This is a genomic window from Rhizobium sp. BK650 (genome assembly GCF_014195325.1).
Lineage (GTDB): Bacteria > Pseudomonadota > Alphaproteobacteria > Rhizobiales > Rhizobiaceae > Rhizobium.
On sequence record NZ_JACIBK010000007.1, the window covers coordinates 1 to 54,114 of the forward strand.

68 protein-coding genes and 1 pseudogene (1 of these 69 only partly in view) are annotated in these 54,114 nt (G+C 58.9%); 47 read left to right on the forward strand and 22 right to left on the reverse strand.

Features of this window, described 5'->3' with window-relative positions:
• The 28 genes and pseudogenes from tuf to rplQ form a co-directional block, all read left to right on the forward strand.
• Window positions 1-177: pseudogene (gene tuf, locus FHX15_RS17480) on the forward strand (elongation factor Tu); the annotation flags it as partial.
• 303 nt (window positions 178-480) lie between these two features.
• Window positions 481-789, forward strand: coding sequence for a 30S ribosomal protein S10 (gene rpsJ, locus FHX15_RS17485; RefSeq protein WP_003547547.1), 309 nt, complete (start codon window positions 481-483; stop codon window positions 787-789).
• A gap of 33 nt (window positions 790-822) precedes the next feature.
• Window positions 823-1,464, forward strand: coding sequence for a 50S ribosomal protein L3 (rplC, locus tag FHX15_RS17490; RefSeq protein WP_132651235.1), 642 nt, complete (start codon window positions 823-825; stop codon window positions 1,462-1,464).
• A 13-nt stretch (window positions 1,465-1,477) separates the two neighbouring features.
• Complete coding sequence (gene rplD, locus FHX15_RS17495; RefSeq protein ID WP_184399297.1) at window positions 1,478-2,098, forward strand: 50S ribosomal protein L4; 621 nt, start codon at window positions 1,478-1,480, stop codon at window positions 2,096-2,098.
• Window positions 2,095-2,388, forward strand: a complete 294-nt coding sequence (locus FHX15_RS17500) for a 50S ribosomal protein L23 (RefSeq protein ID WP_007812862.1) — start codon at window positions 2,095-2,097, stop codon at window positions 2,386-2,388. The genes rplD and FHX15_RS17500 overlap by 4 nt, the downstream gene beginning before the upstream one ends.
• Window positions 2,389-2,399: 11 nt before the next feature.
• The gene (gene rplB / locus FHX15_RS17505) at window positions 2,400-3,236 is read left to right on the forward strand and encodes a 50S ribosomal protein L2 (protein ID WP_184399300.1); all 837 of its coding nucleotides are present in this window, start codon (window positions 2,400-2,402) and stop codon (window positions 3,234-3,236) included.
• Window positions 3,237-3,251: 15 nt separating this feature from the next.
• The gene (gene rpsS, locus FHX15_RS17510) at window positions 3,252-3,530 is read left to right on the forward strand and encodes a 30S ribosomal protein S19 (RefSeq protein ID WP_007531666.1); all 279 of its coding nucleotides are present in this window, start codon (window positions 3,252-3,254) and stop codon (window positions 3,528-3,530) included.
• A 2-nt stretch (window positions 3,531-3,532) separates the two neighbouring features.
• Window positions 3,533-3,922: a 50S ribosomal protein L22 gene (rplV, locus tag FHX15_RS17515; protein ID WP_112572307.1), complete on the forward strand. Its 390-nt coding sequence runs from the start codon at window positions 3,533-3,535 to the stop codon at window positions 3,920-3,922.
• Entirely contained in the window at window positions 3,922-4,656 is a 735-nt protein-coding gene (rpsC, locus tag FHX15_RS17520; protein ID WP_184399302.1) for a 30S ribosomal protein S3, read from the forward strand. Before rplV ends, rpsC begins: the two co-directional genes overlap by 1 nt.
• Before the next feature lie 38 nt (window positions 4,657-4,694).
• Window positions 4,695-5,108, forward strand: a complete 414-nt coding sequence (gene rplP, locus FHX15_RS17525) for a 50S ribosomal protein L16 (RefSeq protein WP_003573792.1) — start codon at window positions 4,695-4,697, stop codon at window positions 5,106-5,108.
• A 12-nt stretch (window positions 5,109-5,120) separates the two neighbouring features.
• Window positions 5,121-5,321 carry a 50S ribosomal protein L29 gene (gene rpmC / locus FHX15_RS17530; RefSeq protein ID WP_007531673.1) on the forward strand — a complete coding sequence of 67 codons (201 nt, stop codon included), beginning with the start codon at window positions 5,121-5,123 and terminating at the stop codon, window positions 5,319-5,321.
• Window positions 5,322-5,333: 12 nt separating this feature from the next.
• Window positions 5,334-5,573 (forward strand): 30S ribosomal protein S17, encoded by a 240-nt coding sequence (gene rpsQ / locus FHX15_RS17535; protein ID WP_184399304.1) that lies wholly within the window; start codon window positions 5,334-5,336, stop codon window positions 5,571-5,573.
• A 261-nt stretch (window positions 5,574-5,834) separates the two neighbouring features.
• On the forward strand, window positions 5,835-6,203 hold the full coding sequence (gene rplN, locus FHX15_RS17540) for a 50S ribosomal protein L14 (RefSeq protein ID WP_003573790.1): 369 nt from the start codon (window positions 5,835-5,837) through the stop codon (window positions 6,201-6,203).
• Window positions 6,204-6,215: 12 nt separating this feature from the next.
• A complete protein-coding gene (gene rplX / locus FHX15_RS17545) occupies window positions 6,216-6,524 on the forward strand; it encodes a 50S ribosomal protein L24 (protein WP_132651241.1) in 309 nt (102 codons plus the stop codon).
• Window positions 6,517-7,074 carry a 50S ribosomal protein L5 gene (gene rplE / locus FHX15_RS17550; RefSeq protein ID WP_184399307.1) on the forward strand — a complete coding sequence of 186 codons (558 nt, stop codon included), beginning with the start codon at window positions 6,517-6,519 and terminating at the stop codon, window positions 7,072-7,074. Before rplX ends, rplE begins: the two co-directional genes overlap by 8 nt.
• A gap of 32 nt (window positions 7,075-7,106) precedes the next feature.
• Complete coding sequence (gene rpsN, locus FHX15_RS17555; RefSeq protein WP_018115514.1) at window positions 7,107-7,412, forward strand: 30S ribosomal protein S14; 306 nt, start codon at window positions 7,107-7,109, stop codon at window positions 7,410-7,412.
• Window positions 7,413-7,424: 12 nt separating this feature from the next.
• Complete coding sequence (gene rpsH, locus FHX15_RS17560) at window positions 7,425-7,823, forward strand: 30S ribosomal protein S8 (protein ID WP_112572299.1); 399 nt, start codon at window positions 7,425-7,427, stop codon at window positions 7,821-7,823.
• Between the two features lie 42 nt (window positions 7,824-7,865).
• Entirely contained in the window at window positions 7,866-8,399 is a 534-nt protein-coding gene (gene rplF / locus FHX15_RS17565) for a 50S ribosomal protein L6 (RefSeq protein WP_184399309.1), read from the forward strand.
• A gap of 12 nt (window positions 8,400-8,411) precedes the next feature.
• Window positions 8,412-8,774, forward strand: a complete 363-nt coding sequence (rplR, locus tag FHX15_RS17570) for a 50S ribosomal protein L18 (RefSeq protein WP_184399311.1) — start codon at window positions 8,412-8,414, stop codon at window positions 8,772-8,774.
• Between the two features lie 132 nt (window positions 8,775-8,906).
• Window positions 8,907-9,476 carry a 30S ribosomal protein S5 gene (rpsE, locus tag FHX15_RS17575; protein WP_184399313.1) on the forward strand — a complete coding sequence of 190 codons (570 nt, stop codon included), beginning with the start codon at window positions 8,907-8,909 and terminating at the stop codon, window positions 9,474-9,476.
• A gap of 13 nt (window positions 9,477-9,489) precedes the next feature.
• Window positions 9,490-9,699: a 50S ribosomal protein L30 gene (rpmD, locus tag FHX15_RS17580; RefSeq protein WP_007812887.1), complete on the forward strand. Its 210-nt coding sequence runs from the start codon at window positions 9,490-9,492 to the stop codon at window positions 9,697-9,699.
• A 16-nt stretch (window positions 9,700-9,715) separates the two neighbouring features.
• Window positions 9,716-10,189 carry a 50S ribosomal protein L15 gene (rplO, locus tag FHX15_RS17585; protein WP_112572293.1) on the forward strand — a complete coding sequence of 158 codons (474 nt, stop codon included), beginning with the start codon at window positions 9,716-9,718 and terminating at the stop codon, window positions 10,187-10,189.
• A gap of 235 nt (window positions 10,190-10,424) precedes the next feature.
• Window positions 10,425-11,765, forward strand: a complete 1,341-nt coding sequence (secY, locus tag FHX15_RS17590; RefSeq protein ID WP_184399315.1) for a preprotein translocase subunit SecY — start codon at window positions 10,425-10,427, stop codon at window positions 11,763-11,765.
• Window positions 11,762-12,412 (forward strand): adenylate kinase, encoded by a 651-nt coding sequence (locus tag FHX15_RS17595; protein WP_184399317.1) that lies wholly within the window; start codon window positions 11,762-11,764, stop codon window positions 12,410-12,412. The genes secY and FHX15_RS17595 overlap by 4 nt, the downstream gene beginning before the upstream one ends.
• Before the next feature lie 219 nt (window positions 12,413-12,631).
• A complete protein-coding gene (rpsM, locus tag FHX15_RS17600; RefSeq protein WP_184399319.1) occupies window positions 12,632-13,000 on the forward strand; it encodes a 30S ribosomal protein S13 in 369 nt (122 codons plus the stop codon).
• 133 nt (window positions 13,001-13,133) lie between these two features.
• A complete protein-coding gene (gene rpsK / locus FHX15_RS17605; RefSeq protein ID WP_003547577.1) occupies window positions 13,134-13,523 on the forward strand; it encodes a 30S ribosomal protein S11 in 390 nt (129 codons plus the stop codon).
• Between the two features lie 97 nt (window positions 13,524-13,620).
• On the forward strand, window positions 13,621-14,631 hold the full coding sequence (locus FHX15_RS17610) for a DNA-directed RNA polymerase subunit alpha (RefSeq protein WP_018115507.1): 1,011 nt from the start codon (window positions 13,621-13,623) through the stop codon (window positions 14,629-14,631).
• A 179-nt stretch (window positions 14,632-14,810) separates the two neighbouring features.
• The gene (gene rplQ, locus FHX15_RS17615; RefSeq protein WP_112572283.1) at window positions 14,811-15,233 is read left to right on the forward strand and encodes a 50S ribosomal protein L17; all 423 of its coding nucleotides are present in this window, start codon (window positions 14,811-14,813) and stop codon (window positions 15,231-15,233) included.
• Window positions 15,234-15,326: 93 nt separating this feature from the next.
• On the opposite strand, the gene FHX15_RS17620 is transcribed toward rplQ, so the two are convergent.
• Complete coding sequence (locus tag FHX15_RS17620) at window positions 15,327-16,196, reverse strand: DUF817 domain-containing protein (RefSeq protein ID WP_184399321.1); 870 nt, start codon at window positions 16,194-16,196, stop codon at window positions 15,327-15,329.
• A 118-nt stretch (window positions 16,197-16,314) separates the two neighbouring features.
• On the opposite strand from FHX15_RS17620, the gene FHX15_RS17625 reads away from it, so the two are divergent.
• On the forward strand, window positions 16,315-16,716 hold the full coding sequence (locus FHX15_RS17625; RefSeq protein WP_184399910.1) for a DUF2809 domain-containing protein: 402 nt from the start codon (window positions 16,315-16,317) through the stop codon (window positions 16,714-16,716).
• Between the two features lie 23 nt (window positions 16,717-16,739).
• Here the strand turns inward: FHX15_RS17625 and msrQ are convergent, their stop codons facing one another.
• Both msrQ and msrP read right to left on the reverse strand, forming a co-directional pair.
• Complete coding sequence (gene msrQ, locus FHX15_RS17630; protein ID WP_184399323.1) at window positions 16,740-17,399, reverse strand: protein-methionine-sulfoxide reductase heme-binding subunit MsrQ; 660 nt, start codon at window positions 17,397-17,399, stop codon at window positions 16,740-16,742.
• On the reverse strand, window positions 17,399-18,346 hold the full coding sequence (gene msrP / locus FHX15_RS17635) for a protein-methionine-sulfoxide reductase catalytic subunit MsrP (protein WP_184399326.1): 948 nt from the start codon (window positions 18,344-18,346) through the stop codon (window positions 17,399-17,401). The genes msrQ and msrP overlap by 1 nt, the downstream gene beginning before the upstream one ends.
• 321 nt (window positions 18,347-18,667) lie before the next feature.
• On the opposite strand from msrP, the gene ilvD reads away from it, so the two are divergent.
• Window positions 18,668-20,506 (forward strand): dihydroxy-acid dehydratase, encoded by a 1,839-nt coding sequence (gene ilvD, locus FHX15_RS17640; RefSeq protein ID WP_184399328.1) that lies wholly within the window; start codon window positions 18,668-18,670, stop codon window positions 20,504-20,506.
• Window positions 20,507-20,566: 60 nt separating this feature from the next.
• Here ilvD and FHX15_RS17645 read toward each other — a convergent pair whose 3' ends face one another.
• Complete coding sequence (locus FHX15_RS17645) at window positions 20,567-20,971, reverse strand: GFA family protein (protein WP_184399331.1); 405 nt, start codon at window positions 20,969-20,971, stop codon at window positions 20,567-20,569.
• Between the two features lie 75 nt (window positions 20,972-21,046).
• On the opposite strand from FHX15_RS17645, the gene FHX15_RS17650 reads away from it, so the two are divergent.
• On the forward strand, window positions 21,047-21,499 hold the full coding sequence (locus tag FHX15_RS17650) for a MarR family winged helix-turn-helix transcriptional regulator (RefSeq protein WP_184399333.1): 453 nt from the start codon (window positions 21,047-21,049) through the stop codon (window positions 21,497-21,499).
• 12 nt (window positions 21,500-21,511) lie between these two features.
• Here the strand turns inward: FHX15_RS17650 and FHX15_RS17655 are convergent, their stop codons facing one another.
• Entirely contained in the window at window positions 21,512-21,826 is a 315-nt protein-coding gene (locus FHX15_RS17655) for a lysozyme inhibitor LprI family protein (RefSeq protein ID WP_246778993.1), read from the reverse strand.
• 309 nt (window positions 21,827-22,135) lie between these two features.
• On the opposite strand from FHX15_RS17655, the gene FHX15_RS17660 reads away from it, so the two are divergent.
• Window positions 22,136-23,536 carry a DegQ family serine endoprotease gene (locus tag FHX15_RS17660; protein ID WP_184399339.1) on the forward strand — a complete coding sequence of 467 codons (1,401 nt, stop codon included), beginning with the start codon at window positions 22,136-22,138 and terminating at the stop codon, window positions 23,534-23,536.
• On the forward strand, window positions 23,533-24,849 hold the full coding sequence (locus tag FHX15_RS17665) for a replication-associated recombination protein A (RefSeq protein WP_184399341.1): 1,317 nt from the start codon (window positions 23,533-23,535) through the stop codon (window positions 24,847-24,849). The genes FHX15_RS17660 and FHX15_RS17665 overlap by 4 nt, the downstream gene beginning before the upstream one ends.
• A gap of 12 nt (window positions 24,850-24,861) precedes the next feature.
• Here FHX15_RS17665 and FHX15_RS17670 read toward each other — a convergent pair whose 3' ends face one another.
• The 6 genes from FHX15_RS17670 to FHX15_RS17695 all read right to left on the reverse strand — a co-directional run bounded on the left by FHX15_RS17670 (window position 24,862) and on the right by FHX15_RS17695 (window position 29,060).
• Window positions 24,862-25,164, reverse strand: a complete 303-nt coding sequence (locus FHX15_RS17670) for a DUF1883 domain-containing protein (RefSeq protein ID WP_184399343.1) — start codon at window positions 25,162-25,164, stop codon at window positions 24,862-24,864.
• A 124-nt stretch (window positions 25,165-25,288) separates the two neighbouring features.
• The gene (locus tag FHX15_RS17675; protein WP_184399346.1) at window positions 25,289-25,543 is read right to left on the reverse strand and encodes a hypothetical protein; all 255 of its coding nucleotides are present in this window, start codon (window positions 25,541-25,543) and stop codon (window positions 25,289-25,291) included.
• A gap of 330 nt (window positions 25,544-25,873) precedes the next feature.
• On the reverse strand, window positions 25,874-26,794 hold the full coding sequence (gene dapA, locus FHX15_RS17680) for a 4-hydroxy-tetrahydrodipicolinate synthase (protein ID WP_184399348.1): 921 nt from the start codon (window positions 26,792-26,794) through the stop codon (window positions 25,874-25,876).
• A gap of 8 nt (window positions 26,795-26,802) precedes the next feature.
• Window positions 26,803-26,961 carry a hypothetical protein gene (locus FHX15_RS17685; RefSeq protein ID WP_184399932.1) on the reverse strand — a complete coding sequence of 53 codons (159 nt, stop codon included), beginning with the start codon at window positions 26,959-26,961 and terminating at the stop codon, window positions 26,803-26,805.
• A 104-nt stretch (window positions 26,962-27,065) separates the two neighbouring features.
• Window positions 27,066-28,070 (reverse strand): ketopantoate reductase family protein, encoded by a 1,005-nt coding sequence (locus FHX15_RS17690; RefSeq protein WP_184399350.1) that lies wholly within the window; start codon window positions 28,068-28,070, stop codon window positions 27,066-27,068.
• Window positions 28,071-28,220: 150 nt separating this feature from the next.
• Window positions 28,221-29,060: an SDR family NAD(P)-dependent oxidoreductase gene (locus FHX15_RS17695; protein ID WP_184399352.1), complete on the reverse strand. Its 840-nt coding sequence runs from the start codon at window positions 29,058-29,060 to the stop codon at window positions 28,221-28,223.
• A 122-nt stretch (window positions 29,061-29,182) separates the two neighbouring features.
• Between FHX15_RS17695 and FHX15_RS17700 the strand changes: the two genes are divergently transcribed.
• Window positions 29,183-30,070 carry a LysR family transcriptional regulator gene (locus tag FHX15_RS17700; protein WP_184399354.1) on the forward strand — a complete coding sequence of 296 codons (888 nt, stop codon included), beginning with the start codon at window positions 29,183-29,185 and terminating at the stop codon, window positions 30,068-30,070.
• Between the two features lie 4 nt (window positions 30,071-30,074).
• On the opposite strand, the gene FHX15_RS17705 is transcribed toward FHX15_RS17700, so the two are convergent.
• Window positions 30,075-30,497, reverse strand: coding sequence for a lipocalin-like domain-containing protein (locus FHX15_RS17705; protein WP_184399357.1), 423 nt, complete (start codon window positions 30,495-30,497; stop codon window positions 30,075-30,077).
• 311 nt (window positions 30,498-30,808) lie between these two features.
• Between FHX15_RS17705 and FHX15_RS17710 the strand changes: the two genes are divergently transcribed.
• Window positions 30,809-31,738: an alpha/beta hydrolase gene (locus FHX15_RS17710; protein WP_246778994.1), complete on the forward strand. Its 930-nt coding sequence runs from the start codon at window positions 30,809-30,811 to the stop codon at window positions 31,736-31,738.
• Between the two features lie 17 nt (window positions 31,739-31,755).
• On the opposite strand, the gene FHX15_RS17715 is transcribed toward FHX15_RS17710, so the two are convergent.
• Window positions 31,756-32,358 (reverse strand): carboxymuconolactone decarboxylase family protein, encoded by a 603-nt coding sequence (locus FHX15_RS17715; protein WP_184399361.1) that lies wholly within the window; start codon window positions 32,356-32,358, stop codon window positions 31,756-31,758.
• A gap of 51 nt (window positions 32,359-32,409) precedes the next feature.
• A complete protein-coding gene (locus tag FHX15_RS17720) occupies window positions 32,410-32,607 on the reverse strand; it encodes a hypothetical protein (RefSeq protein WP_184399364.1) in 198 nt (65 codons plus the stop codon).
• 223 nt (window positions 32,608-32,830) lie between these two features.
• Between FHX15_RS17720 and FHX15_RS17725 the strand changes: the two genes are divergently transcribed.
• From FHX15_RS17725 to FHX15_RS17750, 7 genes are all read left to right on the forward strand, one after another.
• A complete protein-coding gene (locus FHX15_RS17725; protein ID WP_184399366.1) occupies window positions 32,831-33,319 on the forward strand; it encodes a GAF domain-containing protein in 489 nt (162 codons plus the stop codon).
• Window positions 33,320-33,550: 231 nt separating this feature from the next.
• Window positions 33,551-33,739 carry a hypothetical protein gene (locus tag FHX15_RS31020; protein ID WP_246778985.1) on the forward strand — a complete coding sequence of 63 codons (189 nt, stop codon included), beginning with the start codon at window positions 33,551-33,553 and terminating at the stop codon, window positions 33,737-33,739.
• Between the two features lie 282 nt (window positions 33,740-34,021).
• Window positions 34,022-35,011 carry a potassium channel beta subunit family protein gene (locus FHX15_RS17730; protein ID WP_184399912.1) on the forward strand — a complete coding sequence of 330 codons (990 nt, stop codon included), beginning with the start codon at window positions 34,022-34,024 and terminating at the stop codon, window positions 35,009-35,011.
• A gap of 248 nt (window positions 35,012-35,259) precedes the next feature.
• A complete protein-coding gene (locus FHX15_RS17735) occupies window positions 35,260-35,985 on the forward strand; it encodes a DUF2270 domain-containing protein (protein WP_184399368.1) in 726 nt (241 codons plus the stop codon).
• Between the two features lie 574 nt (window positions 35,986-36,559).
• On the forward strand, window positions 36,560-37,672 hold the full coding sequence (locus FHX15_RS17740; protein ID WP_210290760.1) for an ABC-three component system protein: 1,113 nt from the start codon (window positions 36,560-36,562) through the stop codon (window positions 37,670-37,672).
• A gap of 37 nt (window positions 37,673-37,709) precedes the next feature.
• Window positions 37,710-38,189: an ABC-three component system middle component 2 gene (locus tag FHX15_RS17745; protein WP_312861848.1), complete on the forward strand. Its 480-nt coding sequence runs from the start codon at window positions 37,710-37,712 to the stop codon at window positions 38,187-38,189.
• 474 nt (window positions 38,190-38,663) lie between these two features.
• On the forward strand, window positions 38,664-40,127 hold the full coding sequence (locus tag FHX15_RS17750) for a hypothetical protein (protein ID WP_184399371.1): 1,464 nt from the start codon (window positions 38,664-38,666) through the stop codon (window positions 40,125-40,127).
• Between the two features lie 79 nt (window positions 40,128-40,206).
• Here the strand turns inward: FHX15_RS17750 and FHX15_RS17755 are convergent, their stop codons facing one another.
• Window positions 40,207-40,854 (reverse strand): TetR/AcrR family transcriptional regulator, encoded by a 648-nt coding sequence (locus FHX15_RS17755; protein ID WP_184399372.1) that lies wholly within the window; start codon window positions 40,852-40,854, stop codon window positions 40,207-40,209.
• 200 nt (window positions 40,855-41,054) lie between these two features.
• On the opposite strand from FHX15_RS17755, the gene FHX15_RS17760 reads away from it, so the two are divergent.
• The 4 genes from FHX15_RS17760 (at window position 41,055) to FHX15_RS17775 (ending at window position 44,288) form a co-directional block, all read left to right on the forward strand.
• Window positions 41,055-41,948: an NAD(P)/FAD-dependent oxidoreductase gene (locus FHX15_RS17760; RefSeq protein ID WP_184399373.1), complete on the forward strand. Its 894-nt coding sequence runs from the start codon at window positions 41,055-41,057 to the stop codon at window positions 41,946-41,948.
• A 55-nt stretch (window positions 41,949-42,003) separates the two neighbouring features.
• Window positions 42,004-42,384, forward strand: coding sequence for an antibiotic biosynthesis monooxygenase family protein (locus FHX15_RS17765; protein ID WP_184399374.1), 381 nt, complete (start codon window positions 42,004-42,006; stop codon window positions 42,382-42,384).
• A gap of 216 nt (window positions 42,385-42,600) precedes the next feature.
• Window positions 42,601-43,401 (forward strand): SDR family NAD(P)-dependent oxidoreductase, encoded by an 801-nt coding sequence (locus tag FHX15_RS17770; RefSeq protein ID WP_184399375.1) that lies wholly within the window; start codon window positions 42,601-42,603, stop codon window positions 43,399-43,401.
• A gap of 26 nt (window positions 43,402-43,427) precedes the next feature.
• Window positions 43,428-44,288, forward strand: coding sequence for a class I SAM-dependent methyltransferase (locus FHX15_RS17775; RefSeq protein ID WP_184399376.1), 861 nt, complete (start codon window positions 43,428-43,430; stop codon window positions 44,286-44,288).
• A 31-nt stretch (window positions 44,289-44,319) separates the two neighbouring features.
• Here FHX15_RS17775 and FHX15_RS17780 read toward each other — a convergent pair whose 3' ends face one another.
• From FHX15_RS17780 to FHX15_RS17810, 7 genes are all read right to left on the reverse strand, one after another.
• Entirely contained in the window at window positions 44,320-46,143 is a 1,824-nt protein-coding gene (locus tag FHX15_RS17780; protein ID WP_184399378.1) for a TniQ family protein, read from the reverse strand.
• The gene (locus FHX15_RS17785) at window positions 46,140-47,186 is read right to left on the reverse strand and encodes an ATP-binding protein (protein ID WP_184399380.1); all 1,047 of its coding nucleotides are present in this window, start codon (window positions 47,184-47,186) and stop codon (window positions 46,140-46,142) included. Before FHX15_RS17785 ends, FHX15_RS17780 begins: the two co-directional genes overlap by 4 nt.
• A complete protein-coding gene (locus FHX15_RS17790; RefSeq protein WP_312861850.1) occupies window positions 47,183-49,414 on the reverse strand; it encodes a transposase in 2,232 nt (743 codons plus the stop codon). The genes FHX15_RS17785 and FHX15_RS17790 overlap by 4 nt, the downstream gene beginning before the upstream one ends.
• A gap of 21 nt (window positions 49,415-49,435) precedes the next feature.
• Window positions 49,436-50,026 (reverse strand): hypothetical protein, encoded by a 591-nt coding sequence (locus tag FHX15_RS17795; protein WP_312861851.1) that lies wholly within the window; start codon window positions 50,024-50,026, stop codon window positions 49,436-49,438.
• A 340-nt stretch (window positions 50,027-50,366) separates the two neighbouring features.
• Window positions 50,367-50,735 (reverse strand): hypothetical protein, encoded by a 369-nt coding sequence (locus FHX15_RS17800; RefSeq protein WP_184399384.1) that lies wholly within the window; start codon window positions 50,733-50,735, stop codon window positions 50,367-50,369.
• A gap of 793 nt (window positions 50,736-51,528) precedes the next feature.
• Window positions 51,529-52,338 (reverse strand): hypothetical protein, encoded by an 810-nt coding sequence (locus FHX15_RS17805; RefSeq protein ID WP_246778986.1) that lies wholly within the window; start codon window positions 52,336-52,338, stop codon window positions 51,529-51,531.
• Window positions 52,339-52,399: 61 nt separating this feature from the next.
• On the reverse strand, window positions 52,400-53,269 hold the full coding sequence (locus tag FHX15_RS17810) for a type II toxin-antitoxin system VapC family toxin (RefSeq protein ID WP_246778987.1): 870 nt from the start codon (window positions 53,267-53,269) through the stop codon (window positions 52,400-52,402).
• 389 nt (window positions 53,270-53,658) lie between these two features.
• Between FHX15_RS17810 and FHX15_RS17815 the strand changes: the two genes are divergently transcribed.
• A protein-coding gene (locus FHX15_RS17815; protein WP_184399386.1) for a hypothetical protein crosses the window boundary here: on the forward strand, window positions 53,659-54,114 show its 5' portion. It continues 165 nt past the right edge of the window; 456 of the gene's 621 nt are visible here — the first part of the coding sequence; the start codon lies at window positions 53,659-53,661; the stop codon falls past the right edge of the window.

Consider the following 54,114-nt stretch of genomic DNA (forward strand, 5'->3'; position numbering starts at 1 on the left):
GACGTGACCGGCATCGTGACGCTTCCGGAAGGCACGGAAATGGTCATGCCTGGCGACAACGTCACGGTTGACGTCGAGCTGATCGTTCCGATCGCGATGGAAGAAAAGCTTCGCTTCGCTATCCGCGAAGGCGGCCGCACCGTCGGTGCTGGCATCGTTGCCGCTATCGTCGAGTAATTCCTTCGGCGGCTCCGCCGGAGCGGCCGATTCGATGACATTATTATGATGCAAGCGGCGCAAGCCGCTTGCTTATTACACAGAAATGTTGCAAATGGCGCGCGAGCGCGATTTGCGTACCGCTTTGGATGACGAAGCGGCGACTACAACAAACAATAAGGTGGGCTAATAGGCCCTGAAGACTGGATAGGGATGCCGAAGGCGCCCTCTCGATCTTTGAAACCGGTGGTCCGCCTTAGGAAGAAAGAACAACCCGTGTCTTTTTCGAAGATACGTGGAAAACAAACACAAGGATAACGTCGAATGAACGGCCAAAATATCCGCATTCGCCTGAAGGCGTTCGATCACCGGATTCTCGATGCTTCCACGCGCGAGATCGTGTCGACGGCGAAGCGCACCGGTGCAAGCGTCCGGGGCCCCGTTCCGCTTCCGACCCGCATCGAGAAGTTTACGGTCAACCGGTCCCCGCACATCGACAAGAAGAGCCGCGAACAGTTCGAGATGCGCACGCATAAGCGCCTGCTCGACATCGTAGACCCGACCCCGCAGACGGTAGACGCGCTGATGAAGCTCGATCTCGCCGCCGGTGTCGATGTTGAGATCAAGCTCTGAGCTTGCTCGAGCTGAGTTGGAAGGATTGAACCGATGCGTTCAGGTGTGATTGCACAGAAGGTGGGAATGACCCGCGTCTACAACGACGCCGGCGAGCATGTCCCGGTAACGGTACTGCGTTTGGATGGCTGCCAGGTCGTGGCCCAGCGCACCGTAGAAAAGAACGGCTATACCGCGCTTCAGCTCGGTGCTGGCCAGGCCAAGGTGAAGAACACCTCCAAGGCCATGCGCGGCAACTTCGCCGTCGCAAACGTTGAGCCGAAGGCCAAGCTGCAGGAATTCCGTGTTTCGGAAGACAACCTGCTCGATATTGGCACCGAGCTCAAGGCTGGTCACTTTGCTGCTGGGCAGCTCGTCGATGTCACCGGCACGACGATCGGTAAGGGCTTTGCCGGCGCCATGAAGCGCCACGGCTTCGGCGGTCTGCGCGCTACGCACGGTGTGTCCGTTTCGCACCGCTCGCATGGCTCGACGGGTTCGCGCCAGGATCCGGGCAAGGTTTTCAAGAACAAAAAGATGGCTGGTCACATGGGCCAGACGCGCGTGACGACGCAGAACCTTGAAGTGGTTTCGACCGACGAAGATCGCGGTCTGATCCTCATCAAGGGCGCAGTACCCGGTTCCAAGGGTGCCTGGATCATCGTGCGCGACGCCGTCAAGTCGGCAGCGAAGTAAGGGAGCCAGACCAATGGAATTGAACGTCAAGACCCTCGAGGGCAAAGACGCTGGGAAGGTTTCCCTTTCTGACGCTATTTTCGGCCTTGAGCCCCGCGAAGACATTCTCGCCCGCGTCATCCGCTGGCAGCTTGCCAAGAAGCAGCAGGGCACCCATCAGGCAAAGGGCCGCGCCGATGTCGCGCGCACCGGCGCCAAGATGTACAAGCAGAAGGGTACGGGCCGCGCTCGCCACCATTCGGCTCGTGCTCCGCAGTTCCGCGGCGGTGGTAAGGCTCATGGCCCGGTTGCTCGCAGCCACGAACACGACCTTCCGAAGAAGGTTCGCGCTCTCGGCCTGCGTCACGCGCTCTCTGCCAAGATCAAGGCTGACGACGTCATCGTCATCGACGACCTCGTCGCCAAGGAAGCAAAGACCAAGGCTCTTGCCGGTGTATTCGCATCGCTTGGCCTGACCAACGCCCTCTTCATTGGCGGCGCTGAGCTCGACGGCAACTTCAAGCTCGCTGCCCAGAACATCCCGAACATCGATGTTCTGCCGATCCAGGGCATCAATGTTTACGACATCGTCCGCCGCGGCAAGCTCGTGCTTTCCAAGGCTGCCGTTGAAGCGCTAGAGGAGCGATTCAAGTGACCGATCTTCGCCACTACGATGTGATCGTTTCTCCGGCGATCACCGAAAAGTCCACGCTGGTATCGGAAAACAACCAGGTTGTTTTCAATGTCGCCAAGAAGGCGACGAAGCCGGAAATCAAGGCTGCAGTCGAGGCGCTCTTCGGCGTCAAGGTTACGGCCGTCAACACCCTGCTGCGCAAGGGCAAGACCCGTCGTTTTCGCGGTTTTGTCGGCAAGCAGCAGGACGTGAAGAAGGCTGTCGTGACGCTGGCTGAAGGCCAGACGATCGACGTCTCCACCGGTCTCTGAGGTATAAAAAGATGGCATTGAAAACTTTCAATCCGACGACCCCGAGCCAGCGTCAGCTGGTCATCGTTGATCGCTCCTCGCTCTATAAGGGCAAGCCGGTTAAGGCGCTGACCGAAGGTCTGAACAAGAGCGGCGGCCGTAACAACCTTGGCCGCATCACTGCCCGCTTCATCGGCGGCGGTCACAAGCGCAGCTACCGTCTGGTAGACTTCAAGCGTCGCAAGTTCGACGTTGAAGGCACTGTCGAGCGTATCGAATACGACCCGAACCGTACGGCTTTCATCGCGCTCATCAGCTATGCCGATGGCGAACAGGCCTATATCATCGCTCCGCAGCGTCTTGCTGCCGGCGACAAGGTCATCGCTTCCGACAAGGCTGTCGACGTCAAGCCCGGCAACACGATGCCGCTGCAGTACATTCCGGTCGGCTCCATCATCCACAATGTGGAAATGAAGCCGGGCAAGGGCGGCCAGATCGCTCGCTCCGCCGGTTCCTACGCACAGCTCGTCGGCCGCGACCAGGGCATGGCGATCCTTCGCCTGAACTCTGGCGAACAGCGCCTCGTAAACGGCATCTGCCTTGCCTCGATCGGTGCCGTTTCCAACCCCGATCACGCCAACATCAACGACGGCAAGGCCGGTCGTACCGTTTGGCGCGGCAAGCGTCCACATAACCGCGGTGTTGTCATGAACCCTGTCGACCACCCGCACGGCGGTGGTGAAGGCCGTACCTCTGGTGGTCGCCATCCGGTGACCCCGTGGGGCAAGCCGACCAAGGGCAAGCGCACCCGGTCGAACAAGTCGACCGACAAGTTCATTATGCGTTCGCGTCATCAGCGCAAGAAGTAAGAGAGGAAGTCCTCAATGGCTCGTTCAGTATGGAAAGGTCCGTTTGTTGACGGCTATCTTCTCAAGAAGGCTGAGAAGGTTCGTGAAGGCGGACGTGCAGAAGTAATCAAGATCTGGAGCCGTCGCTCCACGATCCTGCCGCAGTTCGTCGGTCTCACCTTCGGCGTCTATAACGGCAGCAAGCATGTTCCGGTCAGCGTCAACGAAGACATGGTCGGCCACAAATTCGGTGAATTCTCTCCGACCCGTACCTATTACGGTCACGGCGCGGACAAGAAGGCAAAGAGGAAGTAACAATGGGCAAGGCAAAAGCCGAACGCCGGCTGAAGGACAATGAGGCGCAAGCAGTCGCCCGTACGCTCCGCGTCAGCCCACAGAAGCTCAACCTGGTTGCCGCGGCTATCCGCGGCAAGAAGGTCGATCGTGCACTCGCTGAGCTGGAGTTCTCCCGCAAGCGCATCGCAGGCGCCGTCAAGAAGACGCTCGAATCTGCGATCGCCAACGCCGAGAACAACCATGACCTCGACGTCGACGCTCTCGTCGTCGCTGAGGCCTATGTCGGCAAGTCGATCGTCATGAAGCGCTTCCACGCTCGTGGCCGCGGCCGCGCATCGCGTATCGAACGTCCGTTCGCTCACCTGACGATCGTCGTTCGTGAAGTGCAGGCACAAGAGGAGGCCGCATAATGGGTCAGAAAATCAATCCGATTGGTTTCCGTCTTGGCATCAACCGTACCTGGGATAGCCGCTGGTTTGCGGACAATGCCGAATACGGACAGCTCCTGCACGAAGACCTGAAGATGCGGAAGTTCGTCATGAGCGAGCTGAAGCAGGCTGGTATCGCAAAGGTGGTCATCGAGCGTCCGCACAAGAAGTGCCGCGTCACGATCCACTCGGCCCGTCCGGGCCTGATCATCGGCCGCAAGGGCGCCGACATCGACAAGCTCCGCAAGAAGCTGTCGGATATGACGAACTCCGAAACGCACCTCAACATCGTTGAAGTGCGCAAGCCGGAAATCGACGCAACGCTCGTTGCTCAGTCGATCGCCCAGCAGCTCGAGCGCCGCGTGGCTTTCCGCCGCGCCATGAAGCGCGCCGTTCAGTCTGCGATGCGTCTTGGCGCCGAAGGCATCAAGATCACCTGCGCCGGCCGTCTCGGCGGCGCTGAAATCGCTCGTACGGAATGGTATCGCGAAGGCCGCGTTCCGCTGCACACCCTGCGCGCTGACATCGACTACGGTACGGCTGAAGCCGAAACTGCATTCGGTATTTGCGGCATCAAGGTCTGGATCTTCAAGGGCGAAATCCTTGAGCACGATCCGATGGCTTCCGAACGCCGCGCGCTGGAAGGCGACGCACAGGGCCCGGCAAGCCGCGAACGCGACCGTGGCGATCGTCGCCGCGAACGCGACAACGCGTAATTAGCGCTGGCGAAAGATAAGCTCGGAGAAGTTAGAAAATGTTGCAGCCAAAGCGTACTAAGTATCGCAAGCAGTTCAAGGGCCGCATCAAGGGCGTAGCCAAAGGCGGTTCTGACCTGGCCTTCGGTGAATTCGGCCTGAAGGCTCAGGAGCCGAACCGCGTTAACGCACGTGAGATCGAAGCGGCTCGCCGCGCGATCACGCGTTACATGAAGCGCGCCGGCCGTGTTTGGATCCGCGTGTTCCCGGATGTTCCGGTAACCGCAAAGCCTACCGAAGTCCGTATGGGTAAGGGTAAGGGCTCCGTGGAATACTGGGCATGCAAGGTCAAGCCCGGTCGTATGATGTTCGAGATCGACGGTGTTTCCGAGGAAATCGCGCGTGAAGCGCTTCGCCTCGGCTCGGCCAAGCTCTCGGTCAAGACGCGCTTCGTTCAGCGCATCGCAGAGTAAGGAGAAGGCACGATGAAAGCCGAAGAAGTACGCGGCCTCACGGCCGACCAGCTCAAGGACAAGCTTGCCGACCTGAAGAAGGAGCAGTTCAACCTGCGCTTCCAGAAGGCAACCGGCCAGCTCGAGAAGTCCTCGCGCATCAACGAAGTCCGCAAGGACATCGCACGCGTCAAAACCATTGCCCGCCAGAAGGCGGCAGAAGCAAAGGCTTAAAGGAAGAAAAATATGCCGAAGCGCATTCTGCAGGGCGTCGTGGTTGGTGACAAGAACGAGAAGACTGTCGTAGTTCGCGTTGAGCGTCGTTTCGCTCATCCGCTGCTGCAGAAAACCGTTCGTCGCTCCAAGAAGTACAAGGCCCACGACGAAAACAACCAGTACAAGATCGGCGATGTCGTCTCCATCGAGGAGTGCGCACCGATCTCCAAGGACAAGCGCTGGACGGTCGTTTCCGCCCAGGTGAAGTAAGAATTTTGCGCGAGGCCTTGCGTCTCGCGGAAATTTCTGTATGAAGCAGCGTCGGAACGCTCGAATGCCGGGCGTTCTTTTGCTTTGAGCGCACGGAAGGTCCCGTTTGGGAAACCACCCTGGCAACGATCTACCCCGCGCTATTCAAGCTATTGCCGTGTTTTCGCTGTCCTTGTGACGAGCGGCCGGCAGACAATTTTCATAAGCCGGAAGAGGGGGCTTTGCCCAACCATTCCGGTAAGAACAAGAAGGCGACCTGATATGATTCAGATGCAAACAAACCTCGACGTGGCGGATAATTCCGGCGCACGTCGTGTCATGTGCATCAAGGTGCTGGGCGGCTCGAAGCGCAAGTATGCCTCGATCGGCGACGTCATCGTCGTTTCGATCAAGGAAGCTATTCCGCGCGGCCGTGTGAAGAAGGGTGACGTGATGAAGGCGGTTGTCGTTCGCACCGCCAAGGACATCCGTCGTCCGGATGGCTCCGTCATCCGCTTCGACACCAACGCAGCAGTCCTCATCGACAACAAGAAAGAGCCGATCGGCACCCGTATCTTCGGACCGGTTCCGCGCGAACTTCGCGCAAAGAACCACATGAAGATCATCTCGCTGGCTCCCGAAGTACTGTAAGGAGCGAGAACGATGCAGAAGATTCGTAAGGGCGACAAGGTCGTCATGCTCGCAGGCAAGGACAAGGGCCGCACTGGCGAAGTGCTCCAGGTTCTGCCGAAGGAAGATCGCGCCGTCGTTCGCGGCGTCAACGTCGTAAAGCGCCACCAGCGCCAGACGCAGACTCAGGAAGCCGGTATCATTTCCAAGGAAGCTCCGGTTCACCTGTCCAACGTCGCAATCGTCGACAAGGACGGCAAGCCGACCCGCGTCGGTTTCAAGGTTGTTGACGGCAAGAAGGTCCGCGTGGCCAAGCGTTCGGGAGATGTGATCGATGGCTGAGGCAAAGTACGAGCCGCGGCTCAAGAAGGAATATGTTGAGCGGATCCGTAAAGCGCTGCAGGAGAAGTACTCCTACGCCAACGAGATGATGATCCCGAAGCTCGACAAGATCGTTATCAACATGGGTGTGGGCGAAGCCACGGCTGACTCGAAGAAGCCGACCGTCGCTGCTGCCGATCTGGCTGCCATCGCTGGTCAGAAGCCGGTAATCACCCGTGCGCGCAACTCCATCGCAGGCTTCAAAGTCCGCGAAAACATGCCGATCGGCGCGAAGGTCACCCTGCGCGGCGCCCGCATGTATGAGTTCCTGGATCGCCTGGTCAACATCGCGCTCCCGCGCGTTCGCGACTTCCGCGGCCTGAACCCGAAGAGCTTTGACGGCCGTGGCAATTTCGCCATGGGCATCAAGGAGCACATTGTGTTCCCTGAGATCAACTACGACAAGGTTGATCAGATGTGGGGCATGGACATCATCGTTTGCACGACGGCCAAGACCGACGACGAAGCTCGCACGCTCCTCACGGAGTTCAGCTTCCCGTTCCGTCAGTAACCGTAACGACGAGCGTAGAAAAGGAACCTGACATGGCGAAGACAAGCGCAGTTGAAAAGAACAAGCGCCGCCGTAATACGGTCGCAAACCAGGCCGCCAAGCGCGCTGCCCTGAAGGCGATCATCATGAACCAGGCTCTTCCGATCGAAGAGCGGTTCAAGGCCTCGATCAAGCTGGCATCCCTGCCGCGCGACGGATCGAAGACCCGCATTCGCAACCGTTGCGAAGTGTCCGGTCGTCCGCGCGCTTACTACCGCAAACTGCGCATGTCGCGTATCGCGCTGCGCGAACTGGGCAATCTCGGCAAGGTGCCGGGCATCGTCAAGTCGAGCTGGTAAGGAGCAGGTTAGATGACAATGACTGATCCGTTGGGCGATATGCTCACCCGCATCCGCAATGGTGCTTCGCGTCGCAAGTCGTCGGTTTCGACGCCTGCCTCCAAGCTCCGTGCGCGTGTTCTCGATGTGCTCCAGGCCGAAGGCTACATCCGCGGCTACTCCGTCGTCGATTTCGGCAACGGCAAGTCCGAGCTCAACATCGAACTCAAGTACTATGAAGGCGCATCGGTGATCCGCGAGATCGGCCGTGTGTCCAAGCCGGGCCGCCGGGTTTATGTCTCGGTCAAGTCCATTCCGCAGGTCGCGAACGGCCTCGGCATCACCATCCTTTCGACTCCGAAGGGCGTGATGGCCGATCACCAAGCTCGCGAACAGAACGTTGGTGGCGAGGTTCTCTGCTCGGTCTTCTAAGACAGGGCAGGGGTCTCCATAGCGAACAGACAGGATAGAAACATGTCTCGTATCGGTAAGAAGCCCGTTCAGGTGCCTGCTGGGATCACGGCTACGGTCGATGGCCAGAAGGTTTCCGCTAAGGGCCCGAAGGGCGAGCTGTTTTTCGTCGCGAATGATGAAATCAGCGTCAAGCTCGAAAACAACGCGGTCGTCGTAACGCCGCTCTCCCAGACGAAGGAAGCTCGGTCGAAGTGGGGCATGTCCCGCACGATGATCGAAAACATCTTCAAGGGCGTCAAGGACGGCTACGAGCGCAAGCTCGAAATCAACGGCGTTGGTTACCGTGCCGCCATGCAGGGCAAGAACCTGCAGCTGGCTCTCGGTTTCAGCCACGACGTGGTTTATGAGCCGCCGCAGGGCATTACGATCGCTGTGCCGAAGCCGACGGAAATCGTCGTTACCGGTATCAACAAGCAGCAGGTCGGCCAGGTCGCCGCCGAGATTCGCGAATACCGCGGTCCGGAGCCCTATAAGGGCAAGGGCGTCAAGTATGCCGAAGAGCGGATTGTCCGCAAAGAAGGCAAGAAGAAGTAAGGATCACGCGAAATGGCTAGCAGGAAAGAAGCACTTGCACGTCGTGCCAACCGCGTGCGCCGTCATCTCAAGTCGGTGGCCAATGGTCGTCCGCGCCTGTCGGTTCATCGCTCGTCGAAGAACATCTACGCACAGATCATCGACGATGTTGCCGGCAAGACGCTTGCCGCTGCATCGACCCTCGACAAGGATCTGCGCGGTTCTCTGAAGACCGGTGCCGATACCGCTGCAGCTGCCCTCGTCGGCAAGCTGGTTGCAGAGCGCGCCTCGAAGGCTGGCGTCAAGGAGGTCGTTTTCGACCGTGGCGCCTTCATCTACCACGGCCGCATCAAGGCCTTGGCAGAAGCAGCCCGCGAAGGCGGTCTGACCTTCTAATCAGTTTCCGGCCGAAGCTTTCGGAAAGCCTCGGCCGGATTTCACCGGACCGCAGATCGTTCCCTTTGGGAAGCCGATGCGGTCCTCGTTTTGTTTGCCGATTGCACCCGGAAAAGAAAAAGGAAGAGGACAATGGCACAGGAAAGAAGGCCGCAGCGGGAAGACCGCCAGAGCCGTGAAGAGCGCGATAGCGAATTCGTCGACAAGCTGGTCGCGATCAACCGCGTCGCAAAGGTCGTCAAGGGCGGCCGTCGCTTCGGTTTCGCCGCTCTCGTCGTCGTTGGCGACCAGAAGGGCCGTGTAGGCTTCGGCCATGGCAAGGCACGCGAAGTGCCGGAAGCCATCCGCAAGGCGACCGAAAGCGCAAAGCGCGACATGATCTTCGTACCGCTGCGTGACGGTCGTACGCTGCATCACGACGTTCATGGCCGCCATGGCGCCGGGAAGGTTCTGCTGCGCTCGGCCAAGGTTGGTACCGGTATCATTGCCGGCGGTCCGATGCGTGCCGTTTTCGAAACGCTCGGCATGCACGACGTCGTCGCCAAGTCGACCGGTTCGTCGAACCCCTACAACATGGTTCGCGCGACCTTCGACGCTCTGAAGCACCAGGTTCACCCGAAGGACATCGCAGCACAGCGCGGCATCAAGTATGCTACGCTCCAGGCTCGCCGTGCCGCTTCTGGCAACGCCTCTGAAGAATAAGAGGAGCTGACCAATGGCCAAGGCTACCAAGAAGGCTGAAGCGAAAACTGTAACGATCGAACAGATCGGCAGCCCGATTCGCCGTCCGGACGTCCAGCAGCGCACGCTGATCGGTCTCGGACTGAACAAGATGCACCGTCGCCGCACGCTGGAAGATACTCCGGCCGTTCGTGGCATGATCCGTGCAGTCCAGCATCTCGTTCGCGTTGTCGACGAGAAGTGAGACCGGAGTAACGATCATGAAACTCAATGAAATCAAGGATAACGAAGGCTCTACCCACAGCCGCAAGCGCCTCGGCCGCGGTATCGGCTCGGGCTCCGGCAAGACCGGCGGTCGCGGTGTAAAGGGTCAGAAGTCCCGTTCGGGCGTTGCCATCAACGGCTTCGAAGGCGGTCAGATGCCTATCTACCGTCGCCTGCCAAAGCGCGGCTTCAACAATATCTTCGCAGCCGACTACGTCGTCGTATCGCTGGCACGCATCCAGGCTGCCGTCGATGCCGGCAAGCTCGACGCGAAGGCGACCGTTGACGCAGCTGCTCTCAAGGCTGCCGGCGTCATTCGTCGCGCCAAGGACGGCGTTCGCGTCCTCGCCGATGGCGAGCTCAAGGCCAAGATCACGCTCGAAGTTGCAGGCGCTTCCAAGTCTGCCGTCGAGAAGATCGAAAAGGCTGGCGGCAAGGTAACGCTTCTTTCTGCCGCAGCGGCAGAATAATAAACTGATGATATATCGCCCGGGGTGCTTCACACCGGGCGATTTTGCTCCCATATGTGAGCCTCACGAAAACCTGCTTGAACGCATCCGCGTCGGGACGGTAAGACTGAAAACGAGGGTGAGGCATCGGGTTGCGCCAGCGATCCACCCGAAGCCCGGTTTTTAAAAGAAATTCATACTGATTCCGGTGCCGGCCGACCTGAGAGCGCCCGGAATTGGTAGCGCGGAGAAACGCATGGCTTCTGCAGCGGAACAACTGGCTTCAAACCTTAATTTTTCGACCTTCGCCAAAGCCGAGGATCTTAAGAAGCGCCTGTGGTTCACACTGGCAGCTCTCCTCGTCTACCGGCTGGGCACTCATATCCCGCTCCCAGGTCTCAATCCGCAGGCCTATGCTCACGCATTCCAGGGCCAGGCCGGCGGCATTCTCGGCCTCTTCAACATGTTCTCGGGCGGCGCCGTCCAGCGCATGGCGATCTTTGCGCTCGGTATCATGCCCTACATCTCCGCCTCGATTATCGTGCAGCTTATGACCTCGGTCGTGCCGGCGCTCGAAAACCTGAAGAAAGAAGGCGAGCAAGGCCGCAAGATCATCAACCAGTACACCCGCTACGGCACGGTTATACTTGGCGCCCTGCAGGCCTACGGCATTGCCGTCGGTCTCGAGAGCGGCAACGGCCTTGTTGTCGATCCGGGCTTGTTCTTCCGTATTTCAACGGTTCTGACGCTGCTCGGCGGCACCATGTTCCTGATGTGGCTTGGAGAGCAGATCACCTCGCGCGGCATCGGTAACGGTATCTCGCTCATCATCTTCGCCGGCATTGCTGCGGGTCTTCCGAGTGCTCTTGCCGGGACACTGGAACTCGGCCGCACCGGCGCGCTGTCGACGACCCTCATCCTGGCCGTCATCGTCGTTGCGATCGGCGTCATCGGCGTCATCGTCTTCGTCGAGCGTGCGCAGCGCCGTCTGCTGATCCAGTATCCGAAGCGCCAGGTTGGCAACCGTATGTTCCAGGGCGACACCTCGCACCTGCCGCTGAAGTTGAACACCTCTGGCGTCATCCCGGCAATCTTTGCATCCTCGCTGCTGCTTCTGCCGGCGACGATCGCAGGCTTTGCCAACACGACTGCGATGCCCGCCTGGGCGACCTCCATCGTTGCCGCCCTTGGCCACGGCCGACCGCTCTATATGGTGCTCTATGCGGCGCTGATTGCCTTCTTTGCCTTCTTCTACACTGCCATCGTCTTCAATCCGAAGGACACGGCGGATAACCTGAAGAAGCATGGCGGCTTCATCCCCGGCATTCGCCCGGGGGAGCGCACCGCCGAATATATCGACTACGTGCTGACCCGTATCACGGTGCTCGGCGCTATCTATCTCGTCTTCGTCTGCATCCTTCCTGAGATTCTGGTGTCGCAAACCGGCATTCCATTATCCCTTGGTGGGACTTCGCTTTTGATCGTGGTTAGCGTAACTCTTGATACGGTGGCACAGATCCAGGGCCATCTGATCGCACAGCAGTACGAAGGCCTGATCAAGAAATCGAAGTTGCGTGGAGGAAAGAGGGGGCGATGAGACTTATACTTTTGGGGCCGCCGGGCGCGGGTAAGGGAACCCAGGCTCAGCGGATCGTGGAAAAGCATGGCATTCCCCAGCTTTCCACGGGTGACATGCTGCGCGCCGCCGTTCAGGCCGGTACTGAAGTCGGTAAGCGCGCAAAGGCTGTCATGGACGCCGGAAATCTGGTCTCGGACGAGATTGTCAATGCCATCGTCTCCGAACGAATCGATCAGCCTGACTGTGCCAATGGTTTCATCCTCGACGGCTTCCCGCGCACGCTGGTGCAGGCGGACGCCACCGAGGCGATGCTGAAGGCCAAAGGTCTCGATCTTTCGGTCGTCATCGAATTCCGTGTGGACGACAAGGAACTGGTCCGCCGCGTGGCTGGCCGTTACTCTTGCGCTGAGTGCGGTACCGTCTATCACGATACGGACAAGGTCCCGGCCAAGGAAGGCGTCTGCGACAAGTGCGGTTCCACCCACTTCAAGCGTCGTCCTGACGACAATGCCGAGACCATGACCAAGCGTCTTGAGGTCTACTATAAGGAAACCTCACCGCTGATCGGCTACTACTATGCCAAGGGCAAGCTCAAGTCCGTGGATGGCATGGCCGATATCGATCAGGTTACAACCGAGATCGAACGCATTCTTTCTAAGCTTTAAAGCTTTGAAAATAAACTTGGCGGGAGCGGTTGCTTTTTTGCACTGATTCCGCTAAACCGCGCCAACTCGCGACATTCCCTGCGATCGGCGCGGATTTCCCGAAGGAAATCCGGGTTCGATCGTTTTGCGATGTTACGAACCCGAATTTGAACGAGCGGCCTTTGGCTGCATAACGAAGCCCTATTGCCGGATGGCAACTGGAATGCAAGGAGAATAGGCGTGGCACGTATCGCTGGCGTCAACATCCCGACTGCAAAGCGCGTCGTCATCGCGCTGACCTACATTCACGGGATCGGATCGAAATTCGCGCAGGAGATCATCGAAAAGGTCGGTATTCCGGCTGATCGCCGCGTTCATCAGCTCACGGATGCTGAAATCCTTCAGATCCGCGAAACCATCGACCGCGACTATCAGGTCGAGGGTGATCTTCGCCGCGAAACCGCGATGAACATCAAGCGTCTGATGGATCTCGGCTGCTACCGCGGCCTGCGTCATCGTCGCGGCCTTCCAGTCCGCGGTCAGCGCACGCACACCAATGCCCGCACCCGCAAGGGTCCGGCAAAGGCTATCGCTGGCAAGAAGAAGTAATTTCCGGGCAACCGGGATGGGGAGGCTGGCGGTCTGCGCCGGCCTCTTTTGAGTTTGGGGCGGGGTCATATAGGCGCCGTTCCGGTGTAGCCGCTGGGATTACGGCGGTGAAGAGATCCAAGAAAGGAATAACATGGCTAAGGAAGCCGTCCGCGTTCGCCGTCGCGAGCGTAAGAATATCTCGTCGGGTGTCGCTCACGTCAACTCGACCTTCAACAACACGATGATCACCATCACCGACGCGCAGGGCAATGCGATTGCCTGGTCGTCTGCTGGCGCCAAGGGCTTCAAGGGCTCGCGCAAGTCGACCCCGTTCGCTGCTCAGATCGCTGCCGAAGACTGCGCCAAGAAGGCTCAGGAGCATGGCATGAAGTCGCTGGAAGTCGAAGTTTGCGGCCCGGGTTCCGGCCGTGAATCGGCTCTGCGCGCGCTCCAGGCTGCCGGTTTCATGATCACGTCCATCCGCGACGTGACCCCGATCCCGCACAATGGCTGCCGTCCGCGCAAGAAGCGCCGCGTCTGATCATCGCTATCGTCACCGGTGAGCGCCACAGCGCTCCCGGTGGTTTTCAAGCTCGGTTGCCACGATTGGATGGTGGCAACGAACGGAAGGCAAAATCATGATTCAGAAGAACTGGCAGGAATTGATCAAGCCGAACAAGGTGGAGTTCTCTTCGAGCTCGCGCACCAAGGCGACTCTCGTTGCAGAGCCGCTTGAGCGCGGTTTCGGCCTCACCCTCGGCAACGCGCTGCGCCGCGTTCTGCTCTCCTCTCTGCGCGGTGCCGCTGTTACGGCGGTGCAGATCGACGGCGTGCTGCATGAATTCTCCTCGATTCCGGGCGTCCGCGAAGACGTTACGGATATCGTGCTCAACATTAAGGAAATCGCCATCAAGATGGATGGCGACGATGCGAAGCGCATGGTCGTGCGCAAGCAGGGCCCGGGTGTTGTAACGGCTGGCGATATCCAGACCGTTGGTGATATCGAAATCCTCAATCCCGAGCATGTCATCTGCACGCTCGACGAGGGTGCCGAGATCCGCATGGAATTCACCGTCAACAACGGCAAGGGCTACGTCCCGGCCGAGCGCAATCGTGCGGAAGATGCTCCGATTGGCCTGATCCCGGTCGACAGCCTCTATTCGCCGGTCAAGAAGGTGTCCTACAAGGTTGAAAATACCCGCGAAGGACAGGTTCTCGACTACGACAAGCTGACCATGACCATCGAAACCGATGGTTCTGTGTCCGGCGAAGATGCCGTCGCTTTCGCGGCTCGCATCCTGCAGGACCAGCTTGGCGTCTTCGTCAACTTCGACGAACCGCAGAAGGAAGCCGAAGAAGAAGCAGTCACCGAACTGGCCTTCAACCCGGCGCTCCTCAAGAAGGTGGACGAGCTCGAACTGTCGGTTCGTTCGGCAAACTGCCTGAAGAACGACAATATCGTCTACATCGGCGACCTCATTCAGAAGACCGAAGCAGAAATGCTCCGCACCCCGAACTTTGGTCGCAAGTCGCTGAACGAAATCAAGGAAGTTCTCGCTTCCATGGGCCTGCACCTCGGCATGGAAGTGCCGGCATGGCCGCCCGAGAACATCGAAGATCTCGCCAAGCGTTACGAAGACCAGTACTGAGCGGCGTGAGGAAAAGTGTGAAGCGGTTTTCCGCCCGCACGCCGATCGCAAGAAGATAACAAAAGGCAGGCTTTTTACGGCTGCCTTTCCCCGTCAAACAGCAGGCCTATCGCCTGCATGTGCCAGGAAACGGCAGGCCCGGTAACGAAGTAAGGGCACTGCATTAAAGGAGAATAGCAATGCGCCACGCAAAGGCCGGCCGCAAGCTGAACAGAACCGCAAGCCATCGCAAGGCTATGTTTGCCAACATGGCTGCTTCCCTCATCACCCATGAGCAGATCGTAACGACTCTGCCGAAGGCGAAGGAAATCCGTCCGATCGTCGAGAAGCTCGTCACCCTCGGCAAGCGCGGCGACCTGCACGCTCGTCGTCAGGCGATTTCACAGATCAAGGACGCCGCTGTCGTTTCGAAGCTCTTCGACACGATCGCTTCGCGTTACGCAACCCGTAACGGCGGCTACCTGCGGATCATGAAGGCCGGCTTCCGCCAGGGCGACAATGCCGCTCTCGCCGTCATCGAATTCGTTGACCGCGACACCTATGCAAAGGGCGCAGCCGACAAGGCTCGCGTCGCTGCTGAAGAGCAGTCTGTCGCTGCTTAATATCTTTCCGGTTTCGGAAGGCAGAGAAGCCGGGCCGCGCGCCCGGCTTTTTCGTATGTATGCTCCGGAGAGCCGGAGAAGCGCTTTCAGAGCTCATTCGGGCACGTGGATCTTGAGCTTGATGTGCTTGAGGTTTGCGACGATCGTGAAGGTCATGATGACCAGCAAGCACCATGAACTCCATTTCCCGATATGAACGCTTGACCACGCGCCGATTTGGTTGGGATAGCGCCAGACGCCGAAGAAGGTGCTGATATTCTCGGCAAGCCAGATGAAGAAACCGATGAGGACGAAGGCGAGAAGCAGGGGCATCTTGCGGTCCTGGTCGTAGGGCCTGAAGATGACGGTGGTGCGAGCATAAAGTCCGAGCGTACAGGCTGCGATGTACCAGCGATAATCGCCAATATAGTGGTGGGTGAAGAAGTTGGCGTAGATCGCCAATGCCATAAGCCCTGCCATCCAGTAGGATGGATGATGCCTTACGCGCAGATCGAAAAGGCGCCAGGCCTGAATGACATAGCTGCCGACAGCCGCGTACATGAAGCCTGAAAAGAGCGGGACGCCAAATAGCTTGGTATAGGCGAAATCCGGATAGCTCCACGACTGGATACTGCCTGAAGTTTTGAAGACCTCGAGCGCAAACCCAACCAGATGAAAGACCGAGATCGCCTTCAATTCGTCGATGGTTTCCAGCTTTGCCCAGACCATCCACGCCTGGATTGCGAGAGCGATGATCAGTAGCAGATCATAGCGCGGGATACCGATGACACCCGCACGCGGAACCATGAATATCGCTAGAAAAAAGAGGCCTGCGAAAAGGCAGGCCCGGGCTTCCTTGATACTGAAATAAAAGAATTCGATGAAAAAGCGCTCTATGCCGTCGCGTTGATGCTCGGTCGGCTGGTCGATCAAATGCTGGTCCAAGCGGGGAAACAATCCTTGAAGCGCGGCAGCTTTAGGCATGTCGTGACGAGAGCCTCTGACCTGATCTGGAATCAATATGAAGTTGATAATCCCACCTCTCGGCATTAGGCAGCTCAAATCGGATGAGATTGTGGTGGAAACATTTGAATTGCGCAAAATGATTCAACGCACGCAAGGTCTTCGTCTGATGCTTTTGATCGTCATCATCGTCCTGGGTTTAGCACTCAGGCGGTTCGGCTATGCTATCGATCTGCCTTTCTTTATCGTCAAATATGGCGGGTCGCTGCTCTGGGGATCGATGGTTTATTTCCTGCTGGCAATTGCCTTGGGAGGTCTCGTTGCCGAATGTCGGCCCGTAGGGATTTTTGTCGCAGCGGTTTCCGTTGCTGTTTGTGTTGAACTGATCCGGCTCTATCACACGCCGTGGCTCGACGCATTTCGATTGACGACTGCAGGCCCCCTGTTGCTTGGGCGGGTCTTTTCGGTCTGGAATATCGTGGCTTATGCCGTCGGAATAGCAGCCGCTTATGCGCTTGATCCTGCCCGCAGTAAATCATAGCCACTCAGGCGACGATGGCGGATTTAAGAGGCTGATGACGCCGCGGTGCGACCGCGCGCGCGTCCTTGCCCCTTCTTCCGGCTCCGCCCGACCGGTTTATAGGAGCGGTAGAGGATCAGCGCGATGATCACTCCGACATAGATATATTGCTCGAAGCCGAGGATCTTCGTCGACAGCGCAAAGTGCAGCGCGGCGGAAGCGGCGATGATGTAGATGAGTCGGTGAAGCCAGATCCAGTTCGTACCAAGCCTGCGGATCGAAAAATTGTTGGAGGTGACCGCGAGCGGAACGAGCATTGCCAGCGCAGCCATGCCGAACATGATGAAGGGACGCTTCACCACATCTTCGACCACGGCAGAAATATCCAGCGCCTGATCGAGCACCATGTAGACGGTGAAATGCATCAGCGCATAGTAGAAGGTCAGAAGACCGAGCGCGCGGCGATAGCGCAGGTAGTTCCAGCCGAGAAGATCGCGTGCAGGGGTAACCGCAAGCGTCAGGATCAGGAAACGAATAGTCCAGATGCCGAGGAAAAGCTCGAAGGTCTTCACCGGATCGGCGCCGAGTTGATCCGTCGCGCCGAGATAGAAATACCAGCCGGCAGGCACGAGGCCCACGGCATAAAGCAGCCAGACCGAAGCCGGCTGCCAACGTTTCGGAATGGCAAGCGAAAACGCCGTCATCAGAAATTCATCCGGAGATCCATACCGGAATAGAGACTCGCAACTTCGTCGGCATAGCCATTGAAGGGCAGGGTGGGATGGCGGCTTGCGCCGAAGAAACCGCTTTCGCCGATGCGCCGTTCGGTCGCCTGGCTCCAGCGCGGATGATCGACCTCAGGATTGACGTTGGCATAGAAGCCGTACTCCTGACCATTCGTCACTTGCCAGGTGTTCTTCGGCTGTTGCTCGACGAGCGAAATGCGGACGATCGACTTGATGCCCTTAAAACCGTATTTCCAGGGGACGACGAGGCGCACCGGCGCGCCGTTTTGGTTAGGCAGCGTTTCGCCGTAGAGGCCAACGGCAAGCAGCGTCAGCGGGTGGCGGGCTTCGTCCATGCGCAGCCCCTCGACATAGGGCCAGTCGAGCGACTGGAAGAAGCCGCCTTGACCCGGCATTTCCTCCGGCCGCACAACCGTCTCGAAGGCAACATATTTGGCGCTGCCCTGCGGCTCCGCCTTGTCGAGGAGCGCCGATAGCGGAAACCCGTTCCACGGAATGACCATCGACCAGGCTTCCACGCAGCGCATGCGATAGACCCGCTCCTCGATCGGGAATTCCTTCATCAGCGCTTCGATATCGAAGGTGCCCGGTTTGTTGACTAGGCCGTCGACCTTGATCGTCCAGGGCAATGGCTTGAACTTGCCGGAAAGTGCGGCGGGATCGCCCTTGTCGAGGCCGAATTCATAGAAGTTATTGTAGGTGGTCACGTCCTTGATTGGCGTCAGCTTCTCATCGACAGTATATTTGCTCTTGACGGTCGTGAGCGCTGCCGCACTCGCCTTGCCCGCGCTGTAGAGCGCGATCGCGCCGAACGTCGCAGCACCGAGAAATTCCCGGCGCTTCAAGTAAACCTCGCGCGGCGTGATTTCCGAGGGGCGGATTTGGAGCGGACGATAGGCTGGCATATCGAAGTCCTCCTGGGCGGGGCAACCCGTGTGAATCTTTAAACGCAAACTGCGCGCTTCGGATCAGTGTGTATGCCTTGAATATTAGGGACGGAAAGCCAATTTTTTGTGTTCGACCGTGATGGAATAGACTGTAACAAAGGAGCCTTCGCATCCGTATATGCCTGATGGTGCCGCCCGTACCGCTTTGGGCATTCCCGGTAGTGACAGCTTAAGGCGATTGGATTAGGACAATTCCAAAAAGCAGCGACTGCCCGGCCTTCGCAAATCCTTTGCCGCCCCGCATCGCCCGACAATTCCTGGATATTGAGGAAGACACCGATGCCAGCTTACCGCTCCAGAACCACGACCCACGGCCGTAACATGGCGGGCGCGCGCGGCCTTTGGCGCGCCACGGGCATGAAGGATTCGGATTTCGGCAAGCCGATCATCGCCGTCGTCAATTCCTTCACGCAGTTTGTGCCCGGCCATGTTCATCTCAAGGATCTCGGCCAGCTCGTCGCTCGCGAAATCGAAGCGGCTGGCGGTGTCGCTAAGGAGTTTAACACGATTGCCGTCGATGATGGCATCGCCATGGGCCATGACGGCATGCTCTATTCGCTGCCCTCGCGCGAGCTGATCGCCGACAGCGTCGAATACATGGTCAACGCCCACTGTGCCGATGCCATGGTCTGCATCTCCAACTGCGACAAGATTACGCCCGGCATGCTGATGGCTTCGCTCCGCCTCAACATACCCACCGTCTTCGTCTCCGGCGGCCCGATGGAAGCCGGCAAGGTCGTCCTGCACGGCAAGACGCATGCGCTCGATCTGGTCGACGCCATGGTCGCTGCTGCCGATGACAAAATCTCCGATGAGGACGTTAAGGTCATCGAGCGTTCGGCCTGTCCGACCTGCGGTTCATGCTCCGGGATGTTTACCGCAAACTCCATGAACTGCCTGACGGAAGCCCTCGGTCTGTCGCTGCCCGGCAACGGCTCTACGCTTGCAACCCATGCCGACCGTAAGCGCCTCTTCGTCGAGGCTGGCCATCTGATCGTCGATCTCGCCCGTCGCTACTATGAGCAGGAAGACGAGAAGGTTCTGCCGCGTGTAATCGCCTCGAAGCAGGCTTTCGAGAATGCCATGGCGCTCGATATCGCTATGGGCGGCTCCACCAACACCGTTTTGCACATTCTGGCGGCTGCTCATGAGGGCGAAGTGGATTTCACCATGGCCGACATCGACGCGCTGTCGCGCCGCGTCCCCTGCCTTTCCAAGGTCGCACCCGCGAAGTCCGACGTGCATATGGAAGACGTTCACCGCGCAGGCGGCATCATGTCGATCCTTGGCGAACTCGATAAGGGCGGTCTTCTCAATCGCGACTGCCCGACCGTTCACGCCGAAACGCTGGGAGACGCGATCGACCGCTGGGATATCACCCGTACCAGTAGCGAGACGGTCCGCAACTTCTACCGTGCTGCTCCGGGCGGCATTCCGACACAGGTCGCCTTCAGCCAGGAGGCACGCTGGGACGAACTCGATACCGACCGCGTCGGCGGCGTTATCCGCTCTGTCGAGCACCCGTTCTCGAAGGATGGCGGGCTTGCCGTTCTCAAGGGCAACCTGGCGATCGACGGCTGTATCGTGAAGACGGCCGGTGTCGATGAATCGATTCTGAAGTTCTCCGGCCCGGCCAAGGTCTTCGAAAGCCAGGATGCGGCCGTCAAGGGCATCCTGGGCAATGAGGTCGCGGCTGGCGATGTCGTCGTCATCCGTTACGAAGGTCCCAAGGGTGGCCCGGGCATGCAGGAAATGCTCTATCCGACCAGTTACCTGAAGTCGAAGGGCCTCGGCAAGGCTTGCGCGCTGATCACCGACGGCCGCTTCTCGGGCGGCACCTCGGGGCTTTCAATCGGCCACGTCTCGCCGGAAGCGGCAAACGGTGGCGCGATCGGCCTCGTCCGCCAGGGCGACGTGATCGACATCGACATCCCGAACCGCACGATCAGCCTGCGCGTCAGCGATGCTGAACTTGCCGCTCGCCGCGCCGAGCAGGATCAGAAGGGCTGGCACCCGGCCGAGCAGCGCAAGCGCAACGTCTCGACCGCGCTTAAAGCCTATGCAGCCTTCGCAACCAGTGCAGACCGCGGCGCCGTTCGCGACCTGAACGCGCGCTGAGCCAAGCAGCTGAACCAACTCAAGGGACCCGCTGGTTAAGAGTCAGCGGGTCTTTCATTTTCAGAGATGCCGGGTCTCCGCCGGGACGGTCCACCAGCTGTTGTTTCTGCCATCGAAATATTGCACCGGCGCTTCCGCAAGCTCGGCAGGATCGAGATCGTCAAGGCAGGCGAGGTTGATCGATACGTAGGCACCGCCGACTGCCTCGATATAACCAGTGCCATAAGCAGGCACCCCGCAATTGGCGCAGAAGCGGTGATGGGCGGAAAGCGTGCCAAACTGGTAGTCGCTGATCCCGGCTTCCTCGCACAGCAGACGGAAGTCCTCCGGCTTGATATTCGCGCCCCAGTAGCGGCGCTTCCAGCAAATCGAGCAATTGCACTTTCCCGTCCCGGCCTGAATGTCGATATCGGCCTCGTAGCGGATCCGGCCGCAATGGCAGCTTCCGTGATAGGTCTTCTTCATGCGCTCCTCCTTGCATGTCGTTTCATCGTATGACAACATATTGTCATTATCCAGGAATGACAATATGTTGTCAATATGTCGAAGAAACGTACGCCTGAGGGCGATGCCTTTGCCGCTCTCTCGATCGCTGTGCTCCGCCTTTCCGCCCATCTGCAGGCAGAGGGCGATGCGCTTGCCAAACCCGCTGGGCAGACCAGCGCGCGCTGGCAGGTGCTCGCTGCGGCCGATCACGCACCGATGTCGGTTGCCGACGCGGCGCGTACCCTCGGTCTTGCGCGCCAAGGCGTGCAGCGGATCGCCGATCTTCTTGAGGGCGAGGGGCTGATTGCCTATCGCGCCAACCCGGTCCACCAGCGTGCCAAGCTGATGGAACTGACTGATGCGGGGAAGAGAGCGCTTGCCGACATCTCCGCCCGCCAGGCGGTATGGGCAAACGCACACGGTGCCGCTTATGGCGAGGAGCGGCTGCGCCATGCCGCCAGCCTCATCAACCAGATAATTGCCAGTTTTCAAGACAGCAGAGATTAGGACCGAACGTCCTCAAAGCGGACGATTGATGTTTTTGTAGGTCTCGTCCAGCTGCTTCAACCGTTCCTGATAGGCGGCGCCAATGCAGGCGGCATCGCCACCGCAGGCCTGCCGTTTCTTCAGCCATGCTGTCTGCTCGTCCTGCAATGTACCGCGCGAGCCCATGGCCAACAGGCCGGACAACAACTCGAAGGTCGTCACCATCTTCACATCGGCGTCGTTGAGCGATCGGTTCTCGCATATCATCCTCTCATCCGGCTGCAGCTCCTTTGCATCGCAGTCGAAACTCGCTGCCAGCGCGCCGCGCGGTGCAAACGCGAGAAGCATGGCACAGACTGCGGCTGATTGAATGATGGTCTTCATAATCTCTCCCACTGAAAGGGCACTTTGTCGGCTTCACAGCAAAGATGATGCAGGTCGGTTCTGTGGCAAGGATCAAACCCATCCGCAGCCTGCAAGGCGGTGTCCCTGGTCGGTGACTGCCCCTGCTTTTAGACTTAAATATCAGTAACCTGCTTCACTTTCCTGATTCAGATTCCCATATTCGTATTGCTCGATCTTCCATGCTTCCGCCCTCTTTCCTTTCTAGCGTCGGGCGCTAGAACATTTTCTTGAGAGCATTTCAAAAGGATTCCCATGCAAGGCCTGTTCAAACACGCCTCCGTTTCCCTTCTGGCATTGATGCTTCTGCTGCCGGCGGTCGCCGAAGCACAAATCAAGACCGTGCCGGAAAGCCAGATGCAGATGCAGCTTTCCTTCGCGCCGCTCGTCAAACAGACTACGGGCGCCGTCGTGAATGTCTATGCCGAGAAGACCATTCAACGGCAGTCGCCCTTTGCCGGCGATCCCTTCTTCGAGCAGTTCTTCGGCCAGCAGATGCCGAACCGCTCCGAGAAGCAGTCTTCGCTCGGCTCCGGCGTCATCGTCGAGGCGAACGGCACTGTCGTGACCAACAACCACGTCATCGATGGCGCCGACGATATCAAGGTCGCACTGTCCGATGGCCGCGAATTCCCCTGCAAGGTCGTCCTGCGTGACGACCGCGTCGATCTTGCGGTGCTGAAGATCGACAGCAAGGCCGATTTTCCGACGCTGCCGATCGGTAATTCCGATGCGGTAGAGGTCGGTGACCTCGTACTGGCGATCGGCAATCCGTTCGGTGTCGGGCAGACCGTGACGAGCGGCATTGTTTCTGCTCTTGCCCGCAACCAGGTCGTGAAGAACGAGTTCGGCTTCTTCATTCAGACAGATGCTTCGATCAATCCCGGCAATTCCGGCGGCGCGCTGATGAACATGAAGGGCGAATTGATCGGCATCAACACGGCGATCTTCTCGCGAGGCGGCGGGTCGAACGGTATCGGTTTTGCCATTCCCGCCAACCTCGTCAAGGTCTTCCTCGCCTCGGCCGATTCCGGCGTCAAATCATTCGAGCGCCCCTATATCGGCGCAAGCTTTGATCCGGTGACCTCTGAAGTCGCAGATGCACTCGGGCTCGACAAAGCGCGCGGCGCACTGATCGCCAAGGTTACGGCAAATAGCCCGGCAGCCAAGGCAGGCCTCAAGGTGGGTCAGGTCATCACCGCCGTCGACGGCATCCCGGTCGAACATCCGGATGCGCTCCTCTATCGGTTGACGACGGCTGGTCTCGGCAAATCCGTCAACCTGACGGTCATGGAAAGCGGGCACGAACAGCAGTTGACGCTTGCCCTTGCTCGCGCACCGGAAACCCAGCCTCGAGACCAGCGCACGATTGGCGGACGCACGCCGTTTACCGGCGCGGTCGTGGAAAATCTCTCGCCGCGCGTGGCGGATGAACTTAGGATGCCACTCGATTCAACGGGGGTTGTTATATCCGACGTCGAGGGCGGCTCGCCCGCTTCCCGGCTGGGTTTCGAGCCGAAGGATATCATCGTCTCCGTCAATGGAGCAGAAGTGAAGACCAGCCGCGATCTGCAGGAGATCGCCGATTCGGATCCCGAGCTCTGGCGGGTGGAGATCGAGCGCGATGGTCAGCGTATCAGGCAGTTCTTCCGATGAGTGACGATCTCTTCGCGCCGCGTGTTCCGGAGGAGGTCGCCAGCCAGCGGCCGCTTGCCGATCGTCTGAGGCCGAAGACGCTTGGAGAAGTCACCGGTCAGGAACATCTGACCGGTGAGGATGGCGTTTTGCGCCGGATGATCGACAGCGGCTCTCTTGGCTCGATGATCTTCTGGGGGCCGCCCGGTACCGGCAAGACGACGGTCGCGAGGCTGCTGTCGGGCGAGGCGGGCCTGGCCTTCGAACAAATATCTGCGATCTTCTCCGGCGTTGCCGATCTGAAGAAGGTGTTCGAGGCGGCCCGCATGCGCCGCATGGATGGCCGCCAGACGCTGCTCTTCGTCGATGAGATCCACCGCTTCAACCGTGCCCAGCAGGATAGCTTTCTGCCGGTCATGGAGGACGGCACTGTCATCCTCGTCGGTGCGACAACTGAGAATCCGTCTTTCGAACTCAATGCCGCTCTTTTGTCTCGCGCCCGCGTGCTGACTTTTAAGTCGCATGACGAGCAGAGCCTTGAGGAATTGCTGAAGCGAGCAGAGACGGCCGAGAGCAGACCATTACCCTTGACCGAAGATGCGCGCGCCAGCCTGATCCGTATGGCCGACGGCGATGGTCGCGCCGTTTTGACGCTGGCCGAGGAAGTCTGGCGTGCTGCTCGTGAAGGCGAGACCTTCGATACCGAGGGCCTGACGCGCATCGTCCAGCGCCGCGCGCCCGTCTATGACAAGGCGCAGGACGGTCACTACAACCTGATTTCGGCCCTTCACAAATCGGTACGCGGTTCCGATCCGGACGCTGCGCTTTATTATCTCGCCCGTATGTTCGATGCCGGCGAAGACCCGCTCTACCTTGGCCGACGGCTGGTGCGTATGGCCGTGGAGGATATTGGCCTCGCCGATCCGCAGGCGCTGGTAATCTGCAATGCCGCCAAGGACGCCTATGACTATCTCGGGTCGCCGGAAGGCGAATTGGCCTTGGCGGAAGCCTGCGTCTATCTTGCGACCGCACCGAAATCGAACGCGGTCTATACTGCCTTCAAGGCTGCGACCATGGCTGCCAAACAGAATGGTTCGCTCCTGCCGCCGAAGCACATCCTGAACGCACCAACAAAGCTGATGAAGGGCGAGGGGTATGGCGAAGGCTATCGCTACGATCACGATGAGCCGGATGCCTTCTCGGGCCAGGACTATTTTCCAGAAAAGATGGGCCGCCAGACCTTCTACGATCCGCCCGAACGCGGTTTTGAACGTGAGATCCGCAAGCGGCTGGACTGGTGGGCAAAACTTCGCAAGGAGCGCAACCCGCGCTGAGATCGGGGGAACTCAGGCGCGCTTCTGCGCGGCGGGTGCATTGATCAGCTTGACTGAGGAGTCTGCCAACCCGTGATGGCCTTCCATGTCGACGATGACATGCCAATGTCCGCTTTCCGGAATAGCCAACTTGACGGGCGATTTGCGCGCGACACCACCAATATATTTGAAATCGAGCACTTCGGTGAACCGCTGGAAATTCGGCGCCGTCATCAGCCGCACATTGTTCACAGCGCTGAGCGACACTTCGATGATCGTTCCAGCACGCTGTTCCCTAAGGTCGTAATGGGTGAAGCGGAAGTTTGGTTTCGGCATTGGTCTCGCGGCATATGAAGTCTCTGCATGCGGGACTTTACCAGGATGGCGGTTAAGGAAAAGTTGGAGATCTATGGTCCCGGACCGTTCCTGCTGTGCCAAAATAGCAGGAACGGCTCCGTATTTAGTGGATGTTACCGGCGCCACGCCCAAGAGGCGCAAAATCGAGCACTACGCCTGCGCTCACGCGGCAGATATCATCCGCATTGTGGTTGCACTCTTCTGCAGCGAAATGGAGGGCCGCCGCTTCATTGATGAAGAGGCCGCCGACGAGCCCCTCGCGATCCTGAACGATCCAGCGGCCACCCCTGTCACGGCCCACGGTGAAACGGGCCGGACGGGCGGTTGTGGGAGCCGAAATCTGCCGTGCATTTGCCATTGTCGTGATCCCCGATCCGGCGCTTACTGGGAAATAAGGTGGAAGCTCATCTGCACGAGCCCGGCGAAAGCCATGACGGCCCCGAGCCGCGGTGCGAGGCGGCCAGGCCGGCAAACAGCGGATGGGAGGGATCAGCCGAAACTGCACAGGCGCTTTCGCTACGTTGCAGCGGGTCAGCCTTGGCAGGCGTATCAGTCAGGCGTGACATCGTTTGTCCTTTCGAAGTCTAACTCAACCGCCGTAAGATGGCTGCGGCGGTGTCACGCTCATCAAGATAGATGCGGGCGGATAGGGTTTCCATTTGGCGCCGCAAGTAAAAACATTAAAATCTCATAGGGATAGCGCGATGCGCTGGGTGCCGCCGCCGACAAAGGGAGAAAGCGCGGATACAATCGCAGCGCGGCTTTCCGCTTCGGCCGGTACCAGCGGCAGGCGAAGATCGGCTTTCGTGCCGCGCAGCACCTGCAGCGCGTATTTCAGCCGGGCAGGATCGCTCTCCGAACCCAGCGCCGTCAGAACCGGATGCAGCCTGTCGCTGAGCGCTAGCGCTGCAGAGATATAGCTCCCATAAGCTGCCTGCTGCAGCGAGGTGACGAGGCGCGGGAGGATATTGGCAGCCGCCGATACGATGCCGTCACCACCCGCCAGATGAAAGGAAAGCGCCGTGCCGTCGTGGCCGGACAGGAAACGGAAGCGATGTCGCAGCGCCGGCGGCAGGTTGGCGAAGCGGGCGATATCCCCGGTTGCATCGACGATAGCGACAATCGCGTCGAGTTCGGCCAGTCGCGCAAGCGTTGCCACCGTCAAGTCGCTCGCCGTGCGAGATGGCGCATTCTCGACCAGAACGGGCAGATTGCTTGCCGCGGCGATTTGTTTGAAATGATGGAGAATGCCCTTTTGTCCCGGCTTGGAATAATAGGGCACGGTGAGAAGCACGGCGCGCGCGCCGCATTCTTCCGCATCGCGTATCAGGGAGATCGTGCTTTCGGTGCAATTGGTTCCGGCCGCGGCGATGACCGGAATACGGTCCGCCGCGGCCCGAATGCAGATGTCGAGCACCATGCGGCGTTCCTGCGGTGAGAGGCTGAGCCCTTCACCCGCCGCCGTGCAGACGGCAAGTCCGTCGACCCCGCTCAGCACCTGCCATTCAACGAGAGCTTCCAGTGCCGCCCCGTCGACCTCACCGTTTCGGAACGGCGTGACAAGCGCGGTGATCGTGCCGCCCGGGCGCAGTCTTCCTGTACTGTTCATGATCGACCTCAGATCGAGCCCAGGATCACATAGAGTTCGACGCAGGCGAGGACGATGCCGAACCCCATCAGCGCGTGAGCCGTGCGCTTCTCGCGCATCTTCCGCTTGCCGCGCGTAATGCGGTGCGGGCGAAGCGGCAGATATTGACGAGGCATGACATCTCGCATGGCGGTAATCCTTTGCTGTTGCGGCGAAGGCTACTGCCACGTCCGATAGGAAATCCATTCGGGGTGGAGAGCGAAGATGTAGGAATTGCATAAAGAGGCGGTCGTCAGCCGCCGCGCTGGTTTTCCTTGTCGAGCTGCGTGACGAGCGCCAGTATCACCTCCGAAACGGGCGTCGGCACCTTGCCAATGCGACCAAGCGCAACCACCATGCCGACGAGCGGCACGATCTCCAATGCCTTGCCGCCCAGCAGATCCTGCAGCATCGATGTGCGCACCGGGCCGATGTGGCGTGACTGCTCAAGCCTCTCCGCGATGGTGATGCTGAACGCTGCACCAAGGGCGCTGCCGACGGCACGCACCTCATTCATGATCTTGCCAACCATGTCGAACAGCGCGGGATCAGCCATGATATCGGTCATCAAGGCTCGCGTCAGCGCGCTGATGGGGTTGAAGGCTGCATTGCCCGTTAGCTTGCTCCAGATCTCATCACGGATGCGCGGCGTGGTGGAGACATTGAGGCCGGCCTTGGCGAAGAGACCGGCAATGGTTTCGAGATCGGCCGACATGTCGCCGGAGGGTTCGCCAAGCACGAAGCGGCCATTGTTGGAAAGGCGAATTTCCCCGGGATTGACGACTTCCGCACCCTGCAGCGCCACGCAGCCGATCACCCGTTCCGGCCCAATCAGCCGCCACAGCTTGCCGCCGGGATCGAGCTCGTCGAATTGCAGCTCGGCATGGCCGCTTTGCGTATCGCGATGGAAATACCACCAGGGAATGCCGTTCAGCACCATGACAACACGAGTGTCGTCCTTCAGCAGCGCCGCCATGCCTTCCGCCGCTGGGCCGAGCTGGTGGCCCTTGAGGCCGGTGATGACGAGATCCTGCGGCGGCAGCGTGGTCGGATCATCCGTCGCAGTGATCCTGATATTGATCGGTTTGTCAGCATCGGCTTCGTGCAGGGAAAGGCCGTTCTTGCGGATCGCTTCCAGATGCGCGCCGCGCGCAACGACGGAAATGGTCGCATCGTCGCCGAGCCGGCTCGCAAGCTTGACGGCAATTGCGCCGCCGAGGGCGCCGGCCCCGTAGATACAGATGGATGTGCTCGCCATGTCGGCCTCTTCCACTTCGTGATGACGCGGTAGACATAGGCTATTGCGGGGCCAGGGCGAACGAGAATCTCGCTATCTCGACAATCTTCACGCCGAAATGAAAACAAGCGCGTCGGCGCGCGCTTGTTGTCGCGGAGAGGTCAGGCCTGCTTAAGCGCCCGGCTCGAAGTCGGTGGAGACGGCGAGCTTGCGCCACCGGGCAAGTTCCTTTTCGACATTGGCATGTTCTTCCTCAATCTTGGCGACCGTGTCGCTGCCGAAGGGCATGCGCAGCGGCGGGTTGGCGGCGTTCACCATTTCCATGATGCCGGCGGACAGCTTTGCCGGATCGCCCGGCTGGGCATGGTTGGCGCTGGCTGCGAAGTCGCGCATGTCGCCGGCCGGCGTTCCGACATAATCGGGGATGGTGGCCGGGCTGATCGCCAGTGAGTTGTCATGCAGGAAGTCCGTGCGGAAGAAGCCGGGCTCAATGATCGTGACCTTGATGCCGAAAGGTTCGACTTCGGTCGCCAGCGATTCCGACAGGCCTTCGACAGCAAACTTCGTGGAGCCGTAGACGCCCCAGCCGGGAAAACCATAGTAACCACCGATCGAGGAAAAGTTCAGGATATGGCCGGCGCGCTGGCGGCGCATGTAGGGCAGCACGGCGCGGGTGACCTTGAGCAGGCCGAAGACATTGGTGCCGTAGATCTTTTCGATTTCCTCTGCCGTTGCCTCTTCGACCGCGCCGAGAAGGCCGTAGCCGGCATTGTTGGCGAGGATATCGATACGGCCGAAGCGGGCCACTGCGGCGGCAGCAGCTTCCTTGGCCTGTTCCTCGTTGGTGACGTCGAGAGCGACGGCAAGCAGGTTCGAATGATCGCCGAACTGGTCGGTGATGGTCTTCGGGTTGCGGGCGCTGGCAACGACGGCGTCGCCGTTATCAAGAGCGTCCTTCGTCATCAACGCGCCGAAACCGCGTGATGCACCCGTGATGAACCAGATTTTCATGACAATTCCTTCCTTCGATTGTTTGTTTCAGTAGTTCGTTGCTGACGGAGAGGAATTTGACGCAATTGTCTCTCATGTATAAGGTTTGTTATTTGAGAGACTGTGATGAGCAGTATTCAGCAATGAGAGCGACCGAACTGTCCGAAATGGCGGCTTTTGCCGCTGTCGCCAGACACAAGAGTTTCCGCAAGGCGGGAGAGGAAAGGGGCGTGACCGCCTCGGCGATCAGCCACGCCGTCCTCAATCTGGAAGACCGCATCGGCATACGCCTCTTGAACCGCACGACCCGCAGTGTCTCGCTGACCGAAGCTGGCGAACTTCTGCGGTCCCATCTCGATCCGGCCTTCGGTGAGATCAATTCCGCGCTCGATGCACTGAACCGCTACCGGGAAACACCCTTCGGCAGGGTACGGATCAATGTCGGCAATTCCATTGCGCCTTTCGTCGTCGGTCAGATCATCGGGCCGCTTCTGATGAAGAATCCCAACCTGCAGCTCGAAATCGCCGCCACCGACCGGTTGGTCGATATTGTCGAGGAGGGTTTCGATGCCGGCATCCGCTTTGGCGAGCGTGTGACCGAGGGTATGATCGCTGTTCGCATCAAGCCGCGCCTGCGCCTCGTCGTCGTCGGTTCACCCAACTATTTCGAAGTCCGGCCGAAGCCCCAGACGCCGCACGATCTGAAACGGCATATCTGCATTCAGAACATGTTCCCCTCGGGAGCGCGTTATCCCTGGGATTTCGAAAAGGATGGCCAGACGATTACCTTTCACCCGACCGGCCCGCTCTCCCTCGACGACCATGAGCTGATGACTTTGGCGGCGCTCAGCGGCGTAGGGCTCGCCTATGTCTGGGAGGGCAGGGTGGCGCCGTTGATCGCAAGCGGTCAGCTCATTCAGGTGCTGGACGAATGGTGTCAGCCGGAGGAACCGCTTTATCTCTACTATCCCAGCCGGCGGCATATTTCGGCCGGATTTCGGACGGTGATCGATGCGATCCGGGGCGATTGATCGCTCAGAGCTTCTGGAATTCCAGTCTGTAAATGACGTCTTCTCCGGTCATCAGATCGGTGCCCGGCGCATCGCTGATGACGAGCCTGTTGCCTTCTATGTGTACGGGCCGGACGAGGGCGCGCTCCCAAGTTGGGTTCCAGGCGGCCTCGACATGATGGATGACCCTGTCTTCTTGCAGCGTATAGGCAGCCGTATAGGCCAGCATCGTATCGAAAAGTGCTGCCTTCTCGCTATCGCTGGGCGCTTTGCCGTTGAGCTTTGGCCTGTCACGGCTGGTGACGAAAGCCATCATCCGGCCATCGGCATGATAGGCGATGTATCCGATGGGGTCGGGCCCCATGGCGTCGCTGACTTCCCCTGTCGCAACGACGGTTCGCGTCCACGAGATCATGCGCCACGTCCCGATGAGGGCGGTTTTGTCCATGGGATTCCCCTCCCTCTGGTAGTCTAGCACAACTGGAAAATGCGGACTATCGGCCCGTAGCTCTTCTTGGGCAGATTGCAGCAATCCGACCCGCAAAGGCTCCCGGTGATCAGTCAAAACTCCCTTTTGACTCTCGCCAGGGAACTGGTGAAGATGCGCCGCACAAAGGAAAAGCAGCGCCGGAGGGGCGAATGAGAAAGCCGTTTTTTTCTGGTTGGGATCGATGGAAAGCGGAGTGTCGCATAGGGCTGCTTTCAGCGCTTGCCGGCGTGGTCTGGTCTGCTTTTCCGCTGGGAATATCGGCACAGGACATGCCGGCACAAACACCGGCCTCTCAGGAGCAGGTGGAAAAGCTGATTTCCCGCTGGAAAGAACATTTCAAAGGTGCCGAGACCCTGCGGGACCGCCGTACCGCCTTTCGCGACTTCATGGGGTCGCTGCCGGAGCCGACACGCGTCCAGATCCGTCTTGTCGATGCCGGCGGCGTCGATGCTGAGCTTATGTGGCCGGCGCGGCTTCACCATCCGATCGGCCGGCGAGCTATCCTTTTCATCCATGGCGGCGGCTTCTACGGGGGCTCCATCCGCACCCATAGCCTGCTTGCCGGCTCTCTCGCCAAGGCCGCTTCCAGCGATGTGCTGCTCATCGACTACCGGCGAACGCCGGAATATAGCTATCCCGCACAAGTCAACGATGCCTTGAGCGCCTACCGCTATCTGCTGGACAACGGCTACAGCAACGGAAATATCGTTATCGTCGGCGACGATGCGGGCGGCAATCTCGCGCTCCAGGTCGTGCTGCGGCAGATGCGCACCAGACAGCCGTTGCCGGCAGCCGTTGTGGCGCTCAGCCCGATCAGCGATCTTTCGGCATCAGGCGCATCCGTCACGTCCAATGCCGCCAAGGATACCGTAGTGGACAAGACTGCGCTGGAGGCGCTGCGCAAGGCCTATCTCGGCAATAATTCCGCGACGGATCCCGACATTTCCCCGCTTTATGCCGATCTCTCGGGTTTTCCGCCTCTGCTGCTGCAGGTTGGCTCCGACGAACTGCTGCTCGACGATACGTTGCGGCTTGCCGACAAAGCGCAGAAGGCGGGTGTTGATGTGACTATGCAGGTCTGGCCCGGAATGCCGCATCAATGGCAGCTTTTCCCGTCCTTGCTTGAAGATGCCGACAAGGCCGGCCAGAAGATCGCGGAATTCGCGGTCGCGCATTTTGCCGATCCACCGGAGAAATAGGGCCGCATTGCGCCTCCTCAGTGGCCTGAATTCAACCCTTCGATTGGCCGGCCGACGGTCAGGCTCTGCCGCAGCTTAGGGTCGAGCCGTTCGGCATAGGCATGATCGGGGGCAGCCCCCAGCGCATCCAGCATCTTGGAGAAGAAGCAGCGTGCTGCCGCCGCTGCCGTCACGTCGAAAATCTCCGCATCGCTCAACCCGTGCCGCTTCAAGCCATCTATATCGTGCTGCGTTACCGATGTCGCATCGCGCGCCACCTTGGCGGCAAAATCCATGATTGCCCGCTCGATCGTATCGATCGGCGCCTTCTCGCTGCCGCCGGCCACCGCCGAAAGCCCGTCGTTGGTAAAGCCATCTCGCAGCAGCACCGAGCCATGCGCCAGCATGCAATAGGATGATTTGAGCTCCCTGGCCGCCGCCAGCGTTACCAGCTCATAACGCCGCTGGCTCATATGGCCGCGAATATTCGCCAGCAACGCACCCCAGCTTTCCATCACTTCCGGCCGGTGCCCGAAGGCGCGGTACATATTCGGCAAATAGCCATAACTCGCTTCGGCCGAAGCGTACATCAATGCCGTCTTCTCGCTGTCAGATGCTTCCGGGGTATGAATGAAAGCCATGGCACGATCCTCCCTTGATCCACTGGGAGAATAGAGCGGCGCCTAATGACATCAATCTGCCCCGCTTTTAGCCTGACCGGCTGCCCGGTTCGCTCTCCGCAGGTAGACTGGCAGAATATGATGTTCGGTCAGCGGCGCCACGATGATATTGCCTTGCCGGGCGGGCGCTATCCAGCGGATTTCTTCGATCTCCGTGGTCGCAGCGATATCTTCACCACTCACGCGCAGCAGAGACAGGTCGGCGATCACGACTTGATCTGGTTCATTGGCTGCCGATGCCCGGACTGCCCCAGAAATTCAAGCTCCGCGGCCGCGGCAACGAGACCGATCTCTTCGGAGAGCTCTCTTGTCACGTGCAGATCTGACCGGATTCGCTGGTCCGGTTAGTCGCGAATGACTGATCTCAGCTGTTTGTCAAAGATGGCTTGGGCGCCTATATCAGCGGTCTCAGAAGCAGGAAGTGGATGCGACAATGTTCCAGGCGGCATCGATCGACGTAGACAATAAGGTCGAGTTCTATCGCGAGCTTGCTCAGCAGTTGCAGGGCCTGCTCGAAGGCGAGCCGGACCTGATCGCCAACGCCGCCAACACCTCGGCGCTGATGTTTCACATGATGCCCGATCTTAACTGGGCGGGCTTTTATCTCCTGAAGGGCGACGAACTCGTGCTCGGCCCCTTCCAGGGCAAACCTGCCTGCGTGCGCATTCCCGTCGGACGCGGCGTTTGTGGCACGGCGGTCAAGGAGCGCGCCTCGATTCTGGTGGAAGATGTGCATGCGTTTCCAGGCCATATCGCTTGCGACGCCGCATCCCGGTCCGAGCTAGTGGTTCCCGTCCGCGACAGTGATAAGATCGTCGGCGTCATCGATCTCGACAGCCCGCTTCCCGCTCGTTTCGATGCCGAAGACCGGGTAGGAATCGAGCGCCTGGCAGAAATCTTCGCTGCGGCAACCCGCTTCTGAGCGGGCTATCTCTTGAGAGGCTGGGCAGGTTGTGGGGAGAGAACCACGAAGAAGGCGTTGTGCCATCTCCCTCACTTGAAAGGCCGGACATCGAATATCTGCGGGCTGAGTAAATGACGAAATCTTGATCGATAATGCCGTTCTCTGAATGCCGAACCGGCCTATTTCCTTAGCCGGCACGGATATGCGCTGCGTTCCGGTCGCCGATCATCGATATGGGGGTAGATCAAGATGTCCCGATTTCGAAAACTGCTGGCAGCAGGGGCAACGGTCATCGCAATAGCTGTGACTTCGTCCTGCACGACGAGTTCGGATAGTTCGATCCAGACCGGCTCCGTCGGGTATGGGCAAAGCGCCGATTTTGCACTCCGGCCGGCGTGCCTGGGCGGATTTGGCAACGATAGACCCTGCAGTTATTGACAAACTGCCGAGCAGCCAGACGAAGTTTTGAAAATGACGGAACGCTGGATCACCGCGACAGCGGACCGGGGTAGGGCGACTGTTCCCATTGAAGTCATCGAAAGTAATCTAAAATTGTCCTATCAACAGAGGTGATGCAAAAGGACGCAGTTTCCTGTCGTGGCGGAGCCTCGCATATCGTTGCCGATGACATAGAGTGCCAGGAATCGATAATAACTCGGTCGCATGAGGCCCGCCTCGGTCCGGAGGCGGCACATTTTCATAACCTATGGGAGCTGTATGATGGAATATCGTCGTCTAGGGAAGTCGGGTCTGCAAGTCAGCGAATTTTCCTTCGGATCGTGGGTCACCTTCGGCAAGCAGGTCAACGGCGGCGATGCCGTCGACCTCATGAAGCTTGCCTATGACAATGGTGTAAATTTCTTCGACAATGCCGAAGGATATGAAAGCGGCAAGTCTGAGATCGTCATGGGTGAGGCGCTTAAATCGCTCGGCTGGAGCCGCGACAGCTATATCGTGTCCAGCAAGGTCTTCTGGGGAGGTCAGAAGCCGACGCAGCGCGGCCTGTCGCGCAAGCATGTGACCGACGCCTGCCACGCGGCGCTGAAGAGGCTTCAGGTCGACTATCTCGACCTCTATTTCTGCCACCGCCCCGACATAGACACGCCGATCGAGGAAACAGTCCGCGCGATGCACGGCCTCGTCGCGCAAGGCAAGGTGCTCTACTGGGGAACCTCGGAATGGTCTGCCCAGCAGCTGACAGAAGCCTATGCTGTCGCCCGCGACCTGCGTATCACGCCGCCGACAATGGAACAGCCACAGTATAACATCTTCGAACGCCAGAAGGTCGAAGCCGATTACCTGCCGCTTTACGACCTGATCGGCCTCGGTACCACCATCTGGTCGCCGCTCGCCTCGGGCGTGCTGACCGGCAAATACAATGACGGCATACCCGCCGACAGCCGCATGAACCTGCCGGGTTACGAATGGCTGAAGGAAAGGTGGTCCACCGATGCCGCCCGCGCCCAACTCGCCCAGGTTCGCGAACTGGCCAAGCTCTCGAATGAGATCGGCCTCTCGATCACCCATCTCGCCCTTCTGTGGTGCCTTGCCAACAAGAACGTCTCGACCGTCATTCTCGGTGCGTCGCGCGCGAGCCAGCTGCAGGACAATCTCGCCGCTCTCTCGCACAAGAGCAAGCTGACGTCTGACGTGCTAGAGCGGATCGACAGCATCGTCGGCAACAAGCCGGAAGCGCCGCGTCGTTTTTGATCCTCCTGGACGGGGCCGAGCCTACCGGGTCCAAGTTTCATTGCTTCTATCAGCATGCCAATATGAAAATGGCCGGACCCTTGGGTCCGGCCATTTTAATTTCTAGCTCACTTCAATGACCGCGCTGCTTGTTGAAACCTTTTGAATAGCTTTTGCGATGGTTGGGTTGAAGGAGCAAAATATTCCTTCGCAGCAGCGGCGGGCCATAGACCGTTGCGAGAACGAGCAAATGCGAGGAGGAAACAACAATGGCCACCGAGCTCACTACATCCCATCTCGTGGATAGCGCCACGGACACTAAACGGCCGCCGCTACCCACGACGACGGGGGAAATCACCAACACGCTGAACCATTATTACCGCGGCGAGCTCGCGCGGATGACCAGTTGGCGGGACCGCATCGACCGGACGTCGAACTGGGCGATCACCGTCGTGGCGGCGCTGCTCTCCGTATCCTTGTCGACACCAACGTCCCATCATGGCGTGTTGTTGTTTGGCATGTTGCTAATCACATTGCTGCTGATGATCGAGGCGCGACGTTATCGGTTCTTCGACGTTTATCGGGCGCGGGTGCGGCAACTGGAGCGCAGCTACTTTGCGCAGATTTTTATGCCCGAAGCCGAGCTCAATCCAGATTGGGCACTATCGATTGCCAAGAGCCTGCGTGCACCGCGGCTTCTCCTCGGCTACTTCGAGGCTATGCAGCGGCGGTTGCGGCGGAATTATTGCTGGATGTATGCGATTCTGCTGATGGCATGGATCTTGAAGATCTCGACGCCAAAGCTGCAAGCGGAAGGCGCGCCGCAAGAGCTGGCACATTCGTGGAGCTATATTGTTGACAATACGGCGCTCGGACCGATTCCCGGCTGGCCGGTTATCACGATCGTGGTTGTCTTCTATGCCCTCATTCTCTACGGCACACTACGCCGCAAGTTGGACGACGGTGATTTTCCCCATGGCGAAGCGCATGTCTGATCGTTTGGCAATACCGGACTAGCAAGATGATTCTCCCTTTACCGCATGCCATTCGGTCGCAGACGCTCGCCTGCATCATCGGTCGCACATTTGCACATCTATCGGACGCGGTCTGCTTTGCGCGGAAGACATTTCTCCTATTCAAGGAAAACCGTCGCCCGCATGATTGGGCGCGACACCGATGTGAAATTGGCCGGACCATTCCCGTCCGGCCACTTCAATTTCTAGCTCACTTCAATGGCCGCGCTTCAAACGAGTGACGGCGGCCAATGTAGGCAGCCAGTGATTATGTCGTAACACAATTAGATCTATCAATGGCTTAACATAGGCCGCAGCCAATTGAAAATGACGCAATGGCCACGTGAATTTGACGGTCGTCTCAAAACCCACAAAACAGGGCGATTTCAGCGCTGACGAAGCCTCCCCACTCGATCGGGCGATACTCGCGGGCAGAGAGCACGGACTCGGCTCTGGGCCCTTGGGCGATGTTCACAATCGGTGAGGTCACGCTTGCGATGTACCGCGTCGCGAGATATCGATACCGCAAGTTGAACATCTCCTTATCGAGTCCAAATTGAGCGACGTACTGAAAGGCATCGAGAAGCCTTCGAAATGGCCCACCGCGAACGCGCGCCTTCTTGGCGTCGGGCTCGGGCTTCCCGTTGATCCGCTTGATCGGCTTGGCACTTTCAGTCCAGACGAGTTCGAACGCTTCGTTCTCGAATGGGCGGATGGTTACCTCGCGGAGAAGGTACCGGGCGTCAGCGAACTCCAGCCGAGGGGCGGCGCTGGCGATAAGGGAAGGGACATCGTGGTTTGGTTCGGGCAGCCGGGCGACCCGGATAGGTATTGGCACCTCTATCAGTGCAAGCGGTACAGTACTGCTCTCGGGGAGGCGTCTGCCCTTGGCGAGATCGGCAAGGTGCTATATTTCGCATCGAGAGGTGACTTCACTGCACCTCGGGAATACTGGTTCGTAGCCCGCAAAGGTGTTACCGGTGGACTGCAGGATCTGCTGGATGATCAGGCGAAGCTGAAAGCCGAGCTGATCGCCACTTGGAACAAGAACTGCGCGGCGACTATAAGGAAGGGCCAGACTATCCCGCTCGATGATCAGCTCTTAGAGCTTATCAATGGAGCGAATTTTCCAGTTGTTCGTGCCAAGCAGCATCTTGAGCTTATCAACGAGCATGGTCAGACTAATTATCACCTGACCGTATTTGGAAAGCCGCTGGTTGAGCGTCCGAAGCCATCGACTCCTCCGTCTTTGATTGCGGAGAAAGAGCGAACCTATGTCCGACAGCTATTCGAAGTCATTGAGGAAATGACCGGCTCGCCAATTCAACAGGAATCCGATTTCAAACACCAGCAAAAGCCCGCACTTCTTTTTGAACGGTCCCGCGCGAGTTTTTACAGTGCTGAAGGACTGAAAGAGTTGGCCCGCGACCAGATGAAGCAGGTCGAATTCTTCGAGGACTTGCTGGGTCAGTTTCGAACTGGCCTGTTCTTTACATACACGGCTCCGGCCGCGAACGGTCACGAACGGATCAGGAGCACGGTACAGGCCGCACAATGGCAACAAGTGGATGGCCACGTCCTAGGGCCGCATCTCACGGCTTTCGACAGGGAGGGCATCTGCCATCACCTCGCAAACGACGAGAGTCTGACGTGGTGCGATCATGGTTGAAACTGGAGGTCTAACGCCCTTACACGCGAGGCCGCCGGTGCGCCTCTTCAACACGCCGTTAGAAGCCGGTTTCAGGATGTTGTTTATTCTTTCCGCATGCCGTCCAGAACCGTGCGATCTGCAGCGCCTCATCAGCTACGACTATCTGCTTGTCCACTCCGGTGACGTCTCCAGCGAACACGACAGCCTTCACCCGGCGGTGCCCAACCGGGGATCCGAATGGGTGGTGAAGCGAGATGTTATCAACATGGGACTGGGCCTGATGTTCGCCCGCGATCTGGTCGAAAAGAGGTTGACTGTCAACGGCATACATTTTGCTGGATCCGAGCTGACGACAGCGTTTGTCCGCTTGCTGACCTCCCCTTATGCCGAAGCGCTGCGCGTCAGATCGCGCTGGCTGGCAAAGACGTTCGGCGACTACACGGACGATGCTCTTCAGACGTTCATGTCCCGGAAGGTCGGCACATGGGGAGCGGAGTTCGACAACATCGCCGCGATCAAGGACATCGACCTCTAATGGCCCGAATAGCGGAAATACGACTGACCGGAACTGGGCAGACCGATGCGCTCGTAAGATTCAAGCCTGGGCCGAATGTAATCACCGGGGATTCCGACACCGGCAAGAGCTACCTGCTGCGCCTCGTAGACTACGTGCTTGGCGCGGAGGAACTCAAGAAGGTCATAGACAGCCGGCTACGAGTCTGCATGGGTGGAGTTCGCCAATGACGACGGCGACACGCTCACCTTGGAACGTCATCTGACTGGTGGCGACGTTCGAGCCCATTCGCAATCCATAGCTGCTATTCGTTCCGCGCCGGTCGACAGGTCCGACGAGAATGAAGGCTCGGTAGATCCGGAGGACCCGGAGGTTGTTGCGTGGAGACGTGAGGGCCGATCCGAAGAGCCGGACGTCACATCTAGGCTCTTTCCATTCTTTGGAATGTCTGACAACGTCCGAGTACGCCGAAATGCGGACGGGCAGCATCAGAGATTGACTGTTCGTACCCTGCTGCCGACGTTCGTGGTGGACGAGGAATCTATCATCACCGAGGATTCAGCCATTCTTCGAGGCGGCTTCGGTGATACCGCAGAAAAGCGAATGTTTTCTTTTCTTCTGACCGGAAAGGACGACAAGGACATCGTCGCTCGCGATCCTCAGAAGATGGTGTCCGCGAAAATCCAGGCTCAGCGCGACCTGATTGTAGAGCTTCTCGAGCCGCTGAACTCGCGCCTCAAGAACCGTACGGAAAGTGAGGAGGACGAAAGCGTCGAGCGCCTCGACGAGACAATCGACGACCTCTCCAATGCCCTTGCGAATAACTCGGACGAACGGACGCGCCTCCGTCAGCGCCGCAACGAGCACTACCACGACCTGATTCGCGCAGAGACGCAAATCTCTGCCGTGGACGCAATGCTCACGAGGTATGCGCTCCTGGACGAAAGATATTCGTCGGATCTCGAGCGGCTCGATTTCATATCGGAAAGTTCGCACTACTATGGGGGATTGCAGGACAGCCTGTGTCCGATGTGCGGTCAGTCTCTCGAGGGCGTCTCACACGAGCACGAGGATGCAACCGGTCTTTCTTTCAAAGCCGAGGAAGTCTACCAGTCGGCCGTCGCCGAAGCTGCCAAGATCAGAGGGCTCCAGACTGACCTAAAGTCCGCGATCGCCGATCTGGAGCGCCGCGGTCACTATTGGAGCGAACTGAAGAAAAACTCTTCTGATGCGCTGGTCGATATCGACCGTCAGCTCGATACCGAACTTGCTCCAGCACGCAGGAGCACCCGGAACTCCTTGAACGAACTTGTTGCTCGGCGCGTCGAACTACAGACGGTCAGAAGCGACCGAATGGAAGCAGCTCGCCTTGAACTGCTGAAAGAGAAATTGGAACGGGAGCTCTCCCAACCACCCGCAAAGCAGGTCTGGGCTCCTCTGGATCCAATGGCGGTGACTGATCTCTGCAAGGAGATCGAGGCAGTTCTTCGGGAATGGTCGTGGAAAGAAGACGTCCGCGTCGAGTTCGAAGAGGCACGCTACGACATCAAGGTCAACGGCAAACCCAGGCGGTCGCATGGGAAAGGATTCCGGGCAGTCATTCACGCCGCATTCTCCGTCGGCCTACTTCGGTTCTGTCATGACAAAGGACGTCCTCATCCTGGTTTCGTAATGTTGGATTCGCCTCTGACGACGGTAAAGCAGCGCAAGGGTGAAACGACGGTGGAGCAGGCTGAATCGGACAAGATCACGCCAGGGATCGAGCCGAGCTTCTGGAAGAGCATTTCCGAAATCGATCCCTCGATCCAGGTTATCGTTTTGGACAACAAGGAGCCGCCGGCAAATCTCTCCAGAGCGCTCAACGTCCAGCTCTTCGCCGGTCCCGATGGTGAAGATGACGAACGGGAGGGGTTCATCCCTATTCGTGCCAATCGCGGCGCTGGAAACGCGTCCGCCTAGATGGCGGGAACACGGCCGGATCCTGTCAGTGCACGCGTTCAAAATATCAAGCGAGTAGTCCATCGCGGCCCCGTCCCGACTATCCGCCCGCGTGTTCGTTGCGACCGTGAGCCGCGATGAACATTGCGACAGCCGACCGGCAATAGGATTCGATTTCGTTGTCGTCTTCCGCTTTCGCCTGATCGAAGCGTGCGATCATCAGGAGATCGGATCCTTTGAAAAGCGCGGCAAACAAGCGGGCGGACCGGAGGGGGTCGGGCACGTTCAGAACCTCCTTCGCGTGCAATTGACGTAACAGGGTCTCGATTTGGGCGACGATATGGGCGGGGCCGGCTTCGTAATGGACTTTGCTCAACGACTTTTGGTTCGGCGTGTCGGCCATGACCATGGCTTCGACGTTACGGACGTCTGGGCGCAGCAGTGTGCGAAGCAGTGATGATCCCACCGCCATAAGCTGATCCTCGGCCGAGCCATCGACGCCTTCAAAAAGCGCCTGTGGGATTAACTGCTGGCAGCGGGCCGCAAAGGCCGCGCCAAACAGCGCCTCTTTATTCTCGAAGTGCCTGTAAATGCTGAGCTTCGATATCTTCGCTCGCTGGGCGACCTTGTCCAATGTCGTCGCTTGGAAACCCAATTCCGCAAAGAGTTCGCCTGCGGTGTCGACAATGGTTTGGCCAAGGGCGTCATTGGCGGGCCGGCCACGCCGGCCTCGACTATTTTCGGTCATCTCAATTACAGTCCTTGACGGTATCGTTATTCATGAATTACGATACTACGCAGTTTCATAAATTCCAAGAGTGGATTTTATCGTGTCCTCCAAATCAGGATTGCCTTGGCCGCCCACTGATATCGAATGCGCATCGCTGGACGATTCTGCGCGCCAGGCTCAGCCCAACCCGCTTCATCCACAACACGGAGCCCATCACCATGGATGACGTCATCATTATCGGCGGCAGCTTTGCCGGCCTTGCCGCCGCCCTGCAACTCGGCCGTGCCCGCCGCAAGGTCACCGTTCTCGACACTGGCCTGCCGCGCAACCGCTTCGCCGGCCACTCGCATGGTATGCTTGGTCACGATCACAAGCCGCCGCTGGACATCCTGACCGAAGCGCGCCGGCAGTTGGCGCGTTATCCTGCGATCAGTCTGGTCAACGCTCGGGCCGACAGCGTCTCCGGCACCATCGACAATTTCTCCGTGCTAACTGGTGATGGCGAAAGCCTTGGGGCGCGCCGCGTGATCCTGAGCTATGGCATTACGGACCAAATGCCCGATGTGCCGGGCTTTGCCGAAGGCTGGGGCACGTCCATCGTGCCCTGTCCCTATTGCGATGGCTTTGAAGTCGCCGGCCAGCATTGGGGTCTAGTCTGGTCCGGCCCGCAGTCGCACAATCAGGTCAGGCTATTCCACGATTGGACTGACAGGTTGACGGTCTTCGCCGATGGTCACGACATTCCTCCCGATATCCGCGCCGATCTGGCGGGTCGCCAGGTACCTCTCGTTGATGGCCGGATCACCGGGATCGCCCATCATGGGAGCCATGGTGCCACCATCAAGCGCGATACCGGCCTCGATGTGGCAGTCGACATCCTGTTCGCGCATCCGCGTAATAGGCCGTCCGCAAGCCTGCATGACTCACTGGGCCTCGCCACGGTCAATACGCCAACCGGCATCGCCCTCAAGACTGACGAGCGCCGCGAAACCAGCGTGCCCGGCATATACGCCGCCGGCGACCTCGCCAACCCCGGAATCCCCTCGGTCACCACGGCAACATGGCAGGGTGCGATGGCGGGTATCTTTGCCCAGCAGTCGATGCTCGTTTGAGAGCAAGCAGCATCGATCACCCCAGTTCATTTTCACAATAGACAGGAGCGCCACCATGGCCGCCATAAAACCATTCAAACCTCTGGACGAGAAATTTCCGTTTTACCGCCAACTCGGTATCGCGGCCGCGCCTCTCGTGCTCATCAACCTCTTCACGGTCGTCGATCCCGCCGACGAAGCGGGCTTCCTGGACGCTTTTAAGGCGGCTGCCGAGATCATAACGAAGCAACCGGGCTTCATTTCCATGCAACTACATCGAGCGATCGGCGATAGCCCGACTTACCTGAACTATGTAGTGTGGGAATCCACCGAGGCGGTCCGCGCCGCCTTCACTGATCCCGAGTTCCTCGCGAAACTTCCAGCATATCCTTCATCCGTCGTGGCCAGTCCGCACCTGTTCCAGAAGGTCGCCGTCCCCGGCTTCTGCACGGCCTGACTCGGGTAAATGCGACTTTTCGGCCGGCATGCTGACGCTCGTCGCCGATGCTCACGACATTACTCCCGATATGCGGGCCGGCCTTGTACAGGCCCCTCTGGACGCCGCGGCCGAACAGGTTCGCGAAGTCGCCGCCGATCGAAAGGACAGGCAGGTGTTTCGCTTGAGAATGATGCCGAGCCCAATTCGCTGCTCAAAGAGTTGAGGAAGAGAACAATGTCGAAAGAACCAACGAACAGCTTCGCAGGGAAATGGGCTCTGATCACCGGGGCGTCGAGTGGCCTCGGTATCGACTTCGCAGATCTCCTGGCTGCGCAGAAAGTCAATCTCGTATTGGCGGCCCGGCGGCAGGAGTCGATGGAAAAGCTTGCCGCCGATTTCCGCCGCAAATACGGGGTGGACGTGCTGGTCGAGGCGATCGATCTTGCCGCGCCGGGCGCCGCCGACCGATTGAAATGCAGTCTCGACGCGAGGTCGGTGACTGTCGACATCTTGTTGAACAATGCGGGATACGGGTTGCACGGCAATCTATTAGAAATGCCGATCGAGCGCACAGCGAACATGATCCAGCTCAACATCACGACGCTCACAGAGCTGACCTATCTCTTCGGCCGCGACATGGCCAAGCGGCGATCGGGACATATACTTCTCGTCTCCAGCCTCATGGCTTTCCAGGCCGTTCCCAGCTATGCGGCCTATGCGGCGACCAAGGCATATGTCCTCGCCCTTGGCGAGGCCCTGCACAGCGAACTCCGCCCGCTTGGTGTGGTAGTTACCACTCTTTGTCCGGGGCACACCGCAACAGGCTTCGATGAGGCGGCCGGAGCAACCCCGTCGGCCTTCCTGCGCCTCCTCACCATGAAACCTCGTCCGGTCGCCGCGAGCGGTATTCAGGCGTTGTTGCGAGGAAAGGCTATGGTGATCGCGGGCCTGTCGAACAAGATGGTGGCCTTTTCCAATCGTCTGACGCCGCGATCAATGCAAAGGGCCACAATGAAAAGAATAGTGGACGCCTAGTAGTAACAAATCAGACAGGACATACCATGACAGAGCAAAGTGGCGCTCAGGTCGAGGATTGGAATGACCAAAGCGGGGAGCGCTGGGTTGCCCATCAGGTGCGGCTCGACGCCATGCTGGCTATGTTCGGCCAGACCGCGATCGAAGCCGCCGCGCCCGTGACGGGCGAGCGCGTACTGGACGTCGGCTGCGGCGCGGGCGCGTCAAGTCGGGCACTCGCCACCCTCGTCGGCCCGAGGGGTCAAGTACTGGGTGTGGACATATCCGAATCGTTGATCGGCAGAGCGCGCGCGCTTGCGGCACAGGATATGCCGGTCGTGTTCGCAGTGGCCGACGCCAGCAAGGCCGAGTTGCCCGAGGGCGCGTTCGACATCCTGTTTTCGCGTTTCGGGGTGATGTTCTTCGATGATCCTGCGCCGGCCTTCAGTCATATGCGCGGCGCGCTCCGGCCGGGCGGCCGGGTCGCCTTCGTCTGCTGGCGCAGCATAGCCGAGAACGATTGGGTGCGTTTGCCGATGGGCGCGATGAAGGGCATCATCCAGCCGATGACGCCGCGCGATCCCGAAGCGCCTGGCCCGTTCTCTTTCGGCGACCGCGGGCGGGTGGCTCGCATCCTTTTGGCGGCCGGCTTCACCGATATCGCTATCGAGCCCTTCGATACTTCCGTTCCGTTTGGTAAGGGCCCGACGCGGGACGCCGCGATTGACGACGCAGTGGAGATGACGCTCGAGGTCGGCCCGCTGTCTCGCGCGCTCGCTGATCAGCCCGACGACATACGCGCCCGCGCCTCGGCTGCGGTTCGTGCCGCCTTTGCGGACCGTCCCGGCGAGCGGTCGGTGATGATCAATGGTGCGGCATGGATCGTCACCGCGCGCAATCCGGTATGACCGCAAGTTTCACGATGCGATTTTAAGCGCGTTAAATTGGTAAATACATCCGTTCCACAATGCACTGACCGACCTTGTCTTCAGGAAACGCCAGAGGGATGCCACGGTCCTGCCTGCGTCGACCCAGACCACGCGTACTGCAGCGAGTCTGTTGAGCGATCAGTCCGAACGTGACGTACTTTGAACTGAAATCCTCGAAGTCACTCTCGGCGACTATCCAAACCGGTGCGCGAGTTTGATGGACATGGACCCTTTCGGCTCGAAGATATCCCTCGCTGACGAGATAGGTGAACGCCTTGGACGTCAGCAGCATGCGCTTGCAAACCTCGGCGCGATCAAGAGCCGAGTTGGGCATCTTCCAATACATGCTTTCAATTTCTGCGGGGTCGAAACGGAGGCCGGAGATTCCTCTACCTTCCGCGCGTCCGCAACGTTGGAAGCGTCCTTCGATCACAGCTTCCAGGATGCCGACATAACTGGTATTCGCAAGCTTCACCGCCTTTGAGATCGGTACCAAGTCCTTCGAACATGGCGTGATCGTATTATTCATGATGACATCATGCAGTCTGACCACCTCAGTCCTCGAGTAGCGGTTTTGAAGCCGATAGCTTCTTTCACCGCCTCCATCACGCTTCACGACCGGTTCGATCAGTTCTCCTTTAAGCAAATACCACGCGTGCATACGATTGATACCGAGGATAGCGGCGACCTCTTCCAAATCGACCATGTCCCGGAGCTTTTGCAGCGCGTCTTCAACGACCGCGACGGAAATGACTTGTTCGCCGTCGTCCTGGCGGACGGAGTCCAGATGGCCCATTTCGACGAGAAGGCGTCGTAGCGTCTGGTCGCTTGAACCAGTGGCATCGACCAACTCGGAGACGGTCGTCCATTCGCTGTCCGTTACTTTTCCGAAGAACTCGGATCCATTGATCACTCGCACTGTTTTGAGCGTGTGCGAGCGAATGCGTTCTCTTAAGACATCATATTCTGGATCCTTGAAACCGCTCAGAAGCGCTGAGTAGAGTTTCCCGTAAAGGGCTTGGCCTCCCGCGTAAGAAGCTCGACCGGTCGACCGGATCCGATCCAACAGATCAGTGAAGCCGTGGTTTCCACGCACGATAAAGTCGAAAGCTGCACTTCGCGCCGCGGCCTTTGCCTCTTCAGACAAACCGGTGAATGCGATATCTCGTCCATGGACGTGGGCGGCGCCGAGCAGTTCGCATGCCGTGATGGCCACCGACAGGACGACCGTATCCAGGAAGTCCCCATGGTCGCGTCGTCCTTCTAGCCGATCGCAGACGAAACGTTCGAACGCCGTGATCTGTCTTGGTACGCTCGCCAGGATCGACGCAGGCATCGACTCTGCGACGACGTCTAGCTGACTGATCAAATCATATGGATGACGCTGAAGGCTGACGTGTTCGGCCTCCACGATCTGTGTCAGGTGGACCGGACACGTCTGCACCGAAAGAAACATCCAGGGCAGACGGAAACGTCGCCGAGCGCCGGGCATTAGACCTTCATCCTTGTCGTCTGACAGGATGCAATGCGGGCAGAAGCGCAGCCGCCTTCGTCCAATGATCAGCCTCTTCCCGACGGTCGCCCCGGCGATCGATACGCTGTCGTCATCGTGTGTTACAACGGCATGGGCGTATAGTTGGTCTTCGGATCGGCCAACTTGTCTAGCGACCCTCGCAATTTCAACCCGATCGCCTCTCAGGAACGCGGCCCCATCGACACCGAGATACCGGAAGAAAACCCGCGAGTTCGGCGCGGAATTCGCCCTCGCAAGGCGGGCGAACCAACTTGTAAGAGGCTCGTCCTCGAAGAGCGGGACGTCGAAAAGAGCGCTCACCCTTTCTTTCTCCGACGCTTAGGGGCCGAAGCCGGATCAACCAGGTAGCCCTTGTCATCCACCTCGCGCTGGATCTTCTGCCAGTCCGCTGACTTGAATACGTTCTGTTCGTCAGGGCAATCCCTGGCGAGGCGTGCGTACCCCTGCGCAAAATGGTTTGGAAGCAGGACGCCGCCGGCCTTGTCGTCCCAGATGCATTTTTCCAGCGAATTCTTGATAATTTGTACGGTCATACCGAACCGCCAAATTCCACCGTGCATGAGCCGCTGTACAAATTCGTGGATCAAAGGAAAGCCGATCCTGACGCCGCCTGCGTCAGCAAGCTTCTGCACCGTCTCAACCACTTTCCCGACTGTTGTCTCGTCGTCGGGCATGTCCTTCACGCGGATGATCGGTACGCGCCGATCCAACTGATTGTGCTCGTCACGATCCAAGATACCTTCGATCTCCGGAACACCCGACACGATGACCCAGATCGGATATGAAGGAGTCTGCATCAGGTTCTTGATCGAGTTGCTCAGATGAGTGTACGCGTGGCTGGTCGGGGCCTCGAGCACATGCTGAAATTCATCGAGCACGATCACGTGCGTGCCCATCTTCCTCATTCGATCGAGGAGGATATCGTTCCAGACGACGTCTTCGTTCGTCTCGCCGTGAACGGGCAAGCCGCTCTGAGCGGCGAGGCGCGCTCCCAGCTTCTTCCAGGTACAGCTCGGCGGTGTGACTGCACGAAGGCTCAACGACATCCTATTGTAAAGTCCATCGAAACTGGCGAATGATGGATGGTTGTTCAGAAGATGGTCCAACGCCTTAGACTTTCCGGCGCCGCTCTTACCCAAAATTGTAAGTGCGTACCCGCTAGTTGCGTTCCCCGCCATGATATGGGCCAACATGATCTCGATCTCTTTCGCGAGTTCGTCGTCCGCTGTCGTGGGAACATGAATGTCCTGGATTTTTTTGATTATTGCCGCACGATCGACCGTCTTGCGCGACGTCGTTCGGAGCAGGTGATCCATCATGCTCGTAGCGGGCTGCTCGCTCACGATTCATCCTCCTCGGACTTACCAACATTAGCCGAGTCGGTATTATGGCTTTCCATGATCTGCACCCACGTGAGCACGCCCTCCGTTTCAGGCGCCTCTTCGACACTCGCGTCGACGTCGTGGCCCACGCTGGCAGGTAGTGGCGCAAACGGATCGGTGCGGTCGGTACTTACGCTAGGACCATAGATGCCGTCCCCGTAGTCTGTCGCCGCCTCGTCGACGATGGTGAATCCGGCTACGACCATTTTAGACCAATGGTACATCATCTCTGGGGTTGCGATTGGCGAAGCGATGCCCGCAGCCGCCTTGCTGGCGTTGGCGAACACTCTCGCGTCGGCAAGGGTCTTCGCCGCGACCTTGGCGGCGACCTTGGCGTCTCGCCCGAATACCGACTGCAGGTATTTCATCTGATCCAGCCAGTGCATCACCCTGACGCCCTTCAGACCATCCATGGCACACTCCACCTCGAACCAATCGCCGGCCGGCTTTTTGGAAAAGGGGTCCTTGACCTGGATTTTAGAGAGGTCGATCTCGTTGACGCGGACAGATAGCTCGAGATCGTGACGACACAGACGTAGAGTCTGGAGCCGGGGATTCGAATAAGGAAGGCCCAAAATCTGGATGCCGTAGTTCCCCAGCTTGTACTTGGCGACGATGCTGAAAGCCTCGGCATATTTCTCATCGCTCGGCACCGGCTTCACACCGCCCTTGCCATTCTGGCTGAAAAAGCGCCACGCCTGAAGCGGGGTCATTCCCTGAAGGCCGCGATGCTTCGTGTTATGATAGCAATCAACGATCAACATCACGATCAGGTCGGCGAGCTGATCGTCCGTGATGTGCCTGTGCTTTTTGGCATCGTATTTATCCCGAAGCAGGACGTTGCTGAACGTCTGGCCGGAGAGAAGATGGATGTAACGCTGGTTGATCGTCCGGAAGAAGCGCTCCACTCTACCTCGCAGGTGCGGATGCTTTGACGGAGGGATCGTCACGTTCCCGGTGTATGACATAACCGCCTGCTGGAATTCGTTCGACGTGTAGCTCGCCCCCGCGTCGACGTGAACGCTCTCCGCAGTTCCTTGCTGCACCCACGAGGTCGTCGTTCCGTAAAGCTGCGTCTCGAATTCCTTCGAGCGGGCGACCATTGCAAGGGTGGCGACGGCCGACGCTCCGTCCGGCCCGCCCCATAGAAGTTTCATTCCGCAAACCGATCGGGAGCAAGCATCGAGAGCAACGGAGAGCCACACTCTGCCGTCGTTCTTTTCGCCGATCTTCTCTTCGATGCGGCGCTGCACCTCCGGGTGGAGGTAGTCCCAGATGCCATTCCTCACGAGCAGTCGGATGACGTCGAGCTTGTGTTCGTCCATTTCAACGACTTCCAGCGGCCGCTGTGGCTGGTACCCGCGCCGTGACATTCCAAATTTGCGGATCACCCTCATGGGATCGCCGGCACGGGCCACCTCATTGCGGAAATTTCCCAGGTCGTCGATGATCCGTTGGAACGTTCTAAGCGACGGGACATCGAAACGGGGCATTTCACTTGCCTCGCGTGCATCGTTGGCCTCCGACATTTGTACATAGCAATCGAGCTTGGTCGGCCTGTCCTTGCTTTGAAACTTCTGAGCATATTCGGCGTGGAAACGCAGCTCGTCGGTGGTGAAGCGCGACTCCTGGCCGACCCGGCCCCGATGACGGGGAGCGAGAGACGTCGGCTCAAGTTCGTTGTCCTCGAAGCGCTCCACCAGCCTGCCGAACTGCCGAGGACCGGGAATAACAGCGCGTTTGCCGGTCTTCGGAGGAATGAGAAACTCGTTTTCCGCTTTGAACGCCGCAATGAATTTCTCGTAGCCGGCGTCGGACCGTGGGTAGTATTCCCCGGTCTCGTATCGGTCGAGCTCGATTTCGAGGAATTCAGCTACCATCCGGACCCGGAAGATCGTCGCCGGCGACATGTCGAAGATCTTGATCCCCTTGCGTCTGGCGATCGCATTCTTGGCGCTGAAGTATCCTTCTTCCCACTCGATCTCCTTGTGGCGGAAAAGCTCGGAGATATCGGAATATTGAAGTGCCTCCGTCCTCGGCGGGTCCTTTCCGTCGCAGGTTTCGATGAGGACGCCACCTTCCCACTCTGAACCGACGTTCCCAGTTTTCTTGGATTTCAGACACCAGTCACGGGCCTGGTACCGAATGAGGTCGTCCTGGGTAAACGTGTATCTGGTGTAGTCGTGCACGGACGCGGTTGCTGGCATCGGTCAATCCTTCGAAATCGCACGGATCCACGATCCCTCGGACATGATGATGTTCTCGGGGGTCGGGTGGTCGAAAATGGCAAGTTGCCTGTCGAGCATGTCCCAGACGGCGGTCCAGATGTTCGCCAAGGAGAGATCGGGCAGGCGTTGGGCGAGATGCCAGACCTTGGCGCGTCCGCCGTGTTCCAGCAGTGCATCATGCACGCGCGACGTCTCGGAGTTGTTCCGGACCTCGCGGGTGTGGAGAATGTTCTCGGCCGCGTTAACACGGCCTTTCGTGATGTCACGGTTGGTGACAAGAACGAACCGATCTACACTGTTTTTGGGAAGTTGGTTATTGAGGAGTTTAACCAGACCTGCGGTTGCGCGCGCGGTGCTTCCTTCGGCCTTGACGACGAAATACGTGATGGCGCCGCCCGCCGCGGTTCGCCTGACGTCGACGATGTGAAGGACGGTCTTGCCCTCTACGATCACGCTGTAGGGTCCGTCCTGTGCCTTGATCGCGAGCGTGTCGTGCCGGGCGAGCAGGATCTTGACGAGACCCGCCTCAAGGTTGCTTTCCAGACGATGGTAGGTGTTCGTCGATCGGTCCACGATCACGACGCGGCAGGACGCGATCGTCTTGACGAATTCCTCTAACTCGTCCTCATCGTCGAGCGTCGCCTTGAACGGGATTTCGCGGTCGAACTCTCCGCGCTGAGGCGGCGTTCCGGCCCGGGCGCCCAGTTCTTCGTTATATTTCGAAGTCTCCTACCTTTCCCGAGACGGTCGGGTTCGCGAAGTGGGTCTCGGTAGAGACGGGACGTTCGAGAATGTCGAAGCCCTCGTGACGTGAGTGCATCATATCGATCAGTGCGGCAAGCATTTCGTGGATCCTATCCTAGGAAGAGACGCCGGAGATGTTCTCCGGCGTGCTTCGGGATGTCTGCGGTCGTCAGGCGGCTTCGATCAGAAGGGCGATGGCGTCGCCTCCAGCTTCCTCTGCGGAGCACCGAAGCGAAGCGATGCGGTTGCTGAAGGTGCGCATCGAGCAGGGACGCAGTTCGCGACCCTTCGGCTGCCAGTCGTTGAGATGCTCGATCTCCAAACGCATTTCCTCGTACGCCGCGAAGACGCCCAGAGGGCCGTCCACGTGCATCATCGCGCAGGTCTTCTGAAGCGCGGCGCTCGTGGGGGCGAGGCGACGATCGTCCGCCTCGACCGCGAGGGCTTCAACGAGCTCCTCGACGTCGACGACGCCGAACTCCTCGTCGAGTTCGGAAAGGAAGGTGCGGGGCAGGATGGATTCGATCAGGTCGCGCATGACTACGTACTCCTTGTGCTGCGACAGACTTTGTTTTTGCAGGACGATGACGCAGCCGGGCTCGGCGCTTCGCAAGCGCGCACGAATCCTAGACCGGCGAGCAGTCCTGTTAGGCACGATGGGGAAATGGCCGCGCTTACGGCCGCTCAGACGTCAGCCTATCGGCTTGACGACGCTAGCAAGCAGCGCGCTGGCGGTCTTCAGACCGCAGGGGAGCAGCATATTCACAGGCACCTCCGGAAGGAGCCGTCGGGCCTTGTCGGCGCGACGGATAGGGACAGACGAGACGGCGGAAGCGGCGTCAGCCCATCTGTGGAAATTCCGCGCTATTCCGGGAAACGTTGCGAGTGAAAGCCGAGAAGGTTGTGTTCTCGTAACCAGACATTTCGAACCCTCATTCCAAAATTGGTGAAGAAGAACTTCGGGCGGCCGAACCCTCATCACGGGCACGGCGCAGCTCTGTCGATGCCTACGCGGCGAAGCGGGCAAGGGGCCCGGCTATTATCGACATGACTGCAGTCATGGCATGCTCCTCAGAGCCGATCCGCCAACATGACGGACCTTAAGGCTGGGCCGCACCATAATGCGACAATACACGCATTGCAAGAGTGAATTATCGCGCCGATGTCCGTGGCGTAAAATGGCACTGTTTCCATTAGCGGCGCCCATTCAGTGGGTTACGAATATGTTTGGTTAGCAAGATGTCAAAACGTGGCCGAGTCCTGTGCCAAATCGAGACCATATCTAGGCTACAAAGGATTCAACCACTGGGAGCAAGGATTCGTCTGTGTAGCTATGGACCCGAGGCAATGAGGATATCGTCGCTATCGGCATGGGCGGGGTGGGGTTCGACGTGCTCCTCGGAACGCCATGGCGACCTAACGATTGTCTTCCACACCGCGTTCTCCGTCAGCATCTTGATGACGGGTATGCCTTCGGCGGCGGAGAGTTCCATCAGACCGAGCTGGTCGAGCGACTTTCCGAAAGTGCGCACGATCTGCGATGCAGCCCAGTCCGGATCGCCGACGTGCCATGCGGCGAGGACTCCGTGACGGCTTCCCGCATTCCGCCGGTCAAGCACGGATGCGACTTCGAGCGGCGTGCCATGGACGGCGCCGACGAGTACGCGTTCAGGCCTGTCGTGCGACCACAGCACATGACACCAGCCTTCGCGGATGTCGGTCGGCCGCGGGTCCTCTAGTGAAGTCGTCTCCCGGAAGTATTGCAGCATCTCGGGAAGGGCGAGATCTGCAAGTTTGTCGAAGATCCGAGCGGTTTCACTCGACCGCAGCCCCAGCTCCTTCAGGAGCCGAAGATGCTCGTAGATTTCGTGCGCGAGGGCTCGCGACGGCTGCCCAAGGTCGTTCGACAGGGTGAACCAGTCGCGCGAGCTTTCGCCGGCGACGGAGCGGAACGTAGCCTCGAGCACCGTGGTCGAATACTTCCAGTCGCTCGGTTTCACGCCCGGCGTAGCATCCATGAAGCCGAGAAGGTTTTTCGCACTTCGCCGACGCTTCCCAAGCTCCGTGGGGAGCTGGGGATAGACCCCCCAGCCATGGGTATAGGGGTAGTTGTTTGGCGAGATCATGAGCCTGATCGACATGGTTACCTTCCGTATGGGCGTATGCCTTACGGTCGCCCTGTCCGGAGCAAGTGACAAATGCCTATGGGCGTCCACTTCGCGCCGTCCATTCCGTCGGTTCCAGGTCTTCGTTCGCCGCGTCGCCGACATGCCATCCGGGCGGCGGCTCGACGTGCCATACGTCCGCCCGCGGATCGTATACGCCGGGAAGGGAAAAGTGCTGGTGAATGAGACAGAAGTCGGCGGGGTTCAAGGTGGCGATCGGCAGTCCATGGGCGATGGCGAGCGCTGCCAGCATGGCGTCGCATCCGAGGTTGACACGATCCTGCTTGATCACCCTGCCATGCCTGTCCCTCCTCTCTGGAGTATGGAAGAAGTGCCGGAGGGGAGGGTGAGCCGCCATGGCCCCAAGAACGCGGGCGGCGACGACGTCCATTTCCGGCTGGATCATTCGGCTGGAGAGGAACTCCTCGAACCAAGCCAGCAGTTCAAGGGCCTTCTGGACGTTGTGCCGCTGAACGGCCCGGATACCCACCTCCGTTTCATAGATGGTGATCCACGATACGGCGAGGGCGCCGCGCGGCAACTCGCCCAGCCACTCCCATATCCATTGTGGAGGTTCAGGAAGGTAGGCCGTGCTGATAATGTTGGTATCGACGAGTATCTGCCTCACCAGACTGTCGCTTTCAGTTGTTGGTCCCGCAACACGGATGTAGGCTAAGGCGTCGACACCTGTTAAAATGTTACCACGCGAATGTTTTGGTAATTGGTGAGTTCTATGGGTCAGGTTTGGACTGCGAAGGAGGTCGAGGGGAATCTTGAGCAGGTTCTTAAGCAGGCCAGGAACGTTGGTCCGCAGCGAATTCGGGATGAGACGGGTATTTATGTGCTCAAACTGGAGGATGATTTCTCCAAGCCGGACGCCACCGAAGCTCTGATGAAGCTCCGCCAAAGGGGCGAAATCTAGGCGTCGTCCCTGCAAGGATTCGCTAACCGTATTTCAAGGTGTGCAACGGACACGTCTTCATAAGACGGTGTGGCTGGGAGTGCTGCGGCACGTGCGCCGCGTTCTACCAACCGACGTCCCGCCGACCTCATGCCTTTAATATCTTCTCTATCGCAGGTTCCAAACCGGCTCATCGTTTCGGATCCCGGCTAGCGATCGGGTGCCGTCGGCCATGAAAATTTTCGGCCGCAGAAGTTTTTAAACCGACAGAGTTGACGCTTGTCGCTTTGTTCTCTATGTGTTCCGTTATGGTACAAGCTCTGCGAATATCCAGCTTCCGTTGAAACTGAACGCCGCTAACGCGGCCGGTCTCATCGTACGTTGGATTTTCAGAGATGTTGGAAGCGCACGCCGTCAGCCATTTCGTCCTCGACGCCGCCTATCGCGAAGCTTCGAGGAACGTATTCTACCCCTTACATTCCGTCCGATCGCCCGGACCTCCGGCTTTCAGATCTCAATTGGCCCGTGACCTGGGATGCCTTTTAGACGTCGACGAGACCGTGGTCGCCTGGTCTTGCCTCGCGTTCGGAGTGCATCTCGAAAATGGCGTCCATGTGGTAGACTTCATGGTCGACCGCATCGACGGCACTCGGGAGTTTCTCGACGCGACCGAGTACTTTGGGGATCCCCAAGTCGCGGAAACGATCGCATGCATGAAGAGACGTCATCGCTTCGTGACGGTGAGTGAAATTCGATCCGGGAACCGGCTTGAGAATGCGAAGGACCTTCTGCGGTATGCCCGGCAGCGCACGCCGTTGAACGACCGGGTCAGGCTATTGGCGACGTTGGAT

Coding starts and splice junctions, on each gene's coding strand:
- FHX15_RS17625 (WP_184399910.1), top strand. CDS start 16,315: ATGATTCAACGCACGCAAGGTCTTCGTCTGATGCTTTTGATCGTCATC.
- FHX15_RS17595 (WP_184399317.1), top strand. CDS start 11,762: ATGAGACTTATACTTTTGGGGCCGCCGGGCGCGGGTAAGGGAACCCAG.
- rpsS (WP_007531666.1), top strand. CDS start 3,252: ATGGCTCGTTCAGTATGGAAAGGTCCGTTTGTTGACGGCTATCTTCTC.
- FHX15_RS17645 (WP_184399331.1), bottom strand. CDS start 20,971: ATGAAGAAGACCTATCACGGAAGCTGCCATTGCGGCCGGATCCGCTAC.
- FHX15_RS17650 (WP_184399333.1), top strand. CDS start 21,047: ATGTCGAAGAAACGTACGCCTGAGGGCGATGCCTTTGCCGCTCTCTCG.
- rplV (WP_112572307.1), top strand. CDS start 3,533: ATGGGCAAGGCAAAAGCCGAACGCCGGCTGAAGGACAATGAGGCGCAA.
- rpsJ (WP_003547547.1), top strand. CDS start 481: ATGAACGGCCAAAATATCCGCATTCGCCTGAAGGCGTTCGATCACCGG.
- rpmD (WP_007812887.1), top strand. CDS start 9,490: ATGGCCAAGGCTACCAAGAAGGCTGAAGCGAAAACTGTAACGATCGAA.
- FHX15_RS17800 (WP_184399384.1), bottom strand. CDS start 50,735: ATGCGCGACCTGATCGAATCCATCCTGCCCCGCACCTTCCTTTCCGAA.
- FHX15_RS17620 (WP_184399321.1), bottom strand. CDS start 16,196: ATGCCTAAAGCTGCCGCGCTTCAAGGATTGTTTCCCCGCTTGGACCAG.
- FHX15_RS17665 (WP_184399341.1), top strand. CDS start 23,533: ATGAGTGACGATCTCTTCGCGCCGCGTGTTCCGGAGGAGGTCGCCAGC.
- rpsE (WP_184399313.1), top strand. CDS start 8,907: ATGGCACAGGAAAGAAGGCCGCAGCGGGAAGACCGCCAGAGCCGTGAA.
- FHX15_RS17765 (WP_184399374.1), top strand. CDS start 42,004: ATGGCCGCCATAAAACCATTCAAACCTCTGGACGAGAAATTTCCGTTT.
- FHX15_RS17690 (WP_184399350.1), bottom strand. CDS start 28,070: ATGGCGAGCACATCCATCTGTATCTACGGGGCCGGCGCCCTCGGCGGC.
- rplO (WP_112572293.1), top strand. CDS start 9,716: ATGAAACTCAATGAAATCAAGGATAACGAAGGCTCTACCCACAGCCGC.
- msrP (WP_184399326.1), bottom strand. CDS start 18,346: ATGCCAGCCTATCGTCCGCTCCAAATCCGCCCCTCGGAAATCACGCCG.
- FHX15_RS17775 (WP_184399376.1), top strand. CDS start 43,428: ATGACAGAGCAAAGTGGCGCTCAGGTCGAGGATTGGAATGACCAAAGC.
- rpmC (WP_007531673.1), top strand. CDS start 5,121: ATGAAAGCCGAAGAAGTACGCGGCCTCACGGCCGACCAGCTCAAGGAC.
- rplF (WP_184399309.1), top strand. CDS start 7,866: ATGTCTCGTATCGGTAAGAAGCCCGTTCAGGTGCCTGCTGGGATCACG.
- rpsH (WP_112572299.1), top strand. CDS start 7,425: ATGACAATGACTGATCCGTTGGGCGATATGCTCACCCGCATCCGCAAT.
- FHX15_RS17675 (WP_184399346.1), bottom strand. CDS start 25,543: ATGGCAAATGCACGGCAGATTTCGGCTCCCACAACCGCCCGTCCGGCC.
- FHX15_RS17660 (WP_184399339.1), top strand. CDS start 22,136: ATGCAAGGCCTGTTCAAACACGCCTCCGTTTCCCTTCTGGCATTGATG.
- FHX15_RS17610 (WP_018115507.1), top strand. CDS start 13,621: ATGATTCAGAAGAACTGGCAGGAATTGATCAAGCCGAACAAGGTGGAG.
- rplX (WP_132651241.1), top strand. CDS start 6,216: ATGCAGAAGATTCGTAAGGGCGACAAGGTCGTCATGCTCGCAGGCAAG.
- FHX15_RS17685 (WP_184399932.1), bottom strand. CDS start 26,961: ATGCGAGATGTCATGCCTCGTCAATATCTGCCGCTTCGCCCGCACCGC.
- FHX15_RS17655 (WP_246778993.1), bottom strand. CDS start 21,826: ATGCTTCTCGCGTTTGCACCGCGCGGCGCGCTGGCAGCGAGTTTCGAC.
- rpsK (WP_003547577.1), top strand. CDS start 13,134: ATGGCTAAGGAAGCCGTCCGCGTTCGCCGTCGCGAGCGTAAGAATATC.
- FHX15_RS17700 (WP_184399354.1), top strand. CDS start 29,183: ATGAGAGCGACCGAACTGTCCGAAATGGCGGCTTTTGCCGCTGTCGCC.
- rpsQ (WP_184399304.1), top strand. CDS start 5,334: ATGCCGAAGCGCATTCTGCAGGGCGTCGTGGTTGGTGACAAGAACGAG.
- FHX15_RS17760 (WP_184399373.1), top strand. CDS start 41,055: ATGGATGACGTCATCATTATCGGCGGCAGCTTTGCCGGCCTTGCCGCC.
- ilvD (WP_184399328.1), top strand. CDS start 18,668: ATGCCAGCTTACCGCTCCAGAACCACGACCCACGGCCGTAACATGGCG.
- FHX15_RS17725 (WP_184399366.1), top strand. CDS start 32,831: ATGTTCCAGGCGGCATCGATCGACGTAGACAATAAGGTCGAGTTCTAT.
- FHX15_RS31020 (WP_246778985.1), top strand. CDS start 33,551: ATGTCCCGATTTCGAAAACTGCTGGCAGCAGGGGCAACGGTCATCGCA.
- rplD (WP_184399297.1), top strand. CDS start 1,478: ATGGAATTGAACGTCAAGACCCTCGAGGGCAAAGACGCTGGGAAGGTT.
- rplB (WP_184399300.1), top strand. CDS start 2,400: ATGGCATTGAAAACTTTCAATCCGACGACCCCGAGCCAGCGTCAGCTG.
- rpsC (WP_184399302.1), top strand. CDS start 3,922: ATGGGTCAGAAAATCAATCCGATTGGTTTCCGTCTTGGCATCAACCGT.
- rplE (WP_184399307.1), top strand. CDS start 6,517: ATGGCTGAGGCAAAGTACGAGCCGCGGCTCAAGAAGGAATATGTTGAG.
- dapA (WP_184399348.1), bottom strand. CDS start 26,794: ATGAACAGTACAGGAAGACTGCGCCCGGGCGGCACGATCACCGCGCTT.
- rplR (WP_184399311.1), top strand. CDS start 8,412: ATGGCTAGCAGGAAAGAAGCACTTGCACGTCGTGCCAACCGCGTGCGC.
- FHX15_RS17730 (WP_184399912.1), top strand. CDS start 34,022: ATGGAATATCGTCGTCTAGGGAAGTCGGGTCTGCAAGTCAGCGAATTT.
- FHX15_RS17735 (WP_184399368.1), top strand. CDS start 35,260: ATGGCCACCGAGCTCACTACATCCCATCTCGTGGATAGCGCCACGGAC.
- FHX15_RS17715 (WP_184399361.1), bottom strand. CDS start 32,358: ATGGCTTTCATTCATACCCCGGAAGCATCTGACAGCGAGAAGACGGCA.
- FHX15_RS17770 (WP_184399375.1), top strand. CDS start 42,601: ATGTCGAAAGAACCAACGAACAGCTTCGCAGGGAAATGGGCTCTGATC.
- msrQ (WP_184399323.1), bottom strand. CDS start 17,399: ATGACGGCGTTTTCGCTTGCCATTCCGAAACGTTGGCAGCCGGCTTCG.
- FHX15_RS17755 (WP_184399372.1), bottom strand. CDS start 40,854: ATGACCGAAAATAGTCGAGGCCGGCGTGGCCGGCCCGCCAATGACGCC.
- FHX15_RS17710 (WP_246778994.1), top strand. CDS start 30,809: ATGCCGGCACAAACACCGGCCTCTCAGGAGCAGGTGGAAAAGCTGATT.
- rplN (WP_003573790.1), top strand. CDS start 5,835: ATGATTCAGATGCAAACAAACCTCGACGTGGCGGATAATTCCGGCGCA.
- secY (WP_184399315.1), top strand. CDS start 10,425: ATGGCTTCTGCAGCGGAACAACTGGCTTCAAACCTTAATTTTTCGACC.
- FHX15_RS17805 (WP_246778986.1), bottom strand. CDS start 52,338: ATGTCGATCAGGCTCATGATCTCGCCAAACAACTACCCCTATACCCAT.
- rplC (WP_132651235.1), top strand. CDS start 823: ATGCGTTCAGGTGTGATTGCACAGAAGGTGGGAATGACCCGCGTCTAC.
- rplP (WP_003573792.1), top strand. CDS start 4,695: ATGTTGCAGCCAAAGCGTACTAAGTATCGCAAGCAGTTCAAGGGCCGC.
- rpsN (WP_018115514.1), top strand. CDS start 7,107: ATGGCGAAGACAAGCGCAGTTGAAAAGAACAAGCGCCGCCGTAATACG.
- rplQ (WP_112572283.1), top strand. CDS start 14,811: ATGCGCCACGCAAAGGCCGGCCGCAAGCTGAACAGAACCGCAAGCCAT.
- FHX15_RS17705 (WP_184399357.1), bottom strand. CDS start 30,497: ATGGACAAAACCGCCCTCATCGGGACGTGGCGCATGATCTCGTGGACG.
- FHX15_RS17695 (WP_184399352.1), bottom strand. CDS start 29,060: ATGAAAATCTGGTTCATCACGGGTGCATCACGCGGTTTCGGCGCGTTG.
- FHX15_RS17670 (WP_184399343.1), bottom strand. CDS start 25,164: ATGCCGAAACCAAACTTCCGCTTCACCCATTACGACCTTAGGGAACAG.